Source organism: Staphylococcus borealis (assembly GCF_001224225.1).
GTDB classification, from domain to species: domain Bacteria; phylum Bacillota; class Bacilli; order Staphylococcales; family Staphylococcaceae; genus Staphylococcus; species Staphylococcus borealis.
In genome coordinates, this window is sequence record NZ_CUEE01000009.1 from 1 (window position 1) to 57,671 (window position 57,671).

53 protein-coding genes and 1 pseudogene (1 of these 54 running past the window's edge) are annotated in these 57,671 nt (G+C 33.4%); 13 read left to right on the forward strand and 41 right to left on the reverse strand.

Annotation, left to right across the window (positions count from 1 at the left end; genetic code table 11):
* Nucleotides 1–171 precede the first annotated feature (171 nt).
* Nucleotides 172–342 (forward strand): annotated as a pseudogene (locus tag AK212_RS10105) (IS5/IS1182 family transposase); the annotation flags it as partial.
* Between the two features lie 64 nt (nucleotides 343–406).
* On the opposite strand, the gene AK212_RS10110 reads toward AK212_RS10105, so the two are convergent.
* The 5 genes from AK212_RS10110 to AK212_RS10130 form a co-directional block, all read right to left on the reverse strand.
* Entirely contained in the window at nucleotides 407–895 is a 489-nt protein-coding gene (locus AK212_RS10110; RefSeq protein ID WP_053030635.1) for a cupin domain-containing protein, read from the reverse strand.
* Nucleotides 895–1,611, reverse strand: a complete 717-nt coding sequence (locus AK212_RS10115) for a YebC/PmpR family DNA-binding transcriptional regulator (RefSeq protein ID WP_053030638.1) — start codon at nucleotides 1,609–1,611, stop codon at nucleotides 895–897. The genes AK212_RS10110 and AK212_RS10115 overlap by 1 nt, the downstream gene beginning before the upstream one ends.
* A gap of 150 nt (nucleotides 1,612–1,761) precedes the next feature.
* Complete coding sequence (locus tag AK212_RS10120) at nucleotides 1,762–2,121, reverse strand: transcriptional regulator, SarA/Rot family (protein ID WP_053030640.1); 360 nt, start codon at nucleotides 2,119–2,121, stop codon at nucleotides 1,762–1,764.
* A 134-nt stretch (nucleotides 2,122–2,255) separates the two neighbouring features.
* Complete coding sequence (locus AK212_RS10125) at nucleotides 2,256–4,418, reverse strand: helix-turn-helix transcriptional regulator (protein ID WP_053030641.1); 2,163 nt, start codon at nucleotides 4,416–4,418, stop codon at nucleotides 2,256–2,258.
* A 323-nt stretch (nucleotides 4,419–4,741) separates the two neighbouring features.
* A complete protein-coding gene (locus AK212_RS10130) occupies nucleotides 4,742–5,401 on the reverse strand; it encodes a Bax inhibitor-1/YccA family protein (RefSeq protein ID WP_053030643.1) in 660 nt (219 codons plus the stop codon).
* Between the two features lie 496 nt (nucleotides 5,402–5,897).
* On the opposite strand from AK212_RS10130, the gene AK212_RS10135 reads away from it, so the two are divergent.
* Entirely contained in the window at nucleotides 5,898–6,716 is an 819-nt protein-coding gene (locus AK212_RS10135; RefSeq protein ID WP_053030645.1) for a LysM peptidoglycan-binding domain-containing protein, read from the forward strand.
* Between the two features lie 469 nt (nucleotides 6,717–7,185).
* On the opposite strand, the gene AK212_RS10140 is transcribed toward AK212_RS10135, so the two are convergent.
* From AK212_RS10140 to AK212_RS10170, 7 genes are all read right to left on the reverse strand, one after another.
* A complete protein-coding gene (locus AK212_RS10140) occupies nucleotides 7,186–8,190 on the reverse strand; it encodes an inorganic phosphate transporter (RefSeq protein ID WP_053030648.1) in 1,005 nt (334 codons plus the stop codon).
* A gap of 14 nt (nucleotides 8,191–8,204) precedes the next feature.
* Complete coding sequence (locus AK212_RS10145) at nucleotides 8,205–8,822, reverse strand: DUF47 domain-containing protein (protein ID WP_011276491.1); 618 nt, start codon at nucleotides 8,820–8,822, stop codon at nucleotides 8,205–8,207.
* A gap of 273 nt (nucleotides 8,823–9,095) precedes the next feature.
* Entirely contained in the window at nucleotides 9,096–10,985 is a 1,890-nt protein-coding gene (locus AK212_RS10150) for an ABC transporter permease (RefSeq protein ID WP_053030650.1), read from the reverse strand.
* Nucleotides 10,975–11,736 carry an ABC transporter ATP-binding protein gene (locus AK212_RS10155; protein ID WP_053030651.1) on the reverse strand — a complete coding sequence of 254 codons (762 nt, stop codon included), beginning with the start codon at nucleotides 11,734–11,736 and terminating at the stop codon, nucleotides 10,975–10,977. The genes AK212_RS10150 and AK212_RS10155 overlap by 11 nt, the downstream gene beginning before the upstream one ends.
* A 132-nt stretch (nucleotides 11,737–11,868) precedes the next feature.
* Nucleotides 11,869–12,909, reverse strand: a complete 1,041-nt coding sequence (locus AK212_RS10160) for a sensor histidine kinase (RefSeq protein WP_053030653.1) — start codon at nucleotides 12,907–12,909, stop codon at nucleotides 11,869–11,871.
* Nucleotides 12,902–13,576 carry a response regulator transcription factor GraR/ApsR gene (graR, locus tag AK212_RS10165; RefSeq protein WP_053030655.1) on the reverse strand — a complete coding sequence of 225 codons (675 nt, stop codon included), beginning with the start codon at nucleotides 13,574–13,576 and terminating at the stop codon, nucleotides 12,902–12,904. Before graR ends, AK212_RS10160 begins: the two co-directional genes overlap by 8 nt.
* Nucleotides 13,577–13,590: 14 nt before the next feature.
* Nucleotides 13,591–14,514, reverse strand: coding sequence for an NAD(P)H-binding protein (locus AK212_RS10170; RefSeq protein WP_053030657.1), 924 nt, complete (start codon nucleotides 14,512–14,514; stop codon nucleotides 13,591–13,593).
* Between the two features lie 111 nt (nucleotides 14,515–14,625).
* Between AK212_RS10170 and AK212_RS10175 the strand changes: the two genes are divergently transcribed.
* Nucleotides 14,626–15,132, forward strand: a complete 507-nt coding sequence (locus AK212_RS10175; protein ID WP_053030658.1) for a GNAT family N-acetyltransferase — start codon at nucleotides 14,626–14,628, stop codon at nucleotides 15,130–15,132.
* A 445-nt stretch (nucleotides 15,133–15,577) separates the two neighbouring features.
* Here the strand turns inward: AK212_RS10175 and AK212_RS10180 are convergent, their stop codons facing one another.
* The 14 genes from AK212_RS10180 to AK212_RS10250 all read right to left on the reverse strand — a co-directional run bounded on the left by AK212_RS10180 (nucleotide 15,578) and on the right by AK212_RS10250 (nucleotide 33,484).
* Nucleotides 15,578–16,624 carry an alpha/beta hydrolase gene (locus AK212_RS10180; RefSeq protein ID WP_053030660.1) on the reverse strand — a complete coding sequence of 349 codons (1,047 nt, stop codon included), beginning with the start codon at nucleotides 16,622–16,624 and terminating at the stop codon, nucleotides 15,578–15,580.
* A 258-nt stretch (nucleotides 16,625–16,882) separates the two neighbouring features.
* The gene (locus tag AK212_RS10185; RefSeq protein WP_053030662.1) at nucleotides 16,883–17,950 is read right to left on the reverse strand and encodes a YkvI family membrane protein; all 1,068 of its coding nucleotides are present in this window, start codon (nucleotides 17,948–17,950) and stop codon (nucleotides 16,883–16,885) included.
* Between the two features lie 1,011 nt (nucleotides 17,951–18,961).
* The gene (locus tag AK212_RS10195) at nucleotides 18,962–19,462 is read right to left on the reverse strand and encodes a hypothetical protein (protein WP_053030666.1); all 501 of its coding nucleotides are present in this window, start codon (nucleotides 19,460–19,462) and stop codon (nucleotides 18,962–18,964) included.
* Between the two features lie 145 nt (nucleotides 19,463–19,607).
* Nucleotides 19,608–19,988 (reverse strand): dihydroxyacetone kinase phosphoryl donor subunit DhaM, encoded by a 381-nt coding sequence (dhaM, locus tag AK212_RS10200; protein ID WP_053030668.1) that lies wholly within the window; start codon nucleotides 19,986–19,988, stop codon nucleotides 19,608–19,610.
* On the reverse strand, nucleotides 19,985–20,566 hold the full coding sequence (dhaL, locus tag AK212_RS10205) for a dihydroxyacetone kinase subunit DhaL (protein ID WP_053030670.1): 582 nt from the start codon (nucleotides 20,564–20,566) through the stop codon (nucleotides 19,985–19,987). Before dhaL ends, dhaM begins: the two co-directional genes overlap by 4 nt.
* Before the next feature lie 32 nt (nucleotides 20,567–20,598).
* A complete protein-coding gene (gene dhaK, locus AK212_RS10210) occupies nucleotides 20,599–21,561 on the reverse strand; it encodes a dihydroxyacetone kinase subunit DhaK (RefSeq protein WP_053030672.1) in 963 nt (320 codons plus the stop codon).
* 236 nt (nucleotides 21,562–21,797) lie between these two features.
* Complete coding sequence (locus AK212_RS10215) at nucleotides 21,798–22,814, reverse strand: FecCD family ABC transporter permease (RefSeq protein WP_053030674.1); 1,017 nt, start codon at nucleotides 22,812–22,814, stop codon at nucleotides 21,798–21,800.
* Nucleotides 22,811–23,770 carry a FecCD family ABC transporter permease gene (locus tag AK212_RS10220; RefSeq protein WP_371106752.1) on the reverse strand — a complete coding sequence of 320 codons (960 nt, stop codon included), beginning with the start codon at nucleotides 23,768–23,770 and terminating at the stop codon, nucleotides 22,811–22,813. Before AK212_RS10220 ends, AK212_RS10215 begins: the two co-directional genes overlap by 4 nt.
* 77 nt (nucleotides 23,771–23,847) lie before the next feature.
* Nucleotides 23,848–24,645 (reverse strand): ABC transporter ATP-binding protein, encoded by a 798-nt coding sequence (locus tag AK212_RS10225; RefSeq protein WP_053030677.1) that lies wholly within the window; start codon nucleotides 24,643–24,645, stop codon nucleotides 23,848–23,850.
* 226 nt (nucleotides 24,646–24,871) lie between these two features.
* Nucleotides 24,872–25,705: a YitT family protein gene (locus tag AK212_RS10230; protein ID WP_053030679.1), complete on the reverse strand. Its 834-nt coding sequence runs from the start codon at nucleotides 25,703–25,705 to the stop codon at nucleotides 24,872–24,874.
* Between the two features lie 587 nt (nucleotides 25,706–26,292).
* Nucleotides 26,293–27,525, reverse strand: coding sequence for a NupC/NupG family nucleoside CNT transporter (locus tag AK212_RS10235; RefSeq protein WP_053030682.1), 1,233 nt, complete (start codon nucleotides 27,523–27,525; stop codon nucleotides 26,293–26,295).
* Between the two features lie 370 nt (nucleotides 27,526–27,895).
* The gene (locus AK212_RS13195; protein ID WP_080365549.1) at nucleotides 27,896–30,067 is read right to left on the reverse strand and encodes a bifunctional glycosyltransferase/CDP-glycerol:glycerophosphate glycerophosphotransferase; all 2,172 of its coding nucleotides are present in this window, start codon (nucleotides 30,065–30,067) and stop codon (nucleotides 27,896–27,898) included.
* 19 nt (nucleotides 30,068–30,086) lie between these two features.
* A complete protein-coding gene (locus AK212_RS10245; protein ID WP_053030684.1) occupies nucleotides 30,087–31,586 on the reverse strand; it encodes a glycosyltransferase in 1,500 nt (499 codons plus the stop codon).
* Between the two features lie 170 nt (nucleotides 31,587–31,756).
* Nucleotides 31,757–33,484 carry an ABC transporter ATP-binding protein gene (locus AK212_RS10250; protein ID WP_053030686.1) on the reverse strand — a complete coding sequence of 576 codons (1,728 nt, stop codon included), beginning with the start codon at nucleotides 33,482–33,484 and terminating at the stop codon, nucleotides 31,757–31,759.
* Between the two features lie 140 nt (nucleotides 33,485–33,624).
* On the opposite strand from AK212_RS10250, the gene pbp4 reads away from it, so the two are divergent.
* Nucleotides 33,625–34,917, forward strand: coding sequence for a penicillin-binding protein PBP4 (gene pbp4 / locus AK212_RS10255; RefSeq protein WP_053030687.1), 1,293 nt, complete (start codon nucleotides 33,625–33,627; stop codon nucleotides 34,915–34,917).
* A gap of 273 nt (nucleotides 34,918–35,190) precedes the next feature.
* Here pbp4 and tagD read toward each other — a convergent pair whose 3' ends face one another.
* The 4 genes from tagD to AK212_RS10275 form a co-directional block, all read right to left on the reverse strand.
* A complete protein-coding gene (gene tagD, locus AK212_RS10260; protein ID WP_016930898.1) occupies nucleotides 35,191–35,589 on the reverse strand; it encodes a glycerol-3-phosphate cytidylyltransferase in 399 nt (132 codons plus the stop codon).
* A 99-nt stretch (nucleotides 35,590–35,688) separates the two neighbouring features.
* Nucleotides 35,689–36,753 carry a glycosyltransferase family 2 protein gene (locus tag AK212_RS10265; RefSeq protein WP_053030689.1) on the reverse strand — a complete coding sequence of 355 codons (1,065 nt, stop codon included), beginning with the start codon at nucleotides 36,751–36,753 and terminating at the stop codon, nucleotides 35,689–35,691.
* Nucleotides 36,750–37,838: a teichoic acid glycerol-phosphate primase TarB gene (tarB, locus tag AK212_RS10270; protein ID WP_053030691.1), complete on the reverse strand. Its 1,089-nt coding sequence runs from the start codon at nucleotides 37,836–37,838 to the stop codon at nucleotides 36,750–36,752. Before tarB ends, AK212_RS10265 begins: the two co-directional genes overlap by 4 nt.
* Before the next feature lie 110 nt (nucleotides 37,839–37,948).
* The gene (locus AK212_RS10275) at nucleotides 37,949–38,761 is read right to left on the reverse strand and encodes an ABC transporter permease (protein ID WP_053030693.1); all 813 of its coding nucleotides are present in this window, start codon (nucleotides 38,759–38,761) and stop codon (nucleotides 37,949–37,951) included.
* A 324-nt stretch (nucleotides 38,762–39,085) separates the two neighbouring features.
* On the opposite strand from AK212_RS10275, the gene tagH reads away from it, so the two are divergent.
* Nucleotides 39,086–39,880, forward strand: coding sequence for a teichoic acids export ABC transporter ATP-binding subunit TagH (tagH, locus tag AK212_RS10280; RefSeq protein ID WP_049426487.1), 795 nt, complete (start codon nucleotides 39,086–39,088; stop codon nucleotides 39,878–39,880).
* Between the two features lie 229 nt (nucleotides 39,881–40,109).
* Here tagH and tarA read toward each other — a convergent pair whose 3' ends face one another.
* Complete coding sequence (gene tarA / locus AK212_RS10285) at nucleotides 40,110–40,874, reverse strand: N-acetylglucosaminyldiphosphoundecaprenol N-acetyl-beta-D-mannosaminyltransferase TarA (RefSeq protein ID WP_053030695.1); 765 nt, start codon at nucleotides 40,872–40,874, stop codon at nucleotides 40,110–40,112.
* Between the two features lie 202 nt (nucleotides 40,875–41,076).
* On the opposite strand from tarA, the gene AK212_RS10290 reads away from it, so the two are divergent.
* Nucleotides 41,077–41,820, forward strand: a complete 744-nt coding sequence (locus AK212_RS10290) for a M50 family metallopeptidase (RefSeq protein WP_053030697.1) — start codon at nucleotides 41,077–41,079, stop codon at nucleotides 41,818–41,820.
* Between the two features lie 67 nt (nucleotides 41,821–41,887).
* On the opposite strand, the gene AK212_RS10295 is transcribed toward AK212_RS10290, so the two are convergent.
* Together AK212_RS10295 and AK212_RS10300 are read right to left on the reverse strand one after the other, a co-directional pair.
* Entirely contained in the window at nucleotides 41,888–42,535 is a 648-nt protein-coding gene (locus AK212_RS10295) for a metal-dependent transcriptional regulator (protein WP_053030796.1), read from the reverse strand.
* A 333-nt stretch (nucleotides 42,536–42,868) separates the two neighbouring features.
* On the reverse strand, nucleotides 42,869–44,911 hold the full coding sequence (locus AK212_RS10300) for a cation:proton antiporter (protein ID WP_053030699.1): 2,043 nt from the start codon (nucleotides 44,909–44,911) through the stop codon (nucleotides 42,869–42,871).
* 417 nt (nucleotides 44,912–45,328) lie between these two features.
* On the opposite strand from AK212_RS10300, the gene AK212_RS10305 reads away from it, so the two are divergent.
* The 3 genes from AK212_RS10305 (at nucleotide 45,329) to AK212_RS10315 (ending at nucleotide 48,198) form a co-directional block, all read left to right on the forward strand.
* A complete protein-coding gene (locus AK212_RS10305; RefSeq protein WP_053030701.1) occupies nucleotides 45,329–46,234 on the forward strand; it encodes a phosphatase PAP2 family protein in 906 nt (301 codons plus the stop codon).
* A 135-nt stretch (nucleotides 46,235–46,369) separates the two neighbouring features.
* A complete protein-coding gene (locus tag AK212_RS10310; protein WP_053030704.1) occupies nucleotides 46,370–47,617 on the forward strand; it encodes an ArgE/DapE family deacylase in 1,248 nt (415 codons plus the stop codon).
* A gap of 341 nt (nucleotides 47,618–47,958) precedes the next feature.
* Nucleotides 47,959–48,198, forward strand: a complete 240-nt coding sequence (locus tag AK212_RS10315) for a DUF3923 family protein (RefSeq protein WP_053030706.1) — start codon at nucleotides 47,959–47,961, stop codon at nucleotides 48,196–48,198.
* 174 nt (nucleotides 48,199–48,372) lie between these two features.
* Here AK212_RS10315 and AK212_RS10320 read toward each other — a convergent pair whose 3' ends face one another.
* From AK212_RS10320 to AK212_RS10355, 8 genes are read right to left on the reverse strand one after another with little or no spacing between them, the layout of a single operon-like run.
* Complete coding sequence (locus tag AK212_RS10320) at nucleotides 48,373–48,894, reverse strand: Na+/H+ antiporter subunit G (protein ID WP_053030709.1); 522 nt, start codon at nucleotides 48,892–48,894, stop codon at nucleotides 48,373–48,375.
* Nucleotides 48,869–49,171, reverse strand: a complete 303-nt coding sequence (gene mnhF2, locus AK212_RS10325) for a Na+/H+ antiporter Mnh2 subunit F (RefSeq protein WP_053030711.1) — start codon at nucleotides 49,169–49,171, stop codon at nucleotides 48,869–48,871. The genes AK212_RS10320 and mnhF2 overlap by 26 nt, the downstream gene beginning before the upstream one ends.
* Nucleotides 49,168–49,650, reverse strand: coding sequence for a Na+/H+ antiporter Mnh2 subunit E (mnhE2, locus tag AK212_RS10330; protein WP_053030713.1), 483 nt, complete (start codon nucleotides 49,648–49,650; stop codon nucleotides 49,168–49,170). Before mnhE2 ends, mnhF2 begins: the two co-directional genes overlap by 4 nt.
* Nucleotides 49,647–51,146 (reverse strand): Na+/H+ antiporter Mnh2 subunit D, encoded by a 1,500-nt coding sequence (gene mnhD2, locus AK212_RS10335; protein ID WP_053030715.1) that lies wholly within the window; start codon nucleotides 51,144–51,146, stop codon nucleotides 49,647–49,649. The genes mnhE2 and mnhD2 overlap by 4 nt, the downstream gene beginning before the upstream one ends.
* Nucleotides 51,136–51,486 (reverse strand): Na+/H+ antiporter Mnh2 subunit C, encoded by a 351-nt coding sequence (mnhC2, locus tag AK212_RS10340; RefSeq protein ID WP_053030717.1) that lies wholly within the window; start codon nucleotides 51,484–51,486, stop codon nucleotides 51,136–51,138. Before mnhC2 ends, mnhD2 begins: the two co-directional genes overlap by 11 nt.
* Nucleotides 51,483–51,908 carry a Na+/H+ antiporter Mnh2 subunit B gene (mnhB2, locus tag AK212_RS10345; RefSeq protein ID WP_053030719.1) on the reverse strand — a complete coding sequence of 142 codons (426 nt, stop codon included), beginning with the start codon at nucleotides 51,906–51,908 and terminating at the stop codon, nucleotides 51,483–51,485. Before mnhB2 ends, mnhC2 begins: the two co-directional genes overlap by 4 nt.
* On the reverse strand, nucleotides 51,895–54,297 hold the full coding sequence (locus AK212_RS10350) for a DUF4040 family protein (protein WP_053030721.1): 2,403 nt from the start codon (nucleotides 54,295–54,297) through the stop codon (nucleotides 51,895–51,897). The genes mnhB2 and AK212_RS10350 overlap by 14 nt, the downstream gene beginning before the upstream one ends.
* Before the next feature lie 29 nt (nucleotides 54,298–54,326).
* On the reverse strand, nucleotides 54,327–54,884 hold the full coding sequence (locus AK212_RS10355) for a tyrosine-type recombinase/integrase (protein WP_053030723.1): 558 nt from the start codon (nucleotides 54,882–54,884) through the stop codon (nucleotides 54,327–54,329).
* A gap of 142 nt (nucleotides 54,885–55,026) precedes the next feature.
* On the opposite strand from AK212_RS10355, the gene sroA reads away from it, so the two are divergent.
* The 4 genes from sroA to AK212_RS10375 form a co-directional block, all read left to right on the forward strand.
* Nucleotides 55,027–55,233: a sigS mRNA-stabilizing protein SroA gene (gene sroA, locus AK212_RS10360; protein WP_053030725.1), complete on the forward strand. Its 207-nt coding sequence runs from the start codon at nucleotides 55,027–55,029 to the stop codon at nucleotides 55,231–55,233.
* A gap of 34 nt (nucleotides 55,234–55,267) precedes the next feature.
* Nucleotides 55,268–55,489 carry a DUF2922 domain-containing protein gene (locus AK212_RS10365; RefSeq protein WP_053030728.1) on the forward strand — a complete coding sequence of 74 codons (222 nt, stop codon included), beginning with the start codon at nucleotides 55,268–55,270 and terminating at the stop codon, nucleotides 55,487–55,489.
* 352 nt (nucleotides 55,490–55,841) lie between these two features.
* On the forward strand, nucleotides 55,842–56,768 hold the full coding sequence (locus tag AK212_RS10370; protein ID WP_053030730.1) for a DMT family transporter: 927 nt from the start codon (nucleotides 55,842–55,844) through the stop codon (nucleotides 56,766–56,768).
* Nucleotides 56,769–57,144: 376 nt separating this feature from the next.
* Nucleotides 57,145–57,671, forward strand: the 5' portion of a protein-coding gene (locus AK212_RS10375; protein WP_244881441.1) for an efflux RND transporter periplasmic adaptor subunit. It continues 367 nt past the right edge of the window; the window shows 527 of its 894 coding nt (coding positions 1–527); its start codon is at nucleotides 57,145–57,147; its stop codon lies off the right edge, out of view.

Below are 57,671 nucleotides of genomic sequence, written 5' to 3' on the forward strand. Positions count from 1 at the left end.
TAGAATTTCTTACATAAGTGCGCTAGCACTTATGTTCATTAATAATCAACGTAAGAGTCTCGCCAAAATACTTTGTATTTATATGTAATTTTACATTGTAATACGTTAAAAAAATAAAGCACTTTCGTATAATTTAATAAACATCACTAAACTAAATTAACGAGGTGCCTTATGTATAAAAACTATAACATGACTCAACTTACACTACCAATGAAAACTTCAGTTCTTATCCCCACAAATGATATTTCACGACATGTAAATGATATTGTTGAAACAATTCCTGACAATGAATTCGACGAATTCAGACATCACCGTGGTGCGACATCATATCATCCAAAATTATTTCAATAGAAATTGTCTTTATTCACTTATCCAAGAACTTTATATCCCAGACTGTTTTTATGATTTATTTATTTATATCTAATAAGGCATACTGTTGAATCAACTTCTTATGTTGAGGATATAAATGCATTAACGTCTCTTGTGTAAACAATTCAAAGTGATTAAATTCAAATGCTGGTTGACACATACAACCTACCAAACTGTATCCTTCTCTGTCTATTAAACTTGAAGCAAAAATTGTATCTTTAGGTACCTTATACTGAAGTACTTGTCCTTCTTCAATTGCAGGTCCTAATTGAACACTTTCATAGTCGCCATCAGGTGTAATCATATGAATCGTTAATGATTCACCTGCATGGTAGTACCATACTTCATCTGCATCGATCCGATGAAAATGAGAAATATCACCTGTCTTCAGTAAGAAATAAATACTACTAAAAGGCGCACGTTGTGTTTCATCCGTTGATTCTCGAATGGTTTCCTTGAAATAACCACCTTCTGGATGAGGCGTAAGATCAAGTTGTTTAATCCAATCATCTGCGTGTTTTTTCATTATTTTAAGTCCACATTGTGGAAGACATTTTGAACATCTTCAAGATCTTCGAGTGCATCAATTAATTTCTCAAATGTTGCTTGGTCATCTTCCGATAATTCAATATCAGTTTGTGGTAACATTTCGAATTCAGCAACTTTAAAATCTTCTACGCCTGTTTCACGTAACGCATCTTGAACTTGAGCAAATTGGTCCGGTTCCGCATAGACAATTGTAAGATCTCCATCTTCAATAACATCTCTAACATCGACATCTTGTTCCATTAATGCCTCTAAAACGTCATCTGCTGACTTACCTTCAATTCCGAATGTCGCAGTATGATCAAACATATAAGCGACTGAACCTGATACGCCCATATTACCGCCATTTTTACCGAAAGCTGCTCTAACATCTGAAGCCGTACGGTTTACATTATTTGTTAAGGCATCTACGATAAGCATTGAACCACTTGGTCCGAACCCTTCATAACGTAAGTGGTCGAAATTTTCATCACCAGCACCTTTAGCTTTGTCTATAGCTCTATCGATAATATGATTTGGTACTGAATAAGTCTTAGCTCTCTCAAGTACTAATCTTAACGCTTGGTTAGATTCAGGATCTGGCTCACCAGATTTAGCTGCTACATAAATTTCTTTACCAAATTTTGCATATATTCTACTTGTATTTTTATCTTTTTGGGCTTTTTTTTCTTTAATATTGTTCCATTTACGTCCCATAATGTCATCTCGCTTTCATACTCAATAATCCTTATTATATAGCATTAACAAAGCATTGTCTAAAATGGAATCCATTTTATGATGAATCAAATTAAAAGAAAAAATACTGACAAAACGACTTTGTCAGCACTCTTTGTTTAACATATTAAATTAAATATCTAAAAATTCTTCAACATCATTGAATAAAGCATCGAAATTTTTAATATTTTTTTCATCCATGTAGATAAATATTTTTCTTTCATCTTCAGTGGATCGAACCTTACTTAATCTTTCCTTTTCTATAAGTCGTCGAATTGATACTAACAATTTGGTTCTACTTAACTCCAACTCACTAATTGCTATTTTTAGAAACTTTTGCATTAACATTTGATCATTAGCAATATATTCATGAGCAAGTTTTAGTAAAGCTAAATCATTTAATGTCAACTTATATTGTTTATCTATATACTCTGACAATGCTTTATACTGTTTATAGAATTCTAGCAATTTATTTAATTTGTCATTATTCAATGCTTCTTGCACCTCCAAATATAAGCAGACAACTTAATTACTATTATCCTTTATATTTGTAAGTATGTCCTATAACTTTGTTTAGAAATTTTTGTCTAATTTACTAATAAAGTTAAATATAGTTGTGCAAAACATTATTTATTATTTCGTGACTCTTTTAGAATTTTAACGACGTATAAAGCATTGTAATTGAGGTTAATTTGAAGTGGTTCTTTTTTGAAATTGTGTTCTACGAGTTTTAATGTAGGATGAATATGATAATCCATTTTTCTTAAAAAACGTTTCGACCATTTATATTTTTTCCTAATATGCTTTGAAATAAGATGATTAATATTGCCGTTGTAGTCATCAATAAGCTGAATCTTGACTAAATACGTATCCTTTAACGCGTCATCGTTAAAATCAATAAACACGTCTGTTTGGTCATAATTGACTTGCAATGACTCATTCTCTAACACGCGCCAATCATAGATGAAAATCGTATAGTGCGCTTCATCATCAATTAAGATGTAGTTTTCATTAAATAATTTAGGTTTCGTACTAATTTCAAGCAACTGATCCACTATTGTGCCTAAAATGGATTTAAATCCATTTTCGTCGAATATGTGCAACGCATTAAATTGTCTATTATGATGCTTGAAATCGAAGCCAATGCCATTAAAGTAAGAAGCTGTTCTTACAAATGTTTCTATTAATAAAGGTGCGCTATTATTCAAATCATTATATTTACTATTTAAAAATTTATGATTTTCAAAATTTAAAAATATTATCTTCTGATTCTCTAAATCAATTTGTTTTAGAATTTGTCGGATATTTTGATAGCGTACTATATTTTTAACTAATAAGTGCTCATTTTGTTCAATTAGATATGGCATTTTCAGTTGCGCATTATCAATATATAAAAATTTAAAATTAATACGTTTGATTTGTGATTCTAGCGTTTTAAACAAGACTGGGTCATTTAACAATTTACTTATTTCTAAACCGAATGAAAATTGTTGGGTCTTATGCTGTATCTTTAAAATGACGCGATAGATAGATTTTAAATTTAACTCCTCTAAATCAAATACAAGTTCTAATTTATGATTACCAGTCGTAGGCAGTTGATGTTCTCTGAAGTAGTCTGCTACATTCTCATAATTTGACTCTAAAAAATCTGTTAACCCTAAATCTTCTAATCTAAAGACCACATTTAACCCATTACGAATAATATATTCAAATAAGCGTTGTCTCTCATTCTTAGTCATTTGATCTTTAATATCACGCATATCTACATTAAGGTAAAACTTCAATGTTGTTTTGCCAAAAGACAATGGTCGCGCAAAATCTTGAAGAAAAAGTAACCTGATTTCTTCAATTGTATTAACTTGAATGACTAAATAATATGGATTGACAACCGAACCAACCGTTGAATCTGCATAAATTTTATGTTCATCATGTTGGTTATAATATTGTTGCTTCGTTTTAATCAAATGTCGTATATCCTTCAAGCTAGTATCATTCAATGTTTCATAATCCATGTAAATTGTTTTGTTGAATTTATCACAGTATCGGTATTCATTAGGCGTCATGCCGACATGATTTTTAAAGGATTTTGAATAACTTGAGGCATTACTAAAACCTACTTTTTCACTTATGAGACTGATTGTATTTTCCGTAGTTAACAACCATTCAAATGAATTTGCAATTTTCAGAGTATCGACATAGGTTTTAAAGCCCATATTTAACAATTGGTTAAATTGTGCTGAAAGATTGGATTTAGAAGTGAATAATTGTGATGCAATACCAGTTAATGTTATTTTCTTATTAATATTTTGATTAATATATTCTAGTACATCGCTTAACTCTCCGTAATAAGAAAAGTTATATTGATGATTAGCAATCATCTTTTCAATTGCCCCTTCTTTCCCAATAATATCGACAATAGAAGTGATGTGTGTCGTATCATCAGAAATGGCGTCAACATTTAAAGTGTTTAGTGCTATATGTAGTAACAAACGTTTGATTGCGCTGGTTGATTTTACTAAATTAGTCGAATATTTATAATTAAAAAATTCAAAACCTCGATCTCTAAACCAGTCACTAGCGATGTATAGCATCAGTGTTTTTTTATTTTCTATAATTGAAAAAATATCTGTGTTATTGATGACGTAAATATCATTTTCGACGCTAACAGTTTTAGTAAAGTGCTGAAGTTTAAGTTGACCTTCAATTGGAAACAACAGAATAATACCGTCTTGGCAACGTGTCATTTTGTATTCATGTTTAGTCAATATATGAACATAGGTATTAGCCATTGATTAACCTCTTTCTTATTCATGATCGTCTTTCTAAATGTTGTACTATTTCTTCTTTTGGTATCTTAGCACTATCACAGTGATTAAATGTAAATTTATCACAACACGATAAACAAATCAAAAATACATTTTTTATAAATTAATTACTTTTTATTATTTATTTAAATTATGAATTTGATAAAAAAGATGCCTCGTTATTGCTCAATAATTCAATCATGTATTTAGTAATGCGATCAATCATACAATTACTAAACAAATTAAAATCATTAAATACAATACGAAGACATCTCAAATGTATAGTTTCTCATTATATGTGTTTTTATTTAATTTTTAAAGCGATTTGCAAGTCTTAATACATCTTTTATAATATTTAATAAATTGATAAATAGATTAAAACCCATTTCCCGCGGTGAGAAATTCCCTCGTTTCATACGATTGAAATCATACAAGGTATATAGTAAGAATAATATTAGACCTACCACTGTGATAACGGTATGATATATCGGATTATTGATGAATATACCAATTAATCCAGCAATAATTAACGCAATTAATGCGACAAATAAATATTTACCAATACTTGAGGCATCATTGATTATAAAATAGCCCAAAATACCGAAAACAATGAACGCTCCAATTGCCAATAGGACATTTTTATAAAAGACCTCTGGCCCTAAATTTTGCATATAAGTTGTAAACGTAGCGTATGATAAAAGACCCACAAGTATGGCGTAAATATGCGAAATGATCAACCCATATTTACGTGCCCGTTGAATAAATAATGTTGCTAATATTAATACCAATAGTGCTATGGATAAAGGACGTCTCCATTCCATAGGTAAATACTGTCCAAAGTAACATCCAATTCCAAATATAATCCAATAATACATAAAATAGAGCCATACTTTACCATAAGCATGTGATTGACCTTTCTCTTGATGCTTCCGATTCACATGTTGTGCATTATTGTACGTCTGAGACATATTTTAAATCTCTCCTTATTAACTATCCCTTTTTCAATTCGATTGTATCGCATTCTAATTACTTTTCAAAAATAAATCATTTACGATTGATATGTTTTCTATAATTACATTACTAATAATCATTAATTTAAGTACAAAAAATATACGTTACAATTAAGTTTAATACAACCTTAAAGCCTGTTGTTAAGCCATTTTGAGCTTAATTCATTTAAATTAGTTGTTCTAACATCTCATCAAAATATTACAATTTACTTAATTTTAAAAATGAAATCCATCAGCAAATGTTAGATGAATCCTCTCATATCAACGGATTGGACGGTTTTACACAATCAATGACAAATATTAACAATGTTACAAGATAATAACAACGCCCACAGTGTGTCACATTTTTGATAGTATGAATACGTGATATATGTGAGTGAATATATAAGGTAATGAATAGTTTAGGAATAAATTAATTAAAAATATAATGAATTTTCTCAAGGAGGACATTTAGTTGAAAAAGTTAGCAGTCGCAGCTTCTGTCGCAACCGGAGCAGTTGCAGTATTATCAAACCATAATGCTGAAGCATCAACACAACATACTGTAAAATCCGGCGAGTCGCTATGGAGCATCGCTAGTAAATATAATACATCTGTAGATAGTATTAAGAAGAGTAACAACCTTTCTAACAATATGATTTTCCCTGGCCAAGTTATTACTATTGGGGGCAGCAGTAATAATGCTAATAATGCCAGTTCAAACGCAACAACTTCTTCATCATATTACACAGTAAAATCTGGCGATTCTTTATATGCAATTGCTAGTAAGAATGGTGTATCGGTCAATGCATTAATGAAGGCCAATAACTTATCAGGTTATTTAATAACACCAAATCAACAATTAAAAATACCAAATGGTTCAGCAAATACACCTACTGAAACAAATCCGAATACAACGAATAACGGTGGCGGAAGTGGCGGTTATGCTAGCCCATCATTCAATCATCAAAACTTATATACTGCTGGTCAATGTACATGGTATGTATTCGACCGTCGTGCGCAAGCTGGTAAACCAATTAGTACTTATTGGTCAGATGCTAAATATTGGGCAGGCAACGCAGCAGCAGATGGTTACACAGTAGATCATAATGCAACTGTTGGTTCAATTATGCAATCAACTACAGGCTACTATGGCCATGTGGCTTATGTTGAACGTGTTAATGCAGATGGTAGCATCTTAATTTCAGAAATGAATTATGCTAATGGCCCATATAACACAAATACAAGAACCATTCCTGCATCTGTAGTTTCAAGCTACAATTTCATTCACTAAATAATATAATATTGCTATCTTGTGGATGGTCACCCTATCATAGAGAACTTCATCAACAAATTCTACAAGCTAAGTAAGCTAGGAGTGGAACAGAGTTTTAAAATTCTGTTCCACTCCTTTTGTGTTCTATAAAAAATACATGGCAACAACACACCATTGTATTAATTTGATTTGACTACCTGTAACTTTTATTGAAGTTTCATATTCTATCATAATAAACGCATACTTAGATTAGACTTACTAACTTAATTCATCTAAATGATTTAGCATATAAGTAAGACACTTTAAAATGAACATTCAGTTAATCAATACTTTAAAGAATGTCTTTATAACCAAATCCCCCTCTCTATCTCAGGACGTATATAAAAAAACTGCCTACAAAGTCAAAGACTTTATAGGCAGTTTGAAAAGGGTGAGACGACGAATTTAATAAGTATTCTGTCCCATTCCCTAACACTTAATTATTTAATTATAAGAAAATGTTCATAACTAAGAAAATCAAAGCAGCTAAAATAGCTGAGATTGGTAATGTAATAACCCATGTAATAATCATACGTTGTGCAGTGTTCCATTTAACACCTTTAGCTCTGTTAGAAGCACCAACACCAAGAATTGATGATGATACAACGTGTGTTGTAGATAATGGGAAGTGTAATGATGATGCTACAAATATTGTTAATGCTGATGATAAGTCAGCTGCAGCACCGTTAGCTGGGCGGATTTTCATAATGTTTCCACCTACAGTTTTAATAATCTTCCATCCACCAATGGCAGTACCTAGACCCATTGCAGTTGCACAGGCAACTTTTACCCATAAAGCTGGTTCAACATTCGATGGATCTTGAATATTGGCTACAATTAAAGCTAATGTAATGATACCCATTGATTTTTGTGCATCATTCGTACCGTGTGAGAACGATTGTAATGCTGCAGTAAATACTTGGAAGAATCGGAAATTACGATTCGCTCTAGTAAGGTTAGCATTTTTAAAGACAATTTTAACAATCGTGTACATAATGAATCCGACACAAAATGCAATAATTGGTGAAATGATTAAAACAATAATAATCTTAGTGAAACCTTGATAATGAAGTACACCAAATCCTTGTGCTGCAATCGCTGCACCTGCGATTGAACCTATCAACGCATGAGATGATGAACTTGGTATACCATAATACCATGTTAATAAGTTCCAAATAATTGCGGCTAATATTGCGGCTAATACAACGACTAACCCATTTTGTAATTTAAATGGATCAACAATATCTTTCGTTATTGTACCGGCAACACCAGTGAAAGTTAGCGCACCAACAAAGTTCATAATTGCCGCTAAAAAGATAGCAGTTCTAGGCGTTAAGGCACGTGTTGATACTGCTGTAGCAATCGCATTGGCTGTATCATGGAAGCCATTGATAAAGTCAAAGATTAAAGAAAATATTACGATAGCTATAGTGATAATTAATACATATTCCATAAATTAAAACTCCCTTAGCTATTTTTCATAATAATCGTTTCGAAATTATTTGCCACAACTTGACATTTATCTGCGATTTCTTCCATGCTTTCATAAATATCTTTTATTTTAATAAGTGTGATTGGATCAGTTTCGCTGTTAAAGATGTGTTTAATAGATTGACGTAAAATGCCATCACAGTTTGTTTCAAATTCTTTAATGTTAATAGAATGAATGCGCATGTGTGATAATTTTTTCTCTACTAATAAACCAACAGCTAATTTCATTTCTGCTACTGCTTTTTGAATATTTTCTACGAATTCTGCCATGTATTCATCTGTATATTCAATTGAATACATTTCGAACATTGCTGATGTTTCTTCCATAGCGTCTAGCACATCATCAATTGCATTACATAAAGATAGGATATCTTCACGTTCAATTGGTGTAATAAATGTTTGATTTAAATCCGTAATGACTTGATGCATTAATTCGTCACCATGTGACTCATAAGTCTTGATATTATCAGAATAAGCTTTTAAATCTAAGTGCGTATTGAAATCCATTTTCCCGAATTCAACTGCAGCACGGTCCAAGTTAAATACCATTTCCTCTAATTGAACCATGAACTTATCCTTTTTCTTAGTAAACATTATAAAGCCTCCATTATAGCGATCGTTTCCAATCACGTTGTAAATTTTTATTATTGTAAGACAACTTTAGATAAAGGATACATTTACAATAAGAACTTTTCAAAAGTCTTTTTCAGACTATTTGTAAATTTTATGTAAATATAATGTTTTACTGTTATTCACGTAATACTCCATTACTGAATTTGTCCCTATTTGAAAATATCACAAAATTTACATAACCACAATTACATTTACAAATTCTTTACAAATACGAAATATTAGAAAAATATTAGCTTAAATTGAGTGATTAATTGTACGTTTAGAATGGTTATATGCGATAACTGCAAAAATGCTGTAAATGATTGAGTAAATACCCATTACGACAAAAATCGGCACTTGATTATCAAAACCTATGACCTTCATAAAGACCACAGCAGCAAAGTATGAATGCAACAAGGCAATAATCAATGGTATACCAAAGTTAAATGCCACTTTAAGCTTTAATCCTTTGGCCATATCTTTTTGAATGAATCCTAATTTGCGTAATACTGAATAGCTTTCCAACTCATCTTCTGTTTCATCAATTTGTTTAATGTAAATAATACATCCTGTGGCAATCAAGAATGCAATGCCTAAAAATGACGTTACAAACAGTAATATGCCAGTTAAACTGGATACTTCACTAACGACTTCACTGCGCGTTTGCACATCACTGTTGAGATCTTTCGTAATGCTTTCAAGTTTCGGAATATCTCTATTATGTTGTAAATCAAAGCCATATTGTGAAACGATATATTTACGATTCGCATGTGTTTTCAAGTAATTATAATCGGTATCATTCAATACTAGTGTAGGACCACCTAAATCAATACTTTGTTTAAAATAAATTTTGTCCATCACTTTATGCAATTTAATATTCACGTGATATTTTTTAGTTCCAATAGAAGCCGTACCATTTGATTTATGCTTCGATAACTCTTGAATTAAACCTTCAGGCATAATTAAATTTGCTTCACCTTTTTCTAAAGAAACATTTGGAAAATATTTTTCGCTCGTTACAGTAACTGCATAGGGTTGTATCTGACTATTGTCAAATAATTGATCTTTATATAGTTGAGAATATACGACTTGTTTAAAATCATAACGATAAGGAATATGATGGCGACTTAATTCAAATCCTAATTCATTTGCAAGTTTCTCTTCTTTTAGCGTAACTTCATGGGGTGATTCTAAAAGCACTTCATTTGCCAAAGAACCTCTACTAATCGCAGCGAAACATAAAACTGATACAGTAATTGCTGAGATGATAGCCATTACAGTCAATGAAAATGCATTTTTTCTAATTCGAAACATGAGTGATGACGTGAAAATAACATCATTTACAGACACATTTCCGCCTTTAAAGTATCTAATCATCTTTAATATGAGTGATATCGTACTTCGAAAGAAAAAATAAGTTCCTAAAACAGTTACAATTAAAATGACAAATGGTAGTATGACATCATCCACAATCTCAACAAAGCGCGTTGATAAATAATATCCCGTCAATATTAGCACAACGCCTAAGATACCTAATATAACTTCTCCTAATGTAAGCGTGATATGACTATCTTCTTTACTATCTTGAAAGTCCATCAAACTTTTAATTGAGGATTTACTTAAATAAATAGATGCTTGGATAATGATGAGTATATAAGCAATGACAAGTATAAATAATGTTTGTGCAATCGCTTGAAAACTAAAAATGAATGATACAGATGTATGTATACCTAATAATTTCAACACAATCATTAGTAGTATTTTCGAGCCCAAAATGCCAATAATCATACCTAATAGTGCAGTTATAATAAAAATAAATAACTGCTCAAGCATTAGCATGTAAATAATACTTTTTTTGCCTAAACCAATCGTTTGCAATAACCCGAATTCATAACTCCGTCGTTTAATAAACAACATATTTGTATACATGATAAATACGACAATGATGATAAATAAAAAATAACTTCCCACTTGTGTACCTTGACGTATCATTGACAAAGACTGGTGCACATTTAAATGATGTACATATTTGATCGTAATAAAACTAAAGAACAACACGATACTTAATACAAGTGAAAAGATATAAATTGCGTAATGAATAATATTCTGTTGAAAGTTCTTCCATATAATATGACTAAAACTCATACATCATGCCACCTAAGATACTTTGTGCACGTAGAATTTCTCTGTGAAAGACGTTTTTATCATCTTCACCTTGATATATTTCAGTAAAAACTTGTCCATCTTTCAACATAATCACACGCTCTGAGAAACTTGCTGCTAATGGGTCATGCGTGACCATCACTATCGTCGCATTATAGAGTTCATTAATTTTTTGAAAACGTTGCAACAAATCTCGAGTATTTTTGGAATCAAGTGCGCCAGTAGGTTCATCCGCAAAAATAATCTTTGGATATGTAATAAATGCACGTGCAGCTGACGTTCTTTGTCGTTGTCCACCTGAAATTTCTGACGGATACTTATCACTAATTTCAAATATATTTAACGCCTTTGTGATACGTTGATAGCGCTCATTCATTTCGCTTTTATCTAGCTTCTGAACGGATAAAGGCAACATGATGTTCTCTTTGACCGTTAGTGTATGTAGCAAATTATATTCTTGAAATATAAATCCAATATCTTTTTTTCTGATGTCAGACAATGCTTTGTTAGACAATTTTTCTAATTGTTGACCGTCTAAAATAATAGAACCGTGTGTTAAATAGTCAATCGAGCTTAATACATTTAATAAGGTTGTTTTGCCTGATCCCGAGGGCCCCATGATAGCAACAAACTCTCCCGCTTCAATTGACAGGTCAATATCTTTTAATACTTCTTGTTCAGTTTGCTTGTTACCATAGGTTTTGGCTATTTGCTTTGCCTGTAATATTGTCACGTTAATCGTTCACCTCGTCATTCAATATATCTCCGTGCGCGTTTATTTTAGTGATTTCGCACTTTTTTAGTCAGTTTAATTATAAAAGTAATTACAATTGATGAAATGAAGATGGAGTAACAAATCAACGTTTTAAGGTAACATTGTTGTCACTTGCGTCATACGCGCCATTAATTCATTTTGTTTCGGAAAAGTTAAAACAAATGTAGTCCCTTGCCCTACGGTAGACGTAACACGAACATCGATACCTAACTGTTCCTTAACGCTGTTTACCAAATACAGTCCAATACCCGAAGATGTCGTTTCATTACGATTCGCAGTCGAAGTGAAACCACGCTCAAATATACGTGGTAAATCTTTGTGACTAATCCCTCTACCAAAGTCTTTAATTTCTAATGCCACATGATCATCCTTTATAAAAGAGCGGATAACAATATCCTGGCCTTGTGAATATTTCAAAGAATTAGATAAAATTTGACGAATCATCATGCGACACCACTTGACATCTGTATATACATCTAAGTTTGTCTCAAAATTCAAATCATAACCTATACCCTTAGCCTGACTAATATGACGTGTCAATTGAATCTCATCGATGACCAGTCGTTTCAACGCAGTTTCTTCAAAATACATATCTCTTTTTTTAGACTCTAATCGAGTTAAATACAGTTGTTTATCTAATAACTCATTAATACGTGCCCACTCATATAATAATGCCTTTTTACGGGTACCTTCTGCTTCTTGGTCAATTAACAACTTCATCGCTGTTACAGGCGTTTTAATATCATGCACAAATTCAGTTAAAGATTGTTCCGTCATTTTGATATGTAATTGCTGCTCAACTACGCGTTCTTTTTGACTTGTTAATTTACGGTAAAGGTAATTAACAACTTCCCGTTGAAACGGATCTTCAGCCAAATCTTTGTGCTTAATTTCTTCAATTTCCTTATTATTATATAAATGTTGATATAACTTAACTTCTTTCAAAAAGGTAAAAACTAAAAATAGTACAGTAAGGCCAAGATTTAGCATTACAATAAAGCTGATACCTTCAATTGAAATATCATAATCAATATAAGCCATACCTAATAAAATCAAATGTAAAAACACAATCCAAAAAATCCAATTACTACGTGTTTTAAGGAATAACCAAAACCATTTCAAGTTACTCATGCGCCATGTAACCTTTACCTACTTTAGTTTCAATTTGCGTATCCATACCAATATCAGCTAGCTTTTTACGCAAACGATTTACATTAACAGTTAGCGTATTATCACTTACAAAAGCTTCATCATCCCAAAGCGCAGTAATTAACGTATCTCTCGTAACAATTTGATTCTGCTTTTGAATTAACATTTCTAAAATAATCATTTCAGTTTTAGATAAATAGATCACTGCGTCGCCTTTTTGAATGCTATCCTTTGATAAGTCTACAAGCGCATCCTGCCAATTCAATGTTCGCTTTTCTTCTGCGCCAAATTCATAGACACGTCGATAAATCGCCTGCAGTTTGGCTATTAGCACATTTGTATGGAATGGCTTTTGCATATAATCATCCGCACCTAATTCCATACTCATCACTTGGTCCATAGGATTATCGCGAGAAGATAAGAATAAGATTGGCACGTTAGATACTTGTCTAATCTTTCTACACCAATAAAATCCATCATATTTAGGTAATTGCACATCCATAATAACTATTTCTGGATTAGTTTCTTCATAAATATCCATTACTGCACTAAAATCATCTATTCCTGTCACGAAGAAATCCCAATGTTCGAGTTCTTTTTTCAATTCTTGAAATAGTGTTTGATCATCTTCTACTAATAATACTTGCATCACTTTATCACCTATTATTTTGTATATTTCATTTTTTCTCCAGATTGTACGCGTCCGTTAAAATGTTTAATACGGCAGTCAATTTCAAACCCTCGCATAATCAAGCCTTGTAACGGTGCTTGAACGAAGTAATATATTGGCCATAACAATTTCGGGATATAATCATATAAATGGATCATGACTAAGCGTGTACCTTTAATTTGTCTAAATTCTAATTTGCCTTGTTTCTTTTGATTACGTTTAATTATCGAACCTGAAATGAAATGTAACGTTATCAATCCTATATCGTCTTCAACTTTCTCCATTACTAATAGTGGTTTAGATTTTTTACGGGCATAAATGAAGTATCTGCCATTTTCTTGATACGTATGCATCAATATACCACGTGTATCATTCAGCCATTTCATAAAGTAATCTACTAGATACGTCAATGTCCATTTCCTAGGTAATATCATTCGCATCGCTGTTCTGATATCATCGTATTTAGACATTTGTAATTCAGCGTTAATATGTGGACGTTTAATTTGAGTGTTTGTCTTTTCAACAGGAACACCGTAATTCTCTAAACGCTGTACTGTCTCACTATCAAATCGACTACCGCTTACATACACTATTTTAGACACACCTTGTTGCGCTGCTGCTCTAGCAAAGTTATCTGCTGCAATTAGATTTAAATCTCGCGCAGTTGCTTGCGTTAATTTCGCTGAGTTCTTGTTAGGATCCAAATAATAAACCGCAATATCCATTCCTTCCATGGCCTTTACAACATCAGTATAACTATAAATATCTCTTTTCAACCATGTTATGCGATTATTATTTTCTTTTTTGGTATTAGGATATTTCGATAAAGCATAAATATGCGCTTCTTCCTGAATCACATTACTTATATATTTGCCAATATAACCACTACCGCCTGCTAATAGCACATTTGGTTTCATTTTTGAAATTGCCCCTTTAGTTTAAAAAGTTTTTTATTTTATGTATATTTAAGAATTATTGCTATAATACCATGTAAGACACAATAGTTTATTAATTTGGGAGGAAGCCGTATGGCTCATATTATTCGTGAAATAAGTATAAAAGACGTTGAAGACTTTATAAAATTATTAAGCAAAATTTATGATGAATCTGAATACACACTATATAACCCTGGTGAATATACACCGAGCATTTCAAGCGTTAGCAATCACCTAGAACGCATTATCACTTCTCCAAGAAACACAGTTTACGTTGCAGAACAAGACGACCAATTGGTTGGTTATGCATTTATAACAACTGAAAATTACGAACGTAAACGTCACGAAGCGGTCATTACAATTGGTGTTAGACAGCTTTATCAGAAACACGGTATCGGTATGGCATTAGTAAACGCTGCTGAAGCTTGGTCGATTAACCATGATATTAGACGTATTGAAGCCTCTGTTGTCCCTGAAAATGCACGCGCAGTTGAACTCTTTAAAGCTTCAGGATTCAATATTGAAGGCGAATTAAAAGATAAATTGTACATTAACGGCCAATACTTCAATAAATATGTTATGGCCAAATTACTGATTTAATAATGATTTACCATCACTAATATTATACTCTAGTCATTAGAATATTAAACTAGATAACTACAAAGTTAATTTAAATTTTCAATTACTTCTAAGATTCCAACACCATCATCGCTAATAAAATAGAGAAATGGGAGTGGGACAGAATTCTTTTAAATTCGTCGTCCCACCCCCGCAAGGATGACTAGAACTGAGAAAAGCTTTGTTAAAGCGCCTTCTCAGTTCAGTCAGCTACTGCGAATTTGCAAAATAGCTGCATTATATTATTTATGTCCCGGACTCGTCCTACTCCCACTGTTTTGGTTAGACATACCTTTTTATATAAACGACGCTCTAAACGCCTCAACACTATATAGTCATCATTGGACATTGGACATAAGCGATGATGTTATGCGTCACTCACACGCTTCCTCATTATCATGTAACTAATGCTAGCAGCACACCGCTTCTAATACGGAGATAAAGAAAAATGACTATCTGAACCTGTTGATCCATCAAATGGTGATTGGTAATTTTGTTCTACACCAGATGACGACGTATTTCTACTTAAGAAAGCAAGTACACGTTTCATATTCTCTTTAGATTCTGGTTTGTCTAGATGGAATTGATATTGATGATGTAAATGATGTGAACCATCATAAAACAATGTACTTACCGGTATATTCGCCTCTTTCAATTTGCGATAAAATTCAATGTTTTGACTATAGAAAGGATCCGCATCACCTACTGATAAATATGTTGAAGGATAATCCTTAGTCACTTGATTAATGGTTGACATTTGAGAAATATTTTTAAAATCAGTTTCCCAATATGCTGCACCTGTATAACTATGCATAAACATTTGAATTCTTGGAAATTCAGTTTCTCTTACAGTCTTCATATCATAAAACCCACCGAAAAAGATAGCACCTTTAATTTGTGAGGGTGTAAAACGCTGTTCAAATCCCATTTCGTTTCGTAAAGTACTGTTTGTTTGCATCGCAACATATTGACTCGTTAGTTGTGCACCGGCAGAATCACCACCGATAATGACTTGGTTTAAATCGATTGGGAAACGGTCTTTATTATGCTTAATAAATTGAATGGCATCATCAAATTGAATAAGCGGTGTAGGATACTTATAGTTAGGTGCTAAAGCATAGTTAACGTTGACCACTACATATCCTTGCTCAACAATTTGAGATAGTAATGGATTTTTGTATTGTTTATCACCTGCAACATAGCCACCACCGTGCATCCAGAAGATAACCGGTAATTGAGTATCCTTATCTACATCATTAGGCATCATGATATCAAGTTGACTTTTAGGAAGATGATTATTGTATGTAATATTTTGAAATAGCTTGACGTTAGGGTTATTGATTTGAACTTTCTCACGCTGCTGTTTACGTTTCTCACTTTCTTGTTGGTGGTGATATAACCCTAAAGCAACTACGATACTGACGATCATAATTGTGACACCAGTAATCATTGCCCATTTTTTCTGAGTATTCATTTCCTATGATCCTTTCAATTGATTATAGACGGTTTGTCCGCTTTTTTAATAGAAAAGGGAGTGGGACAGAATTCTTTTTAAATTCGTTGTCCCACCCCCGCAAGGGTGACTAGAACTGATAAAAGCTTGAATTAAGCGCCTTCTCAGTTCAGTCAGCTACTGCGAATTTGCAAAAATAGCTTCATTATATTATTTATGTCCCAGCCTCTTTAACATTAAAACATCCAATTTAAATTGTAAAGTATAGCTGTTTTAAATCTAAGCGATATGGTCTTTATTATCACTCTTACGTAGATAATATTTAATTAATACTGCAACTACGATAAACAGACCGACAACACCCATGATGTTATAAAGGAAGTTAATTAAGTCTGCAAATCCTACAAAGCTTAGAATAAACGCAGCAACCATCATAACAGCAATGAAAATGTGATATTTTTTACTATATGGTTCTGTGAAACGTGCTGCAAATGAATAGCATAGTCCTAAAATTGTATTGTACATAACTGCTAACATAATGACAGTTAAAACAAGACCAATCCAAGGATGTATAGCATTAGCTAATGTTAATGTTGGAATTTCAACATTTTTAATTTTAGGATATTCAGATTGTAATGCAAAGTTGATTAAGGCTAATAAGATTGTGTAAATCACACCGCCAAACATTGCACCTCCACCTGAAATTTTACGTTTAGAAGCGTCGCCACCAATAGCAACAACCGTACTAAAGCCAACTGCAAAAGCTAGGCCTCCGTACATTAAGCCTCTAATTACACCCCAAAATGCACTTGTTTTATCAACTGTACTGTTAACTTCGTTTAATGGAACGCTACCTGCAAATAAGTAGTAAACGGCAATAAGTATTACCATAATAATTAAGAATGGTGTTACGATACCAAGCGCGCTCACAATTTTGTTGAAGTCTAATAATAATGTTAAATAAATGACAATCGTCATAATTAAGGCACCTAACCATGTAGGTATACCAAAACTCTCTTGGAATGTTGAACCAGAGCCTGCAATCATAGTAACTGCAATACCGAATAAAAAGAATACTAATATATAATCGAAGATTTTGCTAAACTTTTCTCCGAATAAATATTGTAATGTTGACTCATGGTTTGTAGCTTCAAACGCGGTACCTATTTTAGCTACTTGTCTACCAATGAAACCAAGAATTAAACCTGAAATAAGTACACCGATATATGACCATAAACCATATGGTGTAAAGAATTGCATAACTTCTTGTCCAGTTGAGAATCCGGCACCTACTACAATGCCGACATAGGCGAAACCAATTTTTACAGCTTCTTTATTTAATCCCATGCGAAAATATAACCTCCTTAAATTTGACACATTGTGCATTATAACGTACTACAAATAATATGCAACAGTGTATACTAGTTGCGACACGCCGTTTATCGGCTATAACCACTATGTTATATACGCTTATTAAAGATTTAAAATTTCTAAAAAAATTATTATTCTTACCTCATTTTCCATAAATAAGTAACTAAGCACATCGTAATTTATGTTACGTTTATGATAAATATCACATTAGAAAAAAATGAATGAAGCATTATAATTGGGAATGTTTTAAAGTCCAAATTAATAGAATGCTTGTAAAATCAAAAATAAAAATCATCTACAGCCAAAGGAAAATTGATGTGGGGTCTATTTTTGAATTTATGAAGGCTACCTTGGGTTTCACTTGAATGTCTGTACAATGGATATATAAAGTCAAAAGAGAACTAGGATTCGGGAGTGGGACAGAATTTTTTTAAATTCGTCGTAACCCCAGCTTGCTTTGCTTGTAGAATTTCTTGATGAAATTCTCTTTGCTGGGGCCCCGACTCCCAGCTTGCTTTGCTTGTAGAATTTCTTGATGAAATTCTCTTTGCTGGGGCCCCGACCCCAACTTGCTTTGCTTGTAGAATTTCTTGATGAAATTCTCTTTGCTGGGGCCCCGACTCCCAGCTTGCTTTGCTTGTAGAATTTCTTGATGAAATTCTCTTTGCTGGGGCCCCGACTCCCAGCTTGCTTTGCTTGTAGAATTTCTTGATGAAATTCTCTTTGCTGGGGCCCCGCCCGCAAGGATAACTAGAACTGAGCAAAGCTTGATTTAAACGCCTTCTCAGTTCAGTCAGCTACTGCGAATTTGCTAAATAGTATTATTATATTATTTATGTCCCAGACTCTTAATATAAGAAAAATAACAACTCAACGAGCTGAAAATAATCAGAAAAATTATAAAAAAGACAATTTCTATATTATTTCAATAGAAATTGTCTCTTTTCACTTATCCAGGAACTTTATGTCCCGGACCCTCTATCTTTCCTAATTAGAATTTCCATATTGTTGTAATTCGTTAATATCAACGACAACATTATCCATACGTTTAGCTGTTTCTTTAAGTGCATTTCTTGCAACATGATTACTTGGATCTAATTTCAAAATTTGTTTAGCTACTTTGAAAGCTTCAGAATCTGTAATAACAGGCTCTGGAATTGCGTGTAATAATAACATTTGCAATAGACTCTTAATTTCTTTACCATTTGTTAATTGGATGGATGCTTGCGCATGGTAGTACGCAGAATCTAATGCACCCTCAATTTCACTTAACGGATACACAAGTAATAGAAATGCTAAATCATGCAACTCAGACGTTTCTTCAAATTTAATCATATATAAAATACAAGTATAAAACATCATGCTTTCATGTTCATGTGCACATGAAATGTAGGCTTCTTCAAAATCTAGAAAGTCTGCTTTGGCCATTATCTGTCTAACTTGTTCAAATTCTCCACTTAAAACGTTTTCCTTGATGCTGTTTTGCATGACCTTGCCCACCTACTCTTTCGCTTTACTATAATAACCTATTTTATCACAATCATTTGTCATTTTCATTTTATAAATTACTTAATTATAAAATTTATTTTGCGCATTTCAATGATTATTATATTACTGCTGATTAACCTACATTTTAGTCAAATGCATTTGCTTTAAATGACGTTTGTGTAACTTCTTGTATCGCTTCATCAGTAGTTCCACCAACTGACAATTTGACTGCTGCAGTGAAACTACCTTCTACAATTGGTGCATCCATTTTCTTAATATGATGTGGTCCATCGTACATTTCAATTGCTAAATCGATATTCATTTCAGATGATCCTAAATCATAGAAACATAGTGCATCATCTTCTAGGTTATTGATAATATTTTGAATGTCATCAAATGAGGTACCTATACCGCCATAGACACCACCGTATGCGATAATGTTTACATCCTTGGCCATCTGATTAAGTAAAGATTTAGTGCCTTTCGCAATATCTGCACTATGGCTAATAATTATGATTGATGTCATTTAATATCATCTCCAATCAAAGCGCTTAAGATATACACCATACTTTGAGCACCGGGGTCAACATAACCTATTGAATCTTTTTTAAAGTATGCTGCACGTCCTTTTGTAGCTTCAATAACTTTCGTATCAGTCGCAAATTGTTGCAATACTTCAAATGTTAATGTTTCTTCATTCTCTAAAGCTTCACGTGCACGATCTACAACATCAAACATAGTTTTCTCATTACGTTGCACTTTACCTCTTTGCGCAATCGCATTTGCAAATTCAGTAACGACAGCTTTTAAATTATCATTGTCAATATCATCTTTAACGACATTAGACATTTTAACAAAGCTAAATCCGTATAATGGACCAGATGCACCGCCAATATTTGACATTAATGCCATACCTGTTGTTTTAAACAGCGATGCCATACTACTATCATCTATTTTATCTTTCAAACTTTTGAAGCCGCGTAACATATTAACACCATGATCACCGTCACCAATTGCTCTATCTAAATCTGTTAATACTGTTTCTTTTTCTGAAAAAGTTGTCTCCAAATCTAACAAACGTTGTTTCATTTCTTTAACATCCATTTTTATCACCTCAGTTGAAAGTAGTGTTTCTGTTAAAAGTAACGTGACGCTGTAGGCGCTTGTAAGGCTTTTAATAGCGCTTCATCGCTAGGTAATAGAGTAATTGAGAAACCTTGCATATCTAGTGAAGTCATGTAGTCACCAACAAACCATTGTGCGACTTCTCGGTTCTGTTCCTCTAAATAACGTGCGCTAAATTTAGTCACGATATTTAATTCAGATAACGGTGTACCTCCCATGCCATTAATCATAACGATTAATGATTGCGCTTGGCTTTCTTTGAGTAATCGACCCAATAATCGTTCAACGATGCAATCTATTTCTTCATATTGAATGCGTTCAATGCCTTTTTCGCCATGAATACCTATGCCAATTTCAATATCATTGTCATCAATATCGAAGCCATATTGTCCTGTCGTCGGAACCATTGGTGGTGTAAGCGACATACCAATACTTTTAATTTGAGAAGCAACTGCTTCACCTTTCTCTTTAATATCCTTTAATGTCATACCTTGTTCAGCTAAATAGCCTACATATTTATGCACAAATACTGTACCGGCAACACCACGTCTTTGTGTTGCTTCAGATACTGAAATGTCATCTTTAACAATAATCATTTCTACTTGAATGCCTTCCATTTCAGCCATCTCTTGCGCCATTTCAAAGTTCATTACATCCCCGGCATAATTTTTAACAACCAATAGCACACCATCACCTGTATCGACAGCCTTGATTGCTTCTAATACTTTATCTGGTGTCGGTGAGGTGAAGACTTCCCCGCACACTGCTGCATCAAGCATTCCTTGTGCGACATACCCTGCATGAGCGGGTTCATGACCACTACCGCCACCTGAAACAATCGCCACACCTTGAGATTTCTTATGACGTCGTACGACAATCGTTTCTGCGATGATGTCGATATCATCATTTGCTATTACTAAACCATCCAACATGTCTTTTAAAAAGTGCTCTTTTTGTTTAATTAGCTTTTTCATATGCAATTTCCTCCCTTGGCTATCATCTCAATTATAAATCAAGCACAATGTATGCGCTAACATTTACATGCATGTCATTATATTTTTCATTTTTTTACAAAAAAAATGGGAATGGACTAGATTTCGTCGTTATGCTAGAAAATCTATCCACTCCCGTGAGCATCACTCGTATCGATGAAAAATTTAGTATTGAACTACTTAGATACGAGATATTATATAGTGTCACTTTCGCTTTATTATATGCGTTTCGATTTATACATTAAGTAAATGAAATATGGTGCGCCGATAATAGCAACTACAATGCCAGCAGGTACGCCTGTTGGTTCGAGAATAATTTTACCAATCGTATCTGATAGAACAAGTAAGAAAGCACCTACAACAATTGAAATTGGTAAAAAGAGTTGATGGCGTGGTCCAATAATTGATTTTGCAATATGCGGCCCCATTAAACCAATAAATGCAATCGCACCTGCAACTGCAACAGCAATTGATGATAATACAACTGCAATAAAGAATAGAACGATACGCTCGCGTTCAATCTTCACGCCAAGCCCTTTGGCAATATGCTCATGTGTATGAATTAAATTAAGCACATTAGATTTGTATAACAGAAATGGAATGATGATGATAAGCCATGGAATCGTTGCAATCACAAATGTCCAATCATCGCCCCAAATATTACCAGCAAACCAAGTCGCTATAAATTCTGACTGATCTTCGTTAAATTTTGACATAAGTGTAATAGAACCACCATATAAAGCTGTCTGCATCCCTACACCAATTAACACCATACTTGAAGGTGTAATGCCATCTCTTTGATTCACACTAAATAAAAAGATAATAATAGCAGTTGCTATACCACCAACAATACTTATTAGCGGTAATACATATACAAAATTATCTGGATTAATATGACCAATTGAAATAAATAAAGCAATAGCAAAACCACCGCCAGCATTAATACCTAAAATACCTGGTTCGGCAATTGGATTCTTAGTGACACTTTGAATAATAGCACCACTTAAGCTAAGCGCTGCGCCTGCTAAAATCGTAATTAACATTCTAGGAAATCTAAATTCCATTAAAATTAATTGATCATAATATTCACCTTGACCAATAAGCGTCTTTAAAAATCGATCTACGGGTATCTTATACTCTCCAGAAGACACACTCCATGTACATGCTGCTAATAATAGTATTGAAAAGATCATTAACGTAATGATTTGTTTACGTCTTAATTTTGGATGAATCATATTGTGCGTCCCCCTCTTTTAACTAAATATAAGAAGTAAGGTACGCCAATAAACGAAATAATAGCGCCCACTGGTGCTTCACCTAACATACGTGCAATGGTATCGGCTAATATCATGAGCAAACCGCCTGACAACGCAGTTAATGGTAATACCTTGGCGTAATCAGTACCCACTAAAAATCTAACAATATGAGGTACCATTAATCCGACAAAGGCAATTTGTCCTACCATCGACACGGCAACACCAGCTAAAATCATCGTTAAGAACAGACTCACACCACGAATCATCGTGATATTCTGTCCTAATCCTTTCGCAAGGGTTTCACCTAAATTTAAAATCGTTAGTTGCTTACTCATGGCTATAATGATTATGATAGCAATAATAATTACTGGGCCACTCCACATAAGTTGCTTCCAAGTCGTACCTGAAACACCACCGGCAGTCCAGAATGTTAGAGTTTGGTTTAGTTTAAATGTTAACGCAATACCCTGACTTAAAGCCGTTAATAATGCACTTACAGCAGCACCGGCTAAAATAATTCTCATAGGGTTGAACCCATCTCGTCTAGATCGCCCTATCGTTAAGACGATAAAGCCACCTAGCATTGCGCCTAAAAACCCTGCAAACATAAGCATTAAAAATGGCGCCGCGGGATAAATGGCAAACGTTAATGCCAACGCAAATGAAGCACCTGAATTCAAACCAATTAGACTCGGATCAGCGAGCCCATTTTTTGTTACACCTTGAATCACAGCGCCTGCAACTGACAGTGCCATACCTACTAATACCGCACCTAAATCACGCGGTATACGTATCTCACTAATAATGTTATGTTGTTGGTTTTTAGGATTATAGTGAAAAATAGCATCCATAATAGTTGAAAAACTAATTTTTGCTTCGCCTATCAAGATAGATACGAGCAATGCGCCTATTAACAACACAAAGACTAAAATCATATAGCCAATAAAACCGATGTTTACTTTCTTATCTTTCTCCATCATGATAATTTCCCTTTTCTTAGTTTATCTATATATTATGAATAATTACGTTGGAATAAGTCATATGTGACTAATAATGGTTTCCCTGTACGTGGGTCTGTACTAAGCACGACATCAATATTGAATACTTGTTCTAGAATATCTTTCGTTAGCACGTCTTCCGTAGGGCCACAAGCAATGATATCACCTTTCTTCATTGCAATAAGATGATCAGAAAAACGAATAGCTTGATTAATGTCATGTAAGACCATGACGATCGTGCAACCTTGTTCTTTATTTAATTGTTGTACTAATTCTAATATTTCTAATTGATGTGAGATATCTAAATATGTCGTAGGCTCATCTAAGAAAATGATGTCTGTTTTTTGAGCAAGTGCCATCGCAATCCAAACACGTTGGCGTTGACCACCACTTAAATCATTAATAGAGCGATGTCTAAATTCAGAAGTTCCAGTAACAGTCAAAGCCCAATCAATTTCTTTCTTATCTTCAGCAGATAGTCGTCCAAATCCTTTTTGATGTGGGAAACGACCATAAGATACAAGTTCTCCAACTGTAAGACCATCTGCTACTTCAGGTGTTTGTGGTAATATCGCAATTTTTTTAGCAATCTCTTTTGTAGACTGTGTATGAATATTTTCACCATCTAATTGAATTTCACCATTTTTTATTGTTAGTAAGCGCGATAACGCTTTTAATAATGTAGATTTACCGCAACCATTAGGGCCAATAATTGACGTAACTTTGCCATCCGGTATTTCTACATCTAAATTGTTAATAATCGTATGATCCCCATAACCTATTTCCACTTGTTGTGCTTTTAAACGATTCATGCTTTCCCTACTTTCATAATAAATAGCTTTGGATATGATTGAAATAGTCAATTGATAATAATTATCATAGTCAATAGATGTATTATAACATCTTTGCAAACAACTGACTATTTGTAATTAATGCATAAAAGGTTAGGCATTTTATTGATTGGCAGAGCCATTTAACCTTTACCAATCAATGAAAACACCTAACCTCATTTATTTATTATTATCAATTATTCATCAATTATTCATCAATTAAAAATCCATTGCCATATACATCTCTCACGTCATGGACAACTAAAAAGGCATGATTATCAATCTTACGTATCATTTTCTTTGCTTTAGATACTTGTGTTTTCGCAACAACAACATAAAGGACGTCTTTTTCTTCACGACTATAATAGCCTCTCCCATCTAAGATGGTAAGGCCACGCCCTACTTGTTCATCTATTGCCTTCGCTACTTGGTCTGGCTTACTTGAAATAATTGTCATTGCTTTTTTAGTATTTAAACCTTCAATCACATATTCCATCACTTTTGTACCTATATACAGTGAAATAACTGTAACTAATGCCATTTGTAAAGGTAGTACCGTTAACGATATAAGTACAACAATTAAATCGAAAAATAACAAGGCATATGCTGTACTGACATCTAAATATTTATTAGCAATTTGGGCTAGTATCGTTGTTCCTGCAGTGGTACCACCGGCAAGAACTATAATACCAATACCTAATCCAACACAAGAACCACCAAAAACGGCATTAATGATAACATTTCCTGTTTCAACATGCCACTGCTCAGTTAAACTCAAGAAAACGGAGATCAATACAGTTGCTATTATAGTCAATACCATACTTTTTTTACTTAAAAATTTATATCCAACTATGATGAGTAGTGCATTAGCTACAAAGTTTGTAATGGCTGGAGAAATGTGAAACGCATAATATAGAACAATGGCTATACCTGTTACCCCACCTTCTCCTAAATTACCTGAGATAATGAACGCATTTACCCCAGCTGAAAATATGAAAGAGCCTAGTATGACCAAAAGTAAATCTTTAATATTTTTATTCACATATACCAACCCCTTTAATTGTAATATCACTAAAAATGTTAGCACATTCACTAGCAAAGCTACAATATTCATTTTGAAAAGGGATTAAAAGCATGAATGTTTAACCATATCATTGTCTTGTCTCTCGCTTGAATTCTCATTATAAATAAAGAGAATCATAAATAAATATAAATTTTCTGAATTTTTTGTTTACTTTAACGTTTCCTTTTGCTATAATGTGTATAACTTCTTAATAAGAGAAGTTATCTCCTTTGTGTTGTTTATAGTAACAAAACAAATTTTGCTCGAAGTACTGTGACAGTACCTAGTCCTTACCGTTACAAGTACATTAATATTCATTTCCCATAAAAACCAAGTATATAGAGTGTCTCCTCACTCTACATACTTGGTTTTTATCATTTATCTTAAAATTATCAATCATTATACTATCGATAGCTTGTCTGTCTTACCCAAAAACTAAAAAACTGAGAAAAGCTTAATATAAGCGCCTTCTCAGTTCATTTAGCTACTGTGCATAAATAACATCACGTATATGAATCATACGTATCTTAAATTTCATTAATTGGATAAGTATAAATGATATCTTCTTACCAAGCGAATAATCCAACAAACGCTGCAGTAAGTAATGACACTAAAATACCTGCTAATAACATCATTGGTACATATTTAGATACAAAATCTGATGTTTTTTTATCAACAATCCCTTTTAACGTTCCTACAATCATGCCAATCGTTGAGAAGTTGGCAAATGAAACTAAGAATGTTGAAATGACTGCTCTTCTATGTGGACTATATGAATCTACTACTTTACTAATTTCACCCATAACTACAAATTCATTTGTAACAATTTTCTTGGCCATTTGTTGCGCGACAATCCATGCTTCTCCCCATGGTAAACCAAGTAAAAGTGCAAATGGATACATAAATAAACCTAAAATTTGATTCAAGCCGAAACTGCCTTTTACACCAATCCATCCACCAACAAGGCCTGTAATCAGATTTATAAAGCGATCAATTAAGTCTGCTAAAGCAACAAAGCTAATGACGAAAGCAATAATGATTAATACCAGTTTACCCGCATTCAATACAGAATCACCTAGGAATGAGAAGAATGGTTGACGTTCAACTGCTTCATCATTCTTAATGCTATAAATGATATCTTCTTGCTCTTCAACACTTACTGGATTCAAGATTGAAGAAACAATAATCGCATTGATAATATTTAAAGGTATTGCAGTTAATACAAGTTCACCAGGTATCATTTGTACATATGCCCCAACAATGGCACCAGAGATGGAACTCATTGACATCATAGCTACAGTTAATACACGCATTTCATTCATGCGTTTAAGTTGTTCATTAGATACAGCTAACGCTTCAGTATTACCTAAGAACATCATTTCAATACCGAAGAATGATTCAAATTTAGGTTGACGTGTAACCTTAGCAAGTACCCAACCAATACCACCTATAACTTTAGGTAGAATGTTGAAATACATTAAAACGTCAAACAATGGTACAACAAGTAGAATTGGGAATAGCGCACTAATCGCCATATCCATTTGTTTACCGCTAGTAAAGCTGCTAAATGCAAACCCTGTTCCAGTGTGTGCGGATTGAATTACCCATGCAATTGCTGAAGCTAATCTTTCTACAATCGTTCTCCCAATTTGGAAATAAACAAAGAACCATGCTAAAAACAAGTTTAAAACAACAAGAATTAAAATAGATTTCCATTGGATATTTTTGCGATCTCTTGAAAATAATACTGCAATTCCCAAAAATGCAAGTAACCCAATGATGTTAATCACTAAAAACATAAGGCACCTACCTGACTAAATTTTTATGACGTGATGTCATGGCATGTTTATATAACAGAACCGTACTTTAAACTCTAATTAACCCCAAAAGTTCCGTTAATAATATATTTCTCATTATACCATGAGGTAATGTTCGAGAAAATATAGATTCGTCAAATTAACATAAATGAAAAAGAGCGAGACAGACTTCGTTTTGAAATCATCACGCTCTCTACTTGCTTTACTTATCGTTGTTCATGTTGACCATCTACTTGCTATAACCCTAGATTTGATTTTAGAAAAGCTTAGTATACATGTCTGTTAAATTCAGGTAGTGATTTTGCAATACAGCATCACACTATGGTTGGTTACAGGTGTGTTTTACATGCGTTTAATCATGGTTCTTTTCAATATCATGATAAATATAATCACCAATGTATTGAGACGCTTTTCCGTTCTCTATTGAGCAGAAATCATTATAAAATGCTTCGATTTTATCTTTATATTTTACTTTATGTTGTTCAATTTGTTTTAATTCTTTAGCCAATTTAAATTCATCTGTAATGATTTCACCAGGTAGATCATTCATATAATCCATGTAGAAACCACGTAGTCCTTTATCATATTTTTCTATATCATAGGCAAAGAAAAATTGTGGACGTTTTAAGATACCAAAATCAAACATAACAGATGAATAATCAGTTATTAACGCATCAGAAACGAGGTATAATTCCGAAATATCGCTATAATTTGATACATCGATTGCAAAGTCGTCAAATCCATGTAAATCTAACGCATTAGCAATAAGATAATGCATTCTTAGTAAGATGACATAGTCATCGCCAATTTCTTTTTGGAGATTTGCCAAATTAATTTTCAAATCGAATAAGTATTGGCCTTTCTTCACAAACTCATCATCTCTCCAAGTTGGTGCATACATAATGACTTTTTTATCTGCAGGTAAATTTAAATTACGCTTAATTTGTTCAATATATTCAGTATCATTTTGTCGATTAACTAAAACATCATTTCTTGGGTATCCAATTTCCCAGATACGGTCTTCGTCCATCCAAAATGCAGATTTGAAAATATTTGAAGAATATCTATTAGGTGATACCAAACGATCCCAACGCGATGCTTCGGCATAGAAATTCTTCTTATAGTTTGCAGTAGTTGTGCCAGGCATTCTAACCACTTTCATATCGTTAGCTAAACGTTTTAATGGTGTTCCATGCCAAGTCTGAATATACATTTGATTCTCTTTTTTATTTAAATATAGTGGCAATCTAGCATTTGTCACCCAATATTTTGCTTTAGCATAGGCATCATAATACGCTTTTGATCCCTTTTTAACTTTAGTTGCATTGCCTGGAACAATGTTATTTTCAGGCTTAGAAAAGACCCACATATAATTTAAATGTGGATAATGTGTCTGCATGTATTCATAGATATACTTAGGACTATCGCTGTAGTTTTTACCGCCGAACGCTTCAAATACAATGGTATTTGGATCGACCATAGCCTCATTATCACTGAGTTGATATTTTGAACGTTCTTTCATTTTGCTATTTAACAAAATATTTTTAACTAAGCGTGTTTTATTACGCAAATCATTAACATATTTAGCATTTTCAATATTATCCATAGATAAGAATAATATTTCTAAATTGTATAATATCTTTCCATCTTTAAAGATGTCCCATTTGATTGTTTTAACAATCTTAATCAATACATCTTCAAGTGTTACATATCGAGATTTTATATCTCTAAGGGCTGGATCGAAGCCGCCTTTAATTTCATTTTTCATTCTGTTGATCAAGAAATTTTTGACGCGTTTATCATTAGTTCGTTGCATTGCATCAAAGAAACTATTAACGTGATCTTCAAATTTATTTGTAAAGTCCTGATCACTTAAGGTATTACCATAAAATGGATCATAGACTTCGCCACGATAATAGAATGGGAAATTGGTAATTCTAACGAAACGCTCTGCATATTTTAAATATTCCAACACAAATGATGTATCTGCATATATACTTAATGACTCATTAAATTGAATTTGGTGTGCTTTAATGATGGCATTTTTAAACAGAATATTACATGCTGATTCTTTTCTCAAAATTGAGTTCGGACTTTTTTGATGCGTATCATATTGCATACGCACTCTGTCTTTATCTACATATTGTGGACGTTGACTTCTAAATTTATGAATAGGTGCAATCAATGTATCTAAACCATTTACGTGTTGTAGGTAGAAATCAACAGCATAGGATGCTAATTGATCATCCGCATCTAGGAATAGTACATATTGCCCATGCGCTTGTTCTAAAGCTACATTACGTGCATGTGCGTGACCAGTATTTTCTTGTAACTGAATGAAGTGAACGTCTTTGTCATATGTCTTTAACGTTTCTTGTAGTCGTTCTGTTGAACGATCAGTTGAACCATCATCGACAATAATAACGTCGAAGTCTTGGTTTCTTTGACTTTTCAAGCTGTGAATACACTCACTAATATAATCTTCATTATTAAAATACGTAATAATAATCGATAATTTATTCAATATATTTCTCTCCAATTTTCTAATTATTCATCGTATGCGTCACGTCATTGATGAGGGATTGGTAGTTAATTAATGCTTGTTCTACACTAAATTTTTCACTTAATTTTACATCTTTGAAGGGGATATTTCTAGCCATTTCCATTGCATTCGCAAACCCTTCAATGTCATCTTTTTCCACAAGTATACCATTTTCGTGATTACGAATTAACTCACTTGGTCCATAGCGTACATTATACGAAATAACAGGACAACCACAATTAATGCTTTCCATAATGGATAACCCAAAGCCCTCATATCGACTTGTTAGAAGGGAAGCAATTGCCTTTGGAAACACTTCTTTAGGCGTATTCGTGTGCCCTTTAAAAATAACTTTATCTTCAAGTTGAAGCGTTCTAACTAGTTGTTTGAGCTTGTTTAAATTACCTTCTTTATCATCGCCATACACTAGAAGTTTAGATGAATACCCTTTTTTCAAATACATATCGAATGCTTTGATAATATGATCAATCTGCTTTTCAGAAGCTAATCTACCAATAAAACAAAATTGATCTTCAACAGCATCTCGATGATTTGATTGCGCTATGTCTAGAAAATGAGGTATCACCTCTATTTTATTATCATCTATATCGAATTGCGATTGAATATCACGTTTTTGGTAATCGGTTAAAACAACATATTTGTCAATCTTTTCATGATTATCAAGCGCAAGCTTATACGAATGACGAACGTTATGATCTTGTAAATGGTTACTATGAAACATTAATATACGCTTAATATCATTTTCACACTCAATCAATGGTCTGTCGAGTAAGCGTGCATCATTAAATACGATACTTCCATCTGCTAAAACATGATTGTAATAATACGTAAATAAAGCTTTTTCTTTTTTGAAGATGCGCGTTTCACCTTGCTTAGTGAAATGTTGTATATCAATCAATTGATTCTTTTGATCGTTCATAAAATGTTTCTTTAAATACATGTTGCCCTTTTTATCGTAATATTCTTCCGATGTTTTGATAGCTGTTACGTCGTCAAAATAATCAATTTTATGCAGTCTACCGTTTAAAGTAAATGATTTGCGTTTAGCTATCTTTTGCGTATTAGGATTTATTGTATCTTCAAACTTGACCACCTGTCTGTCCGTATAATATCTACGAAACAATACGTATGTCTGATCTTTATAGTACTTTACGCTATCTCCTTCTTGAACAGCTTCCAATCCGCGTATCTTAACCTTCGTTTGGATAGGTAACTTTCGAAATAATTTAGGTTCAACAGGCTCCTCTAATAATTTATAATTCGCCAACCAGTCATATATATTTTCAATGACTGTGTTGTCAGTAATTAACTTTTTATTTCTAAAAATGCGATATACATTTTTATAGTTAGCGTTATAATTCGTCGTTAAAATCGTAGACGTTTGTCCCAATTGCGTTTCTAAAAATTGTATTCTATGCAATAAAGATTTTGTTCTTCCACCATGTGTAGGCGGCAAAGTAGATGTTATTGTATATAGCATAGTCATTCTCCAATCTCATATCTTAATGGTGTAAATGTTTATATGTCGCTTAATTAGTGTCGATTATTCCACAATCGCCTTCATAACTCAAAGCATATCTATTATTTCATGTTTACTTATTTAAAAAAGTAGCTGGAACTATTATCAGTCCCAACTACACACACCGCGCATTATTCAGTTAGGTTTTGCGTTGTAACAAATTGATGATATTTGTCATGGTTACGCATTAATTCAATATGCGTACCTTCTCCTGTCACTTTACCTTGATCTAAGAAAATGATTTTTCCCGCTTTTTTAATAGTTGAAAGACGATGGGCAATAACTATCGTTGTTCTACCTTCCATGAGAATTTCTAATGCCTCTTGGATTTTTTGTTCACTCTCACTATCTAAATTTGCAGTCGCTTCGTCTAATAATAAAATATCAGGATTCTTCACGAAACTACGTGCAATATCAATACGTTGTCTTTGGCCACCCGATAATTTCAGTCCTCGTTCTCCTACTAACGTGTCATAGCCATCATCAAACTGCATGATGAAGTCATGACAATTCGCTAATTTAGCATATTTAATCAATTCTTCATCTGATACTTCTCGATTAATACCATATAGAATATTGTCACGTATTGTACCGCTCATCATAGAATTCGATTGCATGACATAACCAATCTTATTACGCCAATTTGTGATAGGTACATCATAAATACTTTGGGTGCCATACTTAATATCTCCAGATTCAATGTCATACATACGTTCAATCAGATTGAATATTGTACTTTTACCTGAACCTGATGGCCCAACAAATGCACTGACCTCGCCTTGAGGAATACGGAAAGATACATTGCTAAGAATAGTTTTGATATCATATTTGAAATCAACATTTTCAAATGACAATTCGCCATCGTTGATTGAAATATGATCTATAGGTTGCAAATCTTCCATTGGTTCAATAGGTTCTTGCATAATTTCAAAGATCCTACTACTTGCACCCACTGCCTTTTTATAGTCTGTAACTAATGTTGAAAGATTCATTAACGGCATTGATAATTGCATCACATAAAAAATCATTGCAATGAGTGCACCCGCTGTGATAGCACCAGTTGCTATTCTTATCGCACCGAAACCTAAGATAACTGCAATCATTAGTAACATAATTACACTTGAAATAGGTTGAATCACTGCAGTAATTTTAGCTTGTCGCAGACCCAAATTATAAATTTCACGTAAGTTACTATGCGCATTGTTTAACTCTTGTTTCTCTGTATTCGATACTTTAACTAATCGCATCTCAGTTAACACACGTCCTAATAACCCACTAAAGTTCGCAATTTCAGTTTGTGTATTCATTGATATCTTTTGCATTTTACGTCCTAGTGGAATCATTATCGCCATAAATATCGGAATAGCAATAAATGTTAATAATGTCATTTGCCAATCCATAATAAATAGCATGACGATTGACCCAATGAGCGTTATAACTGCTGGTAGTAATTGTGGCAATTTCTGTGAAATAAATTCATTAATAACCTTTGTATCGTCTGTCAAACGACTCATTAGCTGTCCGCTTTCATTCTTATCAAAAAATGGCATCTTTAATTTAATGATATGTCCCCATAATATGGATCGAATATCATAAATCATTTTTTCACCAATTTTACTTAGTAAATAAATACCTATACCACTTAATAGTGCATTGGCAATAAATATACCTGCAAATAATAGAACGATATTCCAATTAATACTACTTGTAGAAAATTTATCAACCAGCCGTCCGGTAAATAGCGGAATTAACAGACCACTAATACTCCCTAGCGAAGAAATTATGATTGCCGCGATAATTAGTCCATATGGCCACGACAAACGTTTAAATAAGAAAAATAATGGATTTTGTCCTTTCATAAATTAGCCCTCTTTTTATATTCATTTTAAAAATTTAATTATCTCATTTTCCAAGTATAAAGCTTTAGCAAAAAAATTCATATAAACATACTTATATGATAAAATATTTTAGTTGAAATTTTGAAAAAGGAAAGATAAGAATGAAACGACGCTTTACAATGATATTGGTTGCATTGTTAACCATTGCTATTATAGCACCTAAAACATATGCTTCCGAATATGAGCCAACACCTACCGAAATTGCTAGACAATATGGTTACCCAAATGTAACAGATGCCTATCAACCTGAAGGTAGTATTAATGTTAGTCAAACCGGGCAAATTTTATATGACTATCAATCTAACCAAAAATGGTACCCTGCTTCAATGACGAAGTTAATGACCATGTATTTAACACTCGAAGCCATCAATAAAGGGGAACTTTCTTTAAATGACAAAGTACATATTACGGATCAGCATTATCGTATGTCAACATTACCGGAATTAAGTAATACGAAATTATATCCTGGTGAAACTTATACCATTAGTGAGTTACTTCAAATTACAGTCTCTAACTCAAGTAATGCTGCTGCTTTAATTTTAGCTGATGAAGTTTCTGGAAATGTCAATGATTTTACAGATTTAATGAATAAGAAAGCCAAAGCGTTAGGTATGTCAAATACGCATTTCGTTAATCCAACAGGTGCCGAAAATTCACAATTAAAAGATTTTGCACCATCAAAATATAAAGATCAAGACAATTCCACATCTACTGCAAAGGACTTCGCAATCCTAGATCATCATGTCATTAAAGAAACACCGAAAATACTACACTTCACTAAGCAACTTGCTCCAACACAACACGGTGTTACATACTATACATTTAACCATTCATTAGAAGGTGCCGATATGAGTTTGCCCGGTACTGACGGATTAAAAACAGGTTCAAGTGATGTTGCAGATTATAACCATACGATAACAACTAAACGTAAGCAATTCCGTATCAACCAAGTTATTATGGGCGCTGGAGATTACGTTAATTTAGGCGGTGAAAAACAGCGTAACATGGTGGGTAATGCAATGATGAACCGTTCTTTTGATCAATATCGTTATAAAAACGTGCTTTCTAAAGGTACGCATAAAATAAACGGTAAAACATACTATGTCAAAGAAAATTTATACGATGTAGTGCCTAAAGACATGAATCAAAAAGATTACAAATTCATTATTAAAGATGGTAAGGTTCATCTTGATTATGATCGTCAATTTCTTACAAAGGACGATGGACCACCTAAAGTTGACGTAACGAAACCTTTATTACACAAAGCAAATACTATTGCTCAAACGACTTGGAAAGAACATCCAATTGTCACTTTTATAGCATTAGCGTTATTAGCAATTGCATGTATACTTATTGTACGTTCAATTATTCATTTATTATTTAAACGCAAATAGCATCAATTAAACGCACATTGTTTGAGACAATGTCTCAGACTCAAGTGATACTCAAATCGATAACATAGCGCTGTTATACGACGCCTAGTGGAAATGAACTATATCTACTTTAAAAGACGCACAGGACAGAAATTATAATACATCCATTGTCCGTTCCTAGCATGCTTTAAGCGCGATTTCAAATCAGATAGCTACTTCCAAATGATAAAGGAGGTTGAGACATTTTATCTTGTCTCAACCTCCTTTTAATAGGATTAAATCTCATATTCTTAATTATTTAGCATCTTTGCCATATAATTCTTGTTTAATTTTAGTTGTTGAAATACCTTCCGTACGTTTTAAGTATACAACTTCACATTTGTCTTTTAAGAAGTCAAATTCGCCTTCCCAGTCATGTCCCATTACAAAGACATCTACTTCAAAACGATCTACGTCAGTTTCTTTTTGTCCCCAATCATTCTCAGGAATGACTAAGTCAACATAACGAATTGATTCCAACATCATTTTGCGTTGCTCATAATCATAATATGATTTTTTATTCTTAATTTGATTGAATTCATCTGAAGATAAAGCGACAATTAAATAATCGCCCATTTCACGCGCTCTTCTTAATAATTCAATATGACCATAATGTAATAAGTCATAAGTGCCGTAAGTAATAACTCTTCTCATATAACGCTATCTCCTTAACATAATTTTTAACATTTTTTCATAACTTTAATTTAGCATAAATAAAATTTACATACCATTAATTATATAAGACATATTACACTATCGCTTTAAAAGGCGTTTGACAGACTGTTTACTATTAAATGCAAATTTCTTAGGCATGACCTGTGCTTTGAATCGGAAATATCCAGGTCGTCCAATACCGACATCAATAAGTGTTTGACGCCACTTCTCATAAGTATCGCGCGTCCAATGCGTTGCACCTTGCTCAACAGCTTGGATAATTCTAAACAACGCATCTCCAGAGTAATTAGTATGTTGCATATCCTTAATATAATGTGTAACTTTATCAATAAAGTTAGGTGTTACTCTACTATATTTTAATAAATAAGCTTGAATAAGATAACTCACGATTAAATCATCCATTCGATAACTATAGTAGGCTTTCTCATTTGTTAAAAGGAGTATCTCCATAACCCTTTGACGTACGCGTCTGGCATCTTCAATATAGGAGATAAACGTATCACCACGCTTATCAGTGACTGAACCTTCTTGCTCATTATATCCATATATTATCAGCGGTAATAATTGTATATCACGTGCAGTTAAATAAGCACGTGTAATAAAGGTATGTTCTTCACAAAACACAACATCTTCATCAAAGCGCAACGCACTAAATTTAGAATTGAATAGTTTTCCACCTGGCCCAATAGATTGCAAGATTTCAGGTGCTTGTGCTAATGATACTAATGCTTCACGGTTCATTTCTTCATGTGTAGGTACAATTTTCCAGTCTCCATGAACGCCTCTTCCAATTTGCCCTATAACGATATCGACTTCTTGATTACGCTCATAATAATCAATCATTTTATCAAGTCTTCCCGGTAGAAACTGATCGTCTGCGTCTAAAAACATAAATGCTTCCACGTCATCAGACATTGCAGCTAATCCAAAGTTTCTACTTGCAGCTGCACCTTGATTATCTTGATTGTAAATCATGATATTTTTAACTTCTTTTTGCAATTGCGTAAGTTCATGCCTTGAATGATCTGTAGAGCCGTCATTCACACAAATAATCTCAACTTCATGCGTTGTATCAATCGATTTGATTGCCCTACGTATTGTATTTTCTGCATTATATACAGGAATTATGATAGCTATTTTCATTTTTCCACCATCTTTTCAATAAATTCTGTAACACGTTGAACGCTTGCTTCACTATTATATTTATGCCAATGTTTAAATAATGGTTCAAACAGCGCAACATCATTTTTAATTTTTACAATCAATTCTTCCTCAGTCGTCGCTTTATATCGTTGAGGAATGGCTTTATAAAATTGGTTTAAGCCACGAATTTTATCGTATTTTTCTTCGTCATACACATAAAACAATGTCGGTTTATCTAGCAAACTTGCCTCAATAGGTAATGAACTATAATCGCTAATAATGATATCCGCCATAATCATCAATTCCTGAGTTGTCGCTACAGATTGACGTTGCGAAATTGATGGATGTAGTTGATTTATCAATGTGTATTCAGGCAAAGCTTGCTCAAATCGTTCAACATCTATGTGTCTATTATTTTCTGAACCTTCACGATACGTTGGAACATAGACAACTAACGTTTTATGAATATTATAAAGTTTTTTCAAACGTTCTTGCTCGGCCTTAAGATTGAATTTTAAATAGTGGGTTAAACGAGGTAAACCAAGTGGCAACATTTGTGATTCAGTAGCACCAAATGAGGCCTTAAAACATTCCCCCATCTCTTTTCCACCAATAAGATAATAATCTGTTGCATGATATACACGCTGGTATTGCTTAACCATTGTGTTGTTAGTTAAATCAACTTGATGATCGGTTAAACCGAAATTTTTTAGGGCACCTGATGCATGCCACGTTTGAATAATCGTTTGTGAGTGTTTCTTAGAATAACCACCTAGCATTAAATAATACGTATCAATGACAATGACTTTTGAACGACTCAACGCTCTGATATGTTTGACGATATGTTTATTTCCTGCAGGTATAAAAGTAATATGGTTAAGATGTTCTAGCCTATATTGTTCTTCAACCTTCGCAATCACAGTTATATTGTAACCCTTACTATCTAAGTCATTAATAATTGGCATGACATCTTCAGGGAACGTCATTAGAACAGTGATACGTTGTTTGTCTACGGATTTTCCTTTAAAAATGAAGTTCAATAATGCAATCATCAACATATATACTTTTTTTATAATTAGTCGCATACGTTTACCTCTCATATTTTCAATATAAAAATTATAAATCAAAACTACCCGATGTACTGAATATACAAAATCCTTGATAAACGCTTCTACATTTATCAAGGACTTTAAAATTATAAGAAATCTGCGAAATGATCACGATATCTACGATGTAAAATTGAACCTAATACGAAGAATATTAAAATAACGATAATGTTATATAGTAATAATTTCCAATGTTCAATAAAGTACCATTCGTGGAATAATATTGCAGCACGATATGATTCTGCTAAGAAATAGACTGGATTAAATTTAATGATTTCACCAATTGTTCCACCAATACCTGAATCTTTAGGCACCCATAAAATTGGAGACATATAGAATAGAATTCTTAGCAAGGCCTGCATAATCATTTGCGTATCACGTACAATAATGCCAAGCGTCGATGTGAATAAGGCAACTGACGCCGTAAAGAAGAATGTAAGTGGTACGTAAATCAATAATTGTACAATATGAATCGAAGGGTAAATACCATTAACGATACAAATGCCAATGATAATTAACAATAATCCTATATGACCATAAAATCGGCTGGTTACCGTATACGTCGGTATAATAGAGAGCGGGAAGTTCATCTTTGCTACTTGATTAAATTTCATCGCTACCGATTTCGTTCCTTCTAAAATACCTTGATTGACGAAGAACCACATACTAATCCCTACTAGCAACCAATAAATAAAAGGTATACCGTGAACAGGCTGGTTACTTCTGATTCCCATACCAAATACGAACCAATAAACCATGATTTGTAATGCTGGATTCAGTAATTCCCATGCTACGCCAAGATAGTTATTCGTATTCGTTATTTTAATTTGAAATTGTGCAAGTCTTTGCACTAAGTAAAAATTCTTGATGTGTTCTTTAAAAACAGATCCTACTGCCGACATTGAAATTAACCACGCTTTCAATTAAATATATACAATGTATTAACGTATTTATTAATGATTCGGATAACTACATTATATATAACATTTTCTCAAAAGTTTAATATAATTATTACGTACGCATCATATTATTATATATTGTAAAGTAGATTACTATAAAATAAGACCATAACTATGGACTTCATTTTATAAAAAAAGTAAAATCTACTTATTGTTTACAAAAAGTTATACAAAATCTCTTATACACTTTACACTAGGTTAATAAATTTAACAACTATTGTATGATGTATTATAATCTATATAAGTATTGATAAGGAAGGAATTATCATGAGCGTATCTGTAAATATCAAAAATGTGACAAAAGAATATCGCATTTATCGCAATAATAAAGAACGCATTAAAGATGCCTTAATCCCTAAAAATAAAAATAATACATTTTTCGCTTTAGACGATGTCTCTATCACAGCACACGAAGGTGATGTCATCGGTTTAGTCGGCATCAACGGCTCAGGTAAATCTACATTAAGTAATATGATTGGTGGCTCAATCTCACCTACTTCAGGCAATATTGAACGCAACGGTGAAGTGAGTGTCATCGCAATCAATGCAGGCCTTAACGGTCGTTTGACTGGTGTGGAAAATATCGAATTTAAAATGTTATGTATGGGGTTCAAAAGAAAAGAAATTAAACAACTTATGCCTCAAGTAATAGAATTTAGTGAATTAGGCGAATTTATTCATCAACCTGTTAAAAATTATTCAAGTGGTATGCGTGCTAAATTAGGATTCTCAATTAACGTTACAATCAACCCTGATATTTTAGTTATTGATGAAGCATTATCCGTTGGGGACCAAACTTTCACACAAAAATGCTTAGACAAAATTTATGAATTCAAAGAAGCCAACAAAACGATATTCTTCGTTAGTCATAACATCCGTCAAGTTCGAGAGTTCTGTACTAAAATTGCTTGGATTGAAGGCGGAAAGCTCAAAGAGTACGGAGAATTAGAAGAGGTACTTCCTAAATATGAGCAATTCTTAAAAGACTTCAAGAAAAAATCAAAAGCCGATCAAAAAGCATTCAGAAAAGGTTTAGATGAAAAACGATTTATTGTTAAATAGCGATCATCAAGATAAAAATATGAAGAGACTGGGACAAAATAAAATGTCTCAGCCTCTTCGTATTTTTGGCAGTAGCTGGTTGAACTGAGAAGGCGCTTGAACCAAACTTTTCTCAGTTCTAGTCATCCTTGCCAACAGGGGTCCGGCAAATAAAATGTTATTAAGAAATTCTATTTGCTAAGCAAGCTAGAAGCGGGACAACGACTTCAAAAGTATTCTGCCCCACCCCTTATTTATTCTTCTTCATTCGTCGCTGTACTTTAAAAACTTTATACATAAATTTAGGAATACTACGCATACGCCCAATACGCTTCCAATCGATTAATAAGCGATATACCCATTCTATATTCAATTGAATAAATAGTTTAGGCGCTCTCTTCTTCGTGCCACTGTATATTTCAAGTGAGCCACCTACACCCATCATTACAGTACTTTTAAAGGTATGTCGATACTTTTGAATCCACTCTTCTTGTTTTGGAAAGCCCATCCCAACGAAAATATAATCCGGATTAAAACGTTGTATTCGTTTGATGACTGTCTCATCATTTAAGTCTATATAGCCATGATGATAATCAAATTGGGCTTGCGGATATTTCTGCTGTAAATTATTGTGTGCCAGTGTGACTACTTCATGTTTAGCACCAAGTAAATATACCTTTTGATAATTCGTATGCGCAATCTTTAAACAATGTTCCATCAATTCGATACCTGGCACACGTCTTTTTAACGGCATCCCTAATCGATTCGATGCCTTAATAACCCCCGTACCATCTGGAACAACGTAATCCGCACTATTAATTAGCTGTCTATATGTACTATGCTCTGACGCATAATCAACGATTTCTGGATTAGCTGTCACGATAAACAAATTATCCTCAGTGTCTTGCGTGAAAAATGTTTTGACATGTTCAATCATATCTAGCATCGTTACATTGTCGAATTGAACACCTAAAATATCCACTTTAGTCGCTGTTGTCTCTTTTTGATCATGCATTTAAGTAATCTCCTTACTGTCTAAACCATTTCATATGCATATAGTATATGAAAATAGAAACATAATAAATAATTATTTTTTCTCAACACGTTTTCAACTGATATTCATGTTCTCTCTAAAAGATACATCTAAAGTCTAAACGCTAAATCATTAAATTTACTTTATAATCAATACTATAATCTTATACTCGACGAGGTCAATCATGGTCTATTTAGAACAATTTTTTACTACAACTATCAATTTAAATATATATTTAATCCTTATTATAGCAATGATCTATATAATGATTCATCAAAATAGACATCGCTCATTTAATCAGTATTTAGACGTTTATTTAAACTATATTCCTGTACTTACACATGAATTTGGTCATGTATTATTTAATAAAATCAGTGGCGGACGCGCAAAAGATTTGGTTATCGTTACCCGTCCATCTGAACGATTGCAAACGATGCAACAAGGTTATGCTATTACGCAATCCAAAGGGCGTATTGGACAATTCATTACAACACTAGGCGGCTATATCATGCCTCCATTGATGCTCTTAATCGGTCTAAGTGCTGCTTATTATGGTCATCCAAGTCTATTCTTAAGCGCTTATATCATTATTTTTATTTATTTTTTCATTCTAACATCACGCAAACTATCACCAATGATTGTATTAATCATATTCATCGCACTTTTATACTTTTTAGTGCAACACGACAATCAATTGCTATTTTATTATTTAGTCATTTTTATGTATCATCTGATTCTTGGCGTATTATTAGGCGAAGTTTTACAATCAAGTTGGACAATATTTAAACTAACATTTCAACGCCCCATCCCGAGTTGGGATGGGCGTACCTTAACAGAAATCACACGTATACCCACATTCATTTTCAGTACCTTATGGATAGCGTTTAACGCGTTAGCAATATACGTTATGCTCATCTTCACACTTTAATTCAATTTAAACAAATCTCCACTAAAGCGGTATAACTGACCAATTTAGTGGAGATTCTATTATCTAATTAAACATGTTCTGCAAATATATTCATTGCGTTGTCATAGCTTAGTATCGTTACAATATCATTTCGTTTCACTATCATGACTTTATTCGTTTCATCTTTAGTTACTATTTCAACATCATTTCCTATTGAAATATCTTTGCTTGAAAGATAGACCAGGAGTTCAGTCTTATCACGTACACGTTTAATCGTCACTTTATCACCAGGCGCGAATGCTAATAAAGATATTGTAAATTTCTCTTCGAAATGTTGATTTCTTGGGATAATGCCACCATGTGGACATGTTTCAGGATAATCAAGTATCTTATCCAAACGTTCTACAAACAAATCTGAAATGCGATGTTCTAATATTTCCGCTTCTTGATGTACCTCTTCCCAAGTATATTGTAAAACCTCTATTAAAAATAACTCCAACAGACGGTGACGCTTAATGATATCTAACGTATGTTTCAACCCCTCATCTGAGAGCTTTACACCTTTATAGTGTTTCGTTTCAACATAACCAGCTTTTTCCAAACGTCCAACCATTTCACTAACTGAAGGAGGCTTTATATTTAAATACTGAGATAACTTTTTATTTGAGACAAAGGATGTATCTCCATCATTAGCTAATATTGCTTTCAGATAATCCTCTTTTTCTTCAGTTAACATCATTTCACCTCACCCATGCATTCACTTTATTGTATCATGAATTGCTAATGAATGTTATTCACGCTTATTTAAACAATCTGGAATTTTATTATAAATGCGATCCTGGACATACATTATATAATGATGCTACTTTGCACATTCATAGTAGCTGACTGAACTGGGAAAAGACTTAAATCAATCTTGTATCCCTTCTAGTCATCCTTGTGAGCGGGCCTTAGCAAAGAGTATTTCATCAAGACATGCCACAAGTTAAGCAATGTGGGAGTGACCACGAATTTATAAAGCATTCCGTCCCACTCCCACATCGCTATATCTTCAACAACCATGATTAAATTAATCGGTTAAACTGTCAACGATAACCATTTCATCATAGTTAATTGCTTCTCTTAACTTTAATGCTGTACTTTCAGTAATGTCGCCATCATCAGTCAAACTAGATAAAACACGACGTTGTTCTCTCAAAGCATTTAATTTAATCTTCGTAATTGAATCTTCTGCTCGTGTATTAAAGAAATTAGATGGCGATAAGTTATCGATTCTCATAAGATATCCGTCACAAATCATACCAACTTCTAATTTATTATCTTCATTCGCTTCATCTACTAAACGACTGACTACATTATAGTGAACAATCTTATTGATTTTAGATAGTTCCAATAAGTTATCCGTCACACTTAACGATGATGCGGCATTTGTACGCGTTCTTATACGACGTTTTAAAAGTAAAGCTCTTGCGCCAACAATCATTCGACGTATAAGTGAAGCTTGACGATATACTTGAGTTCGTTCAGCGTAACGCATATAGTTTTCTAATACGCTCGCTGTAATTTCACCATCATCGGCAAGTTGTTCTAACGTTTTCGTTTCAACTTTAAATGCTAAACTTTGTAATCGTTCAAGTTCTTTAGAGTTCTCGTCATCCTTTTCAACAGATTTCAAGAACGTTAATTTATCGTGATATTCTTTAATCACATTGCCATAGCGGTAACTTGTTTCAAACGATGAATGATGATTCAAGTAATCAATGACATGCTCAAGAATATAAATTCTTGCTTCTTTAAAATTCATACTTCCAATCTTCGCTTTAGGTGCACTCGCTGTTACAAACGGCAATACTACTTGTGCAACCACTAGACTGATAATAACCATACCTGAGGAAATAAATAATAAATCATTACGATATGAGAATGCATGATGATCTGCTAAAAAATAAGGCAGTGTTAATGCGATTGCCAATGAAATGGTTCCATGAACACCACATAGCGTCATGATAAGGGCATACATACTTCGTTTAGGTGGTTTTTCTTTTTTCTTGTCTTCCCCTTCTTCATTCATTAATTTTTGGAAAGGACTGACAGATAAATAGAATAATGGATATAGCACATACACCCAAATAAATCTAAATAGATAGACTGCTAACGCAACCAAGGCCGTGATTACAACTAAGAACAATAAATTGTGTGGTTCTGTTTTTACAATATTCCCAATAACTTCTGGAACTAAAAATCCTAATATTGAAAAAACAAAACCATTCAATGCGTACCCTAGAATATTCCAAGTGTGGTTATAACTCATTTGAAGTCGTGTGCGTGTCTGAGCGATACGATCACGTTCAAAGCCATGTACTAAACCTGCAACAACAGCGGCAATAATTCCTGACGCATGAAACATTTCAGCTACAAGATATGTAACAAATGGTGTCAATAATTGTAAGAATGTAAACATATTAATGTTCTCTATGCCACGTCTGGTAAGCGTTAAACGGAATCTAACGAGTGCAATACCAATAAGTAAACCAATAATTGCACCACCGATTGACGCAATCAGAAATTGTTGCACCGCTTCAAATAATGAAAATGTACCAGTAATTAGAACACCTACTGCAATTTTAAATGAAATGATACCTGCTGCATCATTAAGTAATGATTCACCTTCAAGTATAGTCATAGCACCTTTAGGTAGTACCTTACCTTTTGTAATTGCTTGCACAGCCACAGCATCCGTTGGACATAATATTGCAGCTACAGCAAATGCGGCACCTATAGGAAGTGTCGGCCAAATCCAATGAATAAACAGGCCTACACCAATTACAGTTGTAATAACGAGTCCTAATGCCATTAACATAACCGGTTTAATATAGCGACGTAAATGAGCTCTGGAAACGTTAACACCTTCCACAAACAGTAACGGTGCAATCGTTGCTACCATAAAGAGTTCTGAATCAAAGTTGAATTCTACAGGTACAGGTGTTAAAAAGAGGAGCATTCCTAAAGCAATTTGAATGAATGCCAGAGGCACTTTGGGTATAAAAGTATGAACAAAGGAGCTTATAATCACTACGGCTAGAAATATGAGAATCGTTTCAAATATTTCCAAACTTCCACCCCATTTTATACTTCATATTTAATTGGAGAAATAAGACTTGCCTAATATAAAAAATACGCTTTATGTCTATTTATATCTTTATAAGATACATCTTAAACTCACAATCGGTTAGTTATAATTTTACCATTAAAGTTACAATGAATTAACTAACTTGCATTCATTTTTAATCCATTTTTATTAAATTGATAGCATTCCAATCTACTTCTAACCATTCATTTGTTTGATCACTTATAACAATCACCTTTATACCAACTAAGACTTTCATTGAGATTTTAATAAAATTTTTACTATCCCCTAACATTGAATTAAACATTCATTACTATGCTTTAGTTAGAAATGTTCAAACTGAAATCATTTCGTTTTAAACAATCGGGTGCTTCAATTGAAAACCATTTAGGAGGATTATACATGACTATTTCAAAAAGACTTACTGCGACAGTATTAGGCATTTTACTCTTAATTATGTTGATTGCAACAGTCGCAGATCAACCGATATCAAATGCATTGATGAATCAAAATGATCTATTTGGCACACTCTTTCAAAATTATGGGTTATTCCCGCCTACGTTAGTACTCATTATTTCTGTGATTATATTAAATTATTATGTATTCACAACGTTTAATCATCGATTTGCTAAGTTAATCATCTTAGTTATGACTTCTGTATTCACACTAATTAAAACGAACGCACTAGTATCAGAAACTGTTCAATACATATTATCAACATCAAATAATATAAAGCACCATAAGCCTATGGGTATGGCAAATAATGAAGGAAATGCAGGTACCGCTTTACCCTTAGGTTGGAGTATGTTTATATCACTAATCATTTTATTAATCATCGCATTTGTTTGTTATTATTTTTGGTTAAAAAACACAAATACTGCTGAATTAACTAGATTATTTAAAGTGTCACTTATCAGCTTTATCGTACTATTTATCGGCTTAGAACTTGTTGGCAATATGAAAGAATTATGGGGACGTGTCAGACCATATGAACTTAGCGACAAAGGATCACATTTTACCAATTGGCTTACCATAAATGGCAATACAGGGCATAGTTCATTCCCATCAGGGCATACGGGTAATGGTGCCTTTCTCATGTTTCTAGCTTTCTATTTCCATAAGCTTCGCTCACGAAAAATCATGTTCGCAATTGGCCTATTTTATAGTGTATTAATGGCATTAAGTCGAATTCGAATCGGTGCGCATTTTACTAGCGATGTAACCATGAGTTTAATCATTATGTTTGGTCTTATGGTGATGGCAGACGTCCTTATTCATAAGATAACTTCAAATACTAATCAGCAATAATGTGGCATGTATGACGGATGTATCATCATCGATTCAATTGCTACGTTCTAAATTAGAAATAACTACAGTTGACGTATATTTTATCTTTACTACAATTTTAACCGTACGATATTTCTATTTTAAGGAGTTAAAATCATGAATACATTTTCAGAGAAAGAGAAACTGACATTATTATCAGATATTGTAGAGATTAATACGGTGAATGATAATGAAATGGAAGTTGCTACTTATTTAAAAGACTTATTTGAAGCACATCATATTAAGGCAGAAATTGATACGGTTGAAGGTCAACGTGCAAACTTAATTGCTACAATCGGTAGTGGAAGCCCTGTGGTAGCAATTTCAGGCCACATGGATGTTGTATCAGAGGGCGATCACAATGATTGGGACTATCCCCCATTTCAATTGACCGAAAAAGAAAACCGATTATATGGCCGTGGTACTTCAGATATGAAATCCGGGTTAATGGCTTTAGCGATTGCAATGATTGAATTGAAAGAAAACCATCAACTACCTCATGGTACGATAAAATTCATGGCAACTGCGGGTGAAGAAAGAGAACAACTTGGTTCAGCACAACTATATCAAAAAGGTTATATGAATGACGTTGACGCTTTGATTATTGCTGAACCATCTGAAACAAACATCGTTTATGCTCATAAAGGATCAATGGATTATAAAATCACTTCTAAAGGTAAAGCTGCTCACAGTTCTGTACCTGTTATCGGATATAATGCGATCAAACCATTAATTGACTTTATTCAAGATATCGATACTGAATATGAACGTATTTCTAAAACTTTAAAAAGCGAAAAACTAGATTTTTCACATCTTATTGCGCGCATTCAAACACAATTAACACAAGACAACCACATAGCTGCGGATGAGGTTGAACGTGTGATTTCTGGACTTGTTATTAGCAATACCATTTTACATGGTGGGAACCAAGTGAATTCAGTTCCTGATATTGCTACTGCTGAATTTAATATTAGAACGATTCCAGAATATGATAATAAAAAAGTTAAAGCCCTATTTAAAACTTATTTAGAAGAAGTCAATAAACAAGGGGGTCAACTTGAAGAGGATTTGTATTTAGACTTAGATCCAGTATTAACAACAGGAGATAATCCATTAATTAAGATTGGACAACGTGTGGCTAAGCAGATATTCGGCGAAGACATTGTTGCTTCACCAACAGTCGGTGTCACAGACGCTTCTAATTTGTTACGAGATAAAGATGAACACTTTTCTTTCCTAATGTTTGGACCCGGAACAGTGCCACATCAAATTAACGAGTATGTAGAGAAAGAAAAATACCTTCGTTTTATCGACTACTACAAAGAATTACTCATAACTTATTTAAAAGAAGAGTCCGGGACATAAATAATATGATGATGCTATTTTGCAAATTCGCAGTAGCTGACTGAACTGAAAAGGCGCTTTAATCAAGCTTTTCTCAGTTTTAGTCATCCTTGCGGAGGTGGGCGGGGCCCCAACACAAAAAATCACGAAAGTGATTTTACAAGCTAAGCAAGTTGGGGTCGGGGCCCCAGCAAAGAGAATTTCATTAAGAAATTCTACAAGCAAAGCAAGCTGGGAGTTTACGACGAATTTAAAAGAATTCTGTCCCACTCCCAACTCATATTTACAACGAGAAAATCTATAATCAAAAGCATAAGTTAGCATCGTACGACGTCACACATTCAAAAAAGGGGGTGGATTTTATGAAAATTTCATGGATCTTTTGGTGGATAGTAAGCGGCATTGAAGTACTAAGTTTTTTAGGATTTGCGCTTTTACTTTGGTTAAGATCAGTAGATGCTACAGGGGGCATACAAACGACCGAAGTAAAATGGATTAATATTGCAGTACTAGGATTTGCGTACTTATTCCCTTTCCTAGTACAAATCATATGGTTAGTTATTAATCTTATTTACTCAAAAAGACAACAAACAATCATATAAATGATTTATTCAGCAGGTATTACTTTGCACTTCACCTATATCATTGTTATTTCTTTATGTTTATTTAAATCTATTAATGACATTAATTTTATATATCAACCTAAAAAATGAGATTGAACATTCAAACCAGTCATCTTTACGATGACGTGTTTATGTTCAATCTCATTCATTTAATCAATCTCTAGTTTCTTTTCTAGCTTCTGATAAGCTTTCAATATTCTCTTCTTGTTGCTTTTCTTTTTCTTTCTGTCGTTGCTTTTGAACGTCATAATAAATTTTCTCTCGACGTTCCTCTCGAATTCGAGCACGATTTTTAAGTTCCTCTGTTGAATTGTATTCTTTAGAGCTCAATAAAATCGAAGAGCGTTTTGGTGCATCATCTTTACGGTACATGTATGCGCCTGTACGATATGCTGCTCTCGCAACTAAATGCATACCAACTGGTGATGTTAAGTTGATAAAAACAATCGATAATAACAATCTTACACTAAAGAAACTCTGTTGATTCGTAAAGTAAATTAACACGCCTACTAATGTTAATAAGACAGATAACGTCGAACTTTTAGTAGATGCATGACTTCGTAGAAAGACATCTTGAAATTTAACAATTCCAATCGCACTAATCACAGCAATAATACTACCAAGAAATATAAGGAGCGCGGCAATCAACTCAATGATTTCGTTTATTTGTACCATTGAATACACGACCTCCCCCTATAAATCTAGAAATAGATACAGAACTTACAAATGAAATAATGGCAACAAGCATAATAGAATCAAGGAATGACACAGTGTTATAAATCACACTAACCACACCTATAATACACATAATAACAGCACTGGAAGCATCAAATGCTACAACCCTATCTGCTGTTGTAGGTCCTTTGATTAAACGGAATAAGCCAATTATGAACGCTATGCCAAACAATACTAATGCACTTGTAATGAAGAAATTCGTGAGCGTTTCAATCATTGTGTCACCTCCGTAATCAAGTTTTCATATTGTTTTATACTTTTAAGTAGGCTTTCTTTTTCTTTTTCAGAAACATCAATACTGTGTATAAAGAATTTATTCGTTGTCTTTGAAATTCGAATCACTGTCGATCCAGGCGTAATAATGATTAAAATTGTCAAAAAGGTTATGGCCCAATCATTTTTTAATTTCGTTTCATACGTTAATAAGCCCGGATTCATATGATTCGTTTTGAATAAAATGTACTTAATAATACTGATACTAGAAGTAATTAATTGATATAAATATACGCCGAGAAACTTGATAGCTACCCATATCTTTTTAGGATAAAAAGCTTGTCCAAAGAAACGATGCAGTATATAAATTACTATTAAACCAATGATGAAGCCAGATACGAAGGTAGAGAATTGAAATGAGTCTTCATCTTGAAACAGTACCCATAAAAAAGCGATTAATATGTTCAATACAATTTGTCTCATTTATTCCCCTCCTTCAAATGTGTGTTAACAATGCTATGGAAGTAATTATCATCCAAATTCAATTTTGTAGCATTTTCAGTAGCATGCATCACGACTGGTGCTGCAATACCCATTGCAAGTACTACTGCGACTAAGACGCCCAGAATTGTTTTACGATGTTTAGGTAGCGGGTTGAAATCAACCTGTTCACCATCATTATCTCCAAAATACATAATAAATAGAATTCTAAATAAGCTATACATAGCTAATAAACTTGTGATAATCATTAATGCTAAGCCAATGTAATTACCATTTTCAATTGCACCTTGGAAGATTAACACTTTTCCTGGGAAACCACTAAATGGTGGAACGCCTCCAATCGCAAATATCATAACAACAAATGCAACACCAAAGAATGGTTCCTTCTTAGCTAGCCCACATAAGTATTTATATTCACGATAACCAGACATATACACTAAGCTACCTATAATAAAGAACAACATCGTTTTAACGATAATGTCATTAGCTAGATAGAAGATGGCACCATGGACACCTGCAAACGTATTTGAACCTAGACCTAAAATGACAAAACCTATTGATAATATAACTTGATATGAAGCGACTTTCTTAATATCACGATATGCGATAACGCCGAATGCACCTATAAGCATTGTGATACAAGACATAAATACTAGCAATGGATGTGTCACGCCTGTATGTTGGTCAAATAGAAGTGTAAAGAAACGAATCAGTGCGTACGCACCTACTTTCGTCATTAATGCTGCAAATAAAGCTGCAAGTTCAGTGTTAAGTACTGCATAGGCTTTAGGTAACCACATGAAGAGTACCAATGCAGCTTTCGAACCAAATGCCACAATAAAGACAATTGAAATAATAATAATCGCTTTATTGTCATGAATTTGATCTAAGCGTAATGCGACTTGTGAGAAGTTTAATGTTCCAACTGTCTTATATAACAAGCCGATACCAAGTAAGAAAAACCATGAACCTATGATGTTTAATACAACATAAATAATGGCGGCTCTTAATTGTTCGACAGATTGACCTAATGTTACGAGCACGAATGAAGCGAGTAACATAATTTCAAACATAACATATAAGTTGAATAAATCAGATGTTAAGAATGAGCCAATAACACCCGTTGTTAAGAACAAAATAAAGGTAGGCAAGTAGTATCGATTAACACGATCCTCGCCACGTCCAAATCCATAAGACATGATCAGTGTCACAACAAATGATGCGACAGTGACCATAACTAAACTTAAAGTATCACCTAAAAATTGAATACCAAAAGGTGCTGCCCAACCACCAAAATCAAGGGTGATAGGTTTATGCTGTAGCACATAGATTAATAAATAAAGTGAAATAATTGTATTAATAGACATTGTTCCAATGTACAAAATTTTAGATAACATGTTTTTTTCTTTCGTAAAAACAAGCACCAATGCACATAACAATGGTAATAGGATAGGAAGAACTAATAAATTACTGTTCATTGTCATCCTCCTCTCCTCTTAATACATCAATATTAGATTCCTTAGTAACACGGTATGTTCGATAAACAAGCACTAATAGAAATGCAGTCATCGCAAAGCCAATAACAATTGCAGTAAGTACAATCGCCTGCAGTAACGGGTCCACATAATTGGTATTAGGACCATGAATTAACGGTTCTGTCATCTTATTACTATAATGACCCATACTCATAATGATTAGATTCCCGGCATGTGTATAAATCGAAATACCTATAACAATTCGAATTAAGTTGAGTGATAGTATCATGTACGTTCCTATAAATACTAAAAATCCTATCACAAGTAATAATATTAAATTCATGATTTACCACCACTCAAAGCCAACATAATTGTCTCAATAACACCAACAACCGTTAACAATATACCTAATTCAAATAATGTAATTGTTGTTACATGCAATTCACCCAATAAAGGCAAATGAATGTATGCTTCACTTTGATATAGGAACGCTTTACCAAAGAACACTGGCACAATTGCAGTAAGTGCCGAAATGATAGCACCAACAATCATCAATTTTTTAAAATCGATTGGAAGACTTTCTAAAACTTCATCTACATCAAAAGCTAAGAACATTAGGATAAAGGCCGAGCTAAAGATTAGACCACCTATAAAACCGCCACCCGGATTATTATGTCCCGCAAAGAAAACATAAAACCCAAAGGTTAATAATATAAAGACAACGATTTTAGTAACGGTTCTTAACACAACATCATTTTCTTTCATCTTGGCCCCTCCTATCTTTGTAATGTAATAATGTATAAATACCTAAACCAGCTATGATTAAAACAATACCTTCAAACATTGTATCCAATGCTCTGAAATCACCTAAGATTGCATTTACGATATTTTTACCGCCAGTTAATTCATAGGCATTCATATAATATTTAGAAATTGACTCAAAACCATCACCTTGTTGGGCAATAAATATCAGTGTCACGACGGCTCCAGCCATAATAAATGACACGATAATTTTGACAGTTTCCTTTTTCATATTCGCAGTAGTTCGTGCGATGTTTGGCAATCTTGAGAAACTGACAATAAAGAGAATTGTCGTAATTGTTTCTACTACTAATTGCGTTAATGCTAAATCTGGTGCTCTCATTAATAAGAAGAACAATGCCACACTATAACCGATGATGCCATTTAAAATAACCATCGTTAAACGTTGACGAATAAACACTAACGCGATACCAACAATACTGATCATAATGCCTAAAATAACTTCCAATGGGCCAAATTCTGAAACTTCTATTTGATGTAGCTTTGGCAAGCCGACTTGGAATATACCGTAAGCAATTAATAGAGAGAAAATGAGTACTGTAATAATGTTATAGTGGTTTAATCTGTTGTTCATTAAACCGCGGATCATTTGACCAGAATAACGCTCGAAACCTCGATACACATTACGATAAGAAGTTGTTATCGAAGCATACTTAATCACTTGATGCGTTATCGCTTTCCAGTTCACTTTTAACGCTAAAATGAGACCAACTATAATAACAATCACACTAAAAATGAGTGGTAAGTTAATGCCATGCCATTGAGATACGTGCGGTGCTATTGCATCAACGTTGCTACCTAAATTGGTAACATTCCGAAGTGCTGGCAATACTAAACGCTCAGTAAAAACGTTAGGGATAAAGAAAATAACGGGTATCATAACCATTAAAATAATTGCTGGTAAACTAAACAGCCATGGTTCGTGAATGTGTTTCTTAGGCACTTTCTTTTCATCAAATTCTCCCCAAAAAGTTTCTTTAAGCATGTAAACTGCATAGACAAAAGTAAAGATACTCGCGATAACACCAATTGCTACCACAATAATCGTTAACGTTAAACCAAATTGTTGTAATTCGATTGCGCTAACTAGAGAATCAAAGAACATCTCTTTACTCAAGAAACCATTTAATAACGGTACACCTGCCATTGATAACGCAGCGAGTGTCATGACTAAGTTCATTTTCGGGAAGTATTTTCGCATACCACTTAAGCGACGAATATCTCGTGTACCAGCTTCATGGTCAATAATTCCGACACCCATAAATAAAGCACACTTAAATATAGCGTGATTCATTAAATGGAATAAACCTGCGAATAATATGAGTGTGTAGGTTTCTGCCATTATACCTGATGGATGTTGTGCAATGCCTCCACCTAGACCAACCATCGACATAATCATTCCTAATTGACTAATAGTTGAATACGCTAAGATACCTTTTAAATCATATTGTCTCAAGGCTGTTACAGAGCCGAATATCATCGTAATCAATCCAACAAACGTAACAATATAAATATAACTATCACTTAAGCCTAAAATAGGCGTGAATCTAAATAGTAAAAAGATACCAGCTTTAACCATTGTAGCCGAGTGCAAATAAGCACTTACAGGCGTTGGAGCAGCCATGGCTTTAGGTAGCCAAATATGAAATGGAAATTGTGCTGATTTAGTAAAAGCCCCAATTAACAACATTATCATCATTGGTATAAATAGAGCATGTTCGCTAATGCTATGACTTTGTGTAAGTAGTTCTGAAATCGTATTTGTACCAGTAATGATATATAGCATAATAAAACCTGTTAATAAGGCTAAACCACCTAATACGGTAATGATAAATGACTGAATTGCGCCTAATTGACTTTCAGCATTGCTATACCAGTAGGAAATTAATAGAAATGACGATACACTCGTTAATTCCCAAAATACATACATTAAAATAGTGTTGTTTGAAACGACAATACCTAACATACTAAACATGAATAATAATAAATATAAGAAGAAACGTGGCAAGTTATCTCTATTAGCAGATAAATATTGAGTAGCATAGAAAAATACTGCCACCCCTATAATGGAGATAATTAATCCGAACATTAATCCCAGGCCGTCTAATCTGAGGTCAAGATTAACATCAATAGCGGGCATCCATGGAATCTTAAATTCTACAAATTTTCCATTTAAAACACTGGGAATTTGGGTCAAGAAATACCCTGAAGCTAAAATAGGTGCTAACAATGCAATATATCCCGCAAACCGTCTCAATGGTTTAATAAACAACGTCATTAGGACGATTAGCATAATAATGATTAGTCCACCTAGTAAGTATACTAAGCTCATCAAAAGCCTCCTTTTCAATAAAAATTAAATTATAAATTTAAAGCGATAATTGTATGAAGTTCATCATCGGCAGACAACCCGATAAATTTAACCGTTTCTTGTGTTGTCTGATGACCTAAATATTTTTGTATGATTGCAATAGAAATACCCGATTGGTAAGCATGATAAGCAAACGTTTTACGCAAAGTTGTCAAACCAATATGACACAACCCTAATTCTTCAGCCGCATGATGAATGATTCGGTAAGCTTGTTGTCTAGAAAGTTCCTTATGTGTTCTTATTGATTGGAATAATAATTGATTGTCCATAAGGTTATTATATTCAATAAACCGCTTAATCTCTCCACGCAAGTCATTCGGCAACAAGATTTTAATTGCAGGTGCACATGATTGAATCCAAGAAGATTTAATGTCATCTTGATCATCCATTTTGACGTCGTTTACTTTTAAATTTAATAAATCTGTTAAACGTATACCCGTATGTATTGCTAATTTAAATAAAAGATAATCTCTATCTGATTTACGTTTTAATACATCATACATCTTTTTTATATCATCTTTATTTCTGATTGGTTCAACTTGATTCATCTATCCACCTCATAAAAGTTTCTTATTTAATGATAAACCATATTTTAGTAACATGAAACGTTTTTGCTCAAATTTCTTTAAAATAATGTGTCTCTTTTTTGAATTGATTTCGATATATAGAGTGAAAGGAGGTGACAAACACATGAATGAAATTTCACAATTATCTGTTGTTTGTACGCATATCACTCACGATGCAAGTGGCAAAGCAAAAGAAACGAAACGTCGTTTTACAAACTTAAATACAAGAGCCACAGATTCAGAAATCAGATCTTTTGTTAATATCATCGCACATCTGATTAATGAACCATTCGACAAAATTGAAGTCGTTAAAACTCAAGATTTAACTTAATTCAAATCTAAAAATAATTAAGGAGGTATATAATATGACAAAAACTTTAGAACTTGCTTTTAAAACAAATTTAAATAAAACTGCTAAATTGCAATTCCCACAAGTTAACGTTGTTGTATCAGAGGCTGATGCTAAAGATGCCATGGATAATATTATTAAGCTTAATATTTTACAACCCACAGCCGGTACACCGATTAAAGCGACATCTGCTAAATTAATAGATGTTACGAGTACTGTCATTTTCGAAACGAAATAACCTATCACGATTGTGTTATGTCATTGATTTCGAAACAAAGCGATTATTACGCGTCCACATCGAAAATTGGCAGTAATAAATTGAATTGAGAAGGTACTTCAATGATACTGTTCTCAGTTCTAGTCATCCTTGCGAGCGGACCGTAACATCAAACATGCGCCTATAAGCAAGACAAATTGGAGAGTAACAATGAATTCAACTTGAATTCTGTTACTCTCCTTTTTTACTTCAATTCAAAGTCCTACACCTATAATGATGCGCAACGAGACCATTCCGCTACTGTATTTTGAAAATAATATTTAAAATGCGTATAATAATGATGTGTTAATTAAAAAAATGTAGGAGGTCAATTGTGGCATTTTTATTTATACTCGGTATCGTGGCTGGTATGATGGTTCCAATACAAACCTCAATTAATGCTCGTCTAGGACGTTTCACTGAATCAACTTTCTATGCGTCTACCATTTCATTTTTTATAGGTAGTTTATTTTTATTTATATTAAATGTAATTTTTAACCCTAAATTATTTGATGCTTCATTTTATAGTGGCCACACAATAGACTATCATTGGTGGGTTGGTGGTCTGTTAGGCGTTTGTTTCTTAACAGGAAACTTATTATTACTTCCCCGTATAGGTGCAGCATTAACAGTAGTTATGACCGTAGCTGGTCAAATCATCATGGGGGTCTTCATTGATACTTTCGGTTTACTTGGCGCGAGTAATCATCCCTTCACACTTTTAAAAGCAGTAGGCATTTTAATCTTACTCTTCGGTATTTTATTGATGAATGAGATACCTAAAAATAAACTTGAAGAAAAAACAAATCTTATGTTTTATGTATGGCTAATTATCGGATTTATATTTGGCTTTGCACCGCCATTACAAACAACTATTAATAGTGGTTTAGCTCAACAAATGCATAATTCATTGTTTGCGTCACTTGTATCATTTAGCGTTGGCACATTCGCGTTATTCATTCTAACGTTAATATTTAACCGAAGCCTTAAAATTAAAGTCTCACAACCAGATATAGGTAACATCAAGCCTATTCATTTCATTGGTGGTGTATTAGGCGTTATTTTTGTCACTTCAAACATTATTCTAATGCCATTTTTAGGCGCAGCGTTAACTACAATTGTTGCCATGTTGGGACAAATGCTCATGGGCGTATTGATCGATCACTTCGGCTTAGGTGTTCCCAAAAATTCAATAACATTGCGCAAATTCAGTGGATTAATCGCTATTGCCATTGGGATTGTTTTATTACGTCTCTTTTAATTTGTATAACAGAATATTGATATATTTATTCAAAATGTCTTCTTTTCTTAATTGTTGAGAAGACATTTTTTTAATTTAATAATATTGGGAGTGGGACAGAATTCTTTTTAAATTCGTTGTAACCCCAACTTGCTTAGCTTGTAAAATCACTTCCGTGATTTTTTGTGTTGGGGCCCCGCCCACCCCCGCAAGGATGACTAGAACTGAGAAAAGCTTGAATTAAGCGCCTTCTCAGTTCAGTCAGCTACTGCGAATTTGCAAAATAGCTTCATTATATTATTTTTGTCACAACCTCATCACCATTGTATAATCATTGTATAACAACTTTATAGAGGTGATTTTACTGAAGACATTTTTTACCCCATTAAAACTTTTAGTGACTGCACTTATCCTCCTGATTATCTCCTTCGGCTATTATATTTATTCAAAAATACCTAACGAACCAGACACTTCAAAAATAGAAACGCTCACTGCCAAACCTCAATATTCTCTTTCTTTTACTGGTGAACAGCAATCTCAAGAAAGCTTTACTTTATATTTCAATCCTTCTTTAGGCAATGTTGCCTCTTTATTTGTTAAAAATGGTGAAACCATTCATTCTGATGCAGCTTTGATAGACTATTATAACCCTATTCTTGAGAAAATGATTGTCTCTAAAAAGAAAGCTCTAGCTTCTCTTCTCAACCAATCACCGAAACCACCAGGCGGACAACACATAGCGCTAAACACACAAATACTTGAACTTCAAAATCGGCTTCAAACACGTATTCATTCCCCTATTCATGGCAAAGTAACCGTCTTAAATCCACATCCTTCTAAATTAAATACAAAAATAATGCAAATTAATAGCGAAAAACATATTATTCGTGCTAATATAACTGAATCCCAATTAGATCAAATTAA

Coding starts and splice junctions, on each gene's coding strand:
- AK212_RS10110 (WP_053030635.1), bottom strand. CDS start 895: ATGAAAAAACACGCAGATGATTGGATTAAACAACTTGATCTTACGCCT.
- AK212_RS10115 (WP_053030638.1), bottom strand. CDS start 1,611: ATGGGACGTAAATGGAACAATATTAAAGAAAAAAAAGCCCAAAAAGAT.
- AK212_RS10125 (WP_053030641.1), bottom strand. CDS start 4,418: ATGGCTAATACCTATGTTCATATATTGACTAAACATGAATACAAAATG.
- AK212_RS10130 (WP_053030643.1), bottom strand. CDS start 5,401: ATGTCTCAGACGTACAATAATGCACAACATGTGAATCGGAAGCATCAA.
- AK212_RS10140 (WP_053030648.1), bottom strand. CDS start 8,190: ATGGAATATGTATTAATTATCACTATAGCTATCGTAATATTTTCTTTA.
- AK212_RS10145 (WP_011276491.1), bottom strand. CDS start 8,822: ATGTTTACTAAGAAAAAGGATAAGTTCATGGTTCAATTAGAGGAAATG.
- AK212_RS10150 (WP_053030650.1), bottom strand. CDS start 10,985: ATGAGTTTTAGTCATATTATATGGAAGAACTTTCAACAGAATATTATT.
- AK212_RS10160 (WP_053030653.1), bottom strand. CDS start 12,909: ATGAGTAACTTGAAATGGTTTTGGTTATTCCTTAAAACACGTAGTAAT.
- graR (WP_053030655.1), bottom strand. CDS start 13,576: ATGCAAGTATTATTAGTAGAAGATGATCAAACACTATTTCAAGAATTG.
- AK212_RS10170 (WP_053030657.1), bottom strand. CDS start 14,514: ATGAAACCAAATGTGCTATTAGCAGGCGGTAGTGGTTATATTGGCAAA.
- AK212_RS10175 (WP_053030658.1), top strand. CDS start 14,626: ATGGCTCATATTATTCGTGAAATAAGTATAAAAGACGTTGAAGACTTT.
- AK212_RS10180 (WP_053030660.1), bottom strand. CDS start 16,624: ATGAATACTCAGAAAAAATGGGCAATGATTACTGGTGTCACAATTATG.
- AK212_RS10185 (WP_053030662.1), bottom strand. CDS start 17,950: ATGGGATTAAATAAAGAAGCTGTAAAAATTGGTTTCGCCTATGTCGGC.
- AK212_RS10195 (WP_053030666.1), bottom strand. CDS start 19,462: ATGCAAAACAGCATCAAGGAAAACGTTTTAAGTGGAGAATTTGAACAA.
- dhaM (WP_053030668.1), bottom strand. CDS start 19,988: ATGACATCAATCATAATTATTAGCCATAGTGCAGATATTGCGAAAGGC.
- dhaL (WP_053030670.1), bottom strand. CDS start 20,566: ATGGATGTTAAAGAAATGAAACAACGTTTGTTAGATTTGGAGACAACT.
- dhaK (WP_053030672.1), bottom strand. CDS start 21,561: ATGAAAAAGCTAATTAAACAAAAAGAGCACTTTTTAAAAGACATGTTG.
- AK212_RS10215 (WP_053030674.1), bottom strand. CDS start 22,814: ATGATTCATCCAAAATTAAGACGTAAACAAATCATTACGTTAATGATC.
- AK212_RS10220 (WP_371106752.1), bottom strand. CDS start 23,770: ATGATTTTAGTCTTTGTGTTGTTAATAGGCGCATTGCTCGTATCTATC.
- AK212_RS10225 (WP_053030677.1), bottom strand. CDS start 24,645: ATGAATCGTTTAAAAGCACAACAAGTGGAAATAGGTTATGGGGATCAT.
- AK212_RS10235 (WP_053030682.1), bottom strand. CDS start 27,525: ATGTTTTTAGTGATTAACATCATTGGGTTACTTGCATTTTTGGGAATT.
- AK212_RS10245 (WP_053030684.1), bottom strand. CDS start 31,586: ATGCTATATACAATAACATCTACTTTGCCGCCTACACATGGTGGAAGA.
- AK212_RS10250 (WP_053030686.1), bottom strand. CDS start 33,484: ATGAAAGGACAAAATCCATTATTTTTCTTATTTAAACGTTTGTCGTGG.
- pbp4 (WP_053030687.1), top strand. CDS start 33,625: ATGAAACGACGCTTTACAATGATATTGGTTGCATTGTTAACCATTGCT.
- tagD (WP_016930898.1), bottom strand. CDS start 35,589: ATGAGAAGAGTTATTACTTACGGCACTTATGACTTATTACATTATGGT.
- AK212_RS10265 (WP_053030689.1), bottom strand. CDS start 36,753: ATGAAAATAGCTATCATAATTCCTGTATATAATGCAGAAAATACAATA.
- tarB (WP_053030691.1), bottom strand. CDS start 37,838: ATGCGACTAATTATAAAAAAAGTATATATGTTGATGATTGCATTATTG.
- AK212_RS10275 (WP_053030693.1), bottom strand. CDS start 38,761: ATGTCGGCAGTAGGATCTGTTTTTAAAGAACACATCAAGAATTTTTAC.
- tagH (WP_049426487.1), top strand. CDS start 39,086: ATGAGCGTATCTGTAAATATCAAAAATGTGACAAAAGAATATCGCATT.
- tarA (WP_053030695.1), bottom strand. CDS start 40,874: ATGCATGATCAAAAAGAGACAACAGCGACTAAAGTGGATATTTTAGGT.
- AK212_RS10290 (WP_053030697.1), top strand. CDS start 41,077: ATGGTCTATTTAGAACAATTTTTTACTACAACTATCAATTTAAATATA.
- AK212_RS10295 (WP_053030796.1), bottom strand. CDS start 42,535: ATGTTAACTGAAGAAAAAGAGGATTATCTGAAAGCAATATTAGCTAAT.
- AK212_RS10305 (WP_053030701.1), top strand. CDS start 45,329: ATGACTATTTCAAAAAGACTTACTGCGACAGTATTAGGCATTTTACTC.
- AK212_RS10310 (WP_053030704.1), top strand. CDS start 46,370: ATGAATACATTTTCAGAGAAAGAGAAACTGACATTATTATCAGATATT.
- AK212_RS10315 (WP_053030706.1), top strand. CDS start 47,959: ATGAAAATTTCATGGATCTTTTGGTGGATAGTAAGCGGCATTGAAGTA.
- AK212_RS10320 (WP_053030709.1), bottom strand. CDS start 48,894: ATGGTACAAATAAACGAAATCATTGAGTTGATTGCCGCGCTCCTTATA.
- mnhF2 (WP_053030711.1), bottom strand. CDS start 49,171: ATGATTGAAACGCTCACGAATTTCTTCATTACAAGTGCATTAGTATTG.
- mnhE2 (WP_053030713.1), bottom strand. CDS start 49,650: ATGAGACAAATTGTATTGAACATATTAATCGCTTTTTTATGGGTACTG.
- mnhD2 (WP_053030715.1), bottom strand. CDS start 51,146: ATGAACAGTAATTTATTAGTTCTTCCTATCCTATTACCATTGTTATGT.
- mnhC2 (WP_053030717.1), bottom strand. CDS start 51,486: ATGAATTTAATATTATTACTTGTGATAGGATTTTTAGTATTTATAGGA.
- mnhB2 (WP_053030719.1), bottom strand. CDS start 51,908: ATGAAAGAAAATGATGTTGTGTTAAGAACCGTTACTAAAATCGTTGTC.
- AK212_RS10350 (WP_053030721.1), bottom strand. CDS start 54,297: ATGAGCTTAGTATACTTACTAGGTGGACTAATCATTATTATGCTAATC.
- AK212_RS10355 (WP_053030723.1), bottom strand. CDS start 54,884: ATGAATCAAGTTGAACCAATCAGAAATAAAGATGATATAAAAAAGATG.
- sroA (WP_053030725.1), top strand. CDS start 55,027: ATGAATGAAATTTCACAATTATCTGTTGTTTGTACGCATATCACTCAC.
- AK212_RS10365 (WP_053030728.1), top strand. CDS start 55,268: ATGACAAAAACTTTAGAACTTGCTTTTAAAACAAATTTAAATAAAACT.